Here is a 49921-nt window from a genome sequence, read left to right as displayed (position 1 = left end):
AGGGTTCAAATCCCTCCTTCTCCGCCATACATAATTTAAACTAAACCCTCATTTTTCTCTATTCTGAAAAATGAGGGTTTTTATACATGGCTTACGAGATGAAAGAGAAATGGTTTTTCAGTCAGTTTGTGTCCTAAAAAGAGAATAATCAGATCTGAGTCACTAATCTGGAAAAACGCATTCCCGAGGACGAGTTTTTTCTAACTTATAAAAGGATTTTGCCAATCTATATTGAAATAAAACCATAACCACGAAAGGGGATGGTTTTTTTGGTCTTAAAGGGAATTAAAAATTTTGAGGATTTAGATGACTTTATATTTGAAAATAAAGTTGACATCCGATGCAAGGAGAGCAGTCTTTCTGTGACGTTAATAGAACCGACTGAAGAGGAGGAGGGCATTATTGCTCTTATACTAAGTGACGGATCGCAGTTAGAGCTGCCAGTCGACCAGTTGGACGATTATTTGGAAGTTGTGCCGATGGAGAAATAAAAAGCAAGGTCCCTTTTATGCAAAAGGGACTTTTTGTTGATTAGCTTGTATCAATTTCACAAAAAAGATAAATGGTAAGAGGGATATGACTCTTTTTGCCGAAGTACAAGGGAAAAGGGGTGGGTAAAATGATATTTCCAGTAACTAGAATAGATGAAGATGTAGTACAAGGTGAAGAAAAGTGTCTAATATGTAGAACAAAAATTGATTATGTAGCTGTTGTCAAGGGAGAGTGTTCCACAGAAACCTACCGTAAAATATACTTGGGCAAAGAAGTAACAGATCAAGTAATTGTATTAGAGAGCATTAGTGTAAGCGGCGGAAGAAGCCGAGCTGCTAATGTAGAAGTGAATGTTAAATGTCCAAAATGTAAGGCTATTAACAAGTTCAAAAATATATATAAGTTTTAGTAAGCGCAAGAATAGTTTGCTTTTTAAATGCTTATGATGACTAAAGTTTAGGTCAACAGATAGAGAGGAATCAGAGTATTACTTGATTAGCTATCGCCGTCACGGCTGCAGTACTTTTAGGGGTGACACTAGCCCCAAGGCCCCTCGTACGTTAATTTTTAAAATCTTCATTTTCTGCATGAATTGAGGGCTATTTGGAAATAAAATGAGTAGGGCTGCTTTTTAAAGGAAATAAGCTCAGGATCAGTTTTATAAAGGAGAGGGGTTATCGTATGGAGAACATTGAAGTAGGCGAAGTGTTTACAATTAGTGATGAAAATGACCAGGATCAAAAAGTGGAGGTGCTGGCGGAAATTAACATTGAAGGAACCCAGTATGTTGCTGTTGCTTTCGTAGAGGATCTTCAAGAAGAAACCGAAGAAGACATCGATATCTTCTTTTTAAAAGTAGACGAGGATGGAGACTTTACAGCTATAGAAAGCGATGAAGAGTTCGACAAAGTTTCAGCAGCCTTTGATGAAATCATGGAAGACTAGTGGTCTTCAGGAAACCATTTTAATTTAATAAAAAAGCTCCGTTAATAAGGACGGCTGTTTTTCAATAGTGGATTGTGGCGGAAAGCGTCCGCCTGCAGCAAAAGTCAACAACCAAGTATAACTGAGCTAATAAAGAGAAAAAAGTCGGCAGTGGTCTGTTGGCTTTTTTCTTTTTATAGCTCGGATGATAAAAATGTAGTTTAACAGCTAGTCATCATGTAAAATTTATCTAATCACTCTGTTAAAAATAGCAGAAAGGAAGTGTTTTATGAAACATGAATTAAAAGAAGTGATCAGAAAGTGTGATCTCGCCATTAAGCAGGAGGATTTTGACAAGCTAATGAATTACTATACTGAGGATGCGATTCTGGTTATAAAGCCAGGGAGGATTGCCAGAGGCAAAGAGGAAATTAAAAAAGCATTTATAGCCATTGCCCAATACTTTAACAATTCTCTTGTGCCAACACAGGGGGAAATGACTATTTTAGAAGCAGGTGATACGGCGTTAGTCATTTCCCAAACATTCCTTGATGCTGATAAACAAGAAGTTGACTATTCTATGGATAGAAGAGCAACCTACGTATTTAAGAAAAATTCACATGGAGAATGGCTTTGTGCCATCGATAACTCATATGGAACGGACTTAATAACTAACGAAGGATTGAAAACGATCTAACATGTTTGTTAAATATTATTTTATAAAAAAGTCCCGAATTCCGGGGCTTTTATTCGTCTCTATTTTAAGATGAAGCCGCTTAATACCATAAGTATATTTAACACTATATGCCATACAACAGAGGGAATAATGCTTTTCGATTTTATTGTAATCCCACCATAAAACATTCCGCCAATAGAAAATGCTATACAAACAAGCCATGGGAAACCGAGAGAATAATGTTGTAAACCAAACCCTAAGCTCGTTATAACGACTGCCCATTTTTCACCGAACTGTTCTGAAAAGCGGCTTAAAAGAGCTCCTCTCCAAATGAGTTCTTCTAATAGGGCATTTACAGTGGAAAAAACGATAGCCAGAAACCAGATTTCTCGAATAAAAGACCAGCCGTTTAGAACAACGAATGGCGTGAATATTAAAATATTTACTATTACAGCGATGAGTAGAAAGAATTTAACCTTCGCTTGATGAAAGCCTGACCAAATGAAGGGAAAATAAATGAATCCGTTCCATTCAGGCTTCCTCCAATACTTGATGAATGGAGAACGAGAAAAGAGAGCTGGTATGGCCAGTAGAGTGAGGATTATCACTAATGAAAAGCGGTTTAAAAATATGTTTAATTCTTTTGCTTCTATGTGAATAACCCAATGCGAATTTATATACAAATACATAAAGAAGCCTATGCCAAAAAGTATATTAGTAATGACGAATAGTCTTATAGACTTATTGGAACAAATAAATAAATAAATAGAACATAAGATCCATAAACAAATCAGAAAATAACTTTTAGTTTGTAGGGAAACAATAAGCAAAACAAATAAAGATAAGCAAACTGTATTCCTAACGAATGTATGACCTATATTCATCTCCTCCCTTAATTGAGTATGCATGGTTTAATTATAACTAAAGTATTTGAGAAAGATTTAAAAATTAACACTTAAATTGAAGAGATAGCGGCAGTAAAAGAGTTAGAAATGGTTTGGGAATGGTAAAGATATGGCGTTAACAATACATCGATGAGCAGGATTCCACAAACTTTTAGCAAGAACGCTCAATTACTCTCATTAGGTTATTAGGTCTTGGAGACAGCTATTATTTGGATAGTTTAGAACGAACGAAATGGATCTTTCAATAATTAACAAACCTAAACAGTGCTTATCCAAAAATACATCTACCCTCATGTTGATTTAACTGACATTAAGACAAAGATTAAATTAGTAATGCTGCATAAGAATATCAAAGAAGGGCAATAATTCAGGATGAAGAAATCTTAAGGGAGGGATAAAAATGTCCAAAGTTGTTATCAAAGTAACCGATAATGGGCCAGCTATCGTTACAGGAGATGTAGAGCTAGTGGATGGCGAAGGGAATCCGTTCAACATTGGAGAACAGTTCAAGTTGTGTCGTTGTGGTTTGTCCAATCACAAACCGTTTTGTGACGGTTCACATCGCGGTAAGTTTGAAAGCAAAGTAAGGGCCAATTCGTGAATCGGAGCCTATTCAGCCTTTCTTAAATAGGTGGTAAATTACTTTAAATTAAACAGTCATCATTCAATCGTGGAAATGTGAACAACTGATGGAAATACGTAAGAATGTCTGACCAGTATGAAGACAACGTACGATATTCCGTGCTGCAAATACATAACAAAATAAAAACGGCGTGCCAACAAGGTTGTTTGCATGCTATTTCCTGTCGTTTGAATGATATAAAGCTTCATCTTCTTATTGCGGATGGTGGCCGGTGCGCTGATACTCTCCAACTTATGGTTTTTGTATATCCTCAATTATAGAAATCTAATGTGTAAATTGGGTGTGGCTTTATAATCATTTGCAATTAAATTTAATTCAAATCCTGTATTTCGATAAATGGAATAAAGAGTAAAAGGGAATACATTTTCTTCATCGTATAATTTGTTGTAAACTGAATTTATACAGCTAGTTAAATGATTTATTGTAAGATAAATGGTTATGAATAAAAACAAGGGGAAACTAAAATGACAAAGAGAAATGAAATCGGCTATAAAGAGGAGTTGCCGCTAGAGCAGCGTGAGGAATTACTCAGAGCATTAAAAGCTCGTTTTGAAAAAAACATGCATCGTCATAAGGATATTGAATGGGTTAAAGTCCAAGAAAAGCTGGAAGTTAACAATGAAAAGCTGTGGTCGCTCCATGAAATGGAAAGAACAGGTGGCGAACCAGATGTCGTGGGCCATGATAAAAAGACGAACGAATACATTTTTTGTGATTGTTCAGTGGAAAGTCCTAAGGGGCGCAGAAGTGTTTGTTATGATCGCGAAGCGCTGGAATCAAGGAAGAAACATAAACCAGAAAATAATGCGGTTGATATGGCGGCTGCCATGGGCATTGAACTTTTAACAGAAGAACAATATCGAGCGTTGCAGACGCTTGGGAATTTCGATATGAAAACGTCGAGCTGGGTACAAACGCCTTCTGATATTAGAGAACTCGGCGGTGCACTTTTTTGTGATTATCGTTTCGGGCATGTCTTTGTCTATCACAACGGAGCAGAATCTTACTATGCCGCCAGAGGATTTCGTGGCTCGCTAAGGGTTTAAAGTTCACACGATAAAATGTAGATTTGAGAACGAATCGCATAGAGAAAGGTTTTACCAATTGGGTGCTTTTCTGGAGCAATGAACCACGTCCAATTTCTCAGTATAAAATGGAGAAATTGGACTTTTTAGTATGGTCATTTCCTTTAGGTCGCAAATCAGCACCTTCCTGATGCTTCCCATATAAATCACATCTCTTTTTTTTAGTAACTAGTCAATTGTTTAACTAATTTTTCGAAAAATATATCATAATTCGACAAAAATAATGGTAATTCGACAAAACTAGTTGACCTTTAAGAGATAATCGTATAGAATTTTTACATATTTCTAAAAATGAGGGTTCAGTATGAAAAATAAATTATTCAGGAAAAAAAATATTGAGGAATTGCTGAAAAAAAAGGGAGATGTCCAGCTGCAACAAACATTAGGAGCTTTTGATTTAATGCTGCTGGGGGTTGGTGCCATTGTCGGAACAGGTATATTTATCCTTCCTGGGACAGTAGCCGCGAACCACGCCGGACCAGCTATCATCTTTTCCTTTATTATAGCTGCTATCGTCTGTGCATTGGCAGCTATGTGTTATTCAGAGTTTTCTTCATCCGTGCCGGTAACAGGTAGTGCCTATACGTATGGATACATTGTGTTTGGAGAATTAGTCGCTTGGTTAGTTGGATGGGCTTTACTGTTAGAATACGGTTTAGCCGTTGCAGCGGTTGCAACTGGCTGGTCTGCTTATTTAAGTGCTCTGTTAGAAGGCTTTAATATTACTATTCCAAAGGCCATCTCCGGTTCTTTTAATCCAGCAGATGGAACATATGTAAATGTACCGGCTATCGCCATTATATTTGCCACTGCTTTCTTATTAACGCTTGGAATAAAAGAATCTACGAAATTTAATATGATCATGGTATTTATTAAAGTAGGGGTTATTCTTTTATTTATTGGCGTGGGTATTTTTTATGTTGAGCCTGCTAATTGGCAGCCATTTATGCCATTCGGAGTAAATGGTGTTATGAGCGGGGCAGCCCTTGTTTTCTTTGCTTATCTAGGGTTCGATGCTGTGTCGTCAGCGGCTGAGGAGGTAAAGAATCCACAACGTAATATGCCAATTGGAATTATTGGTTCATTATTTATTTGTACAATCCTTTATGTAGCTGTTTCGCTTGTTTTGACTGGGATGGTTCCATATACAAAGTTAAATGTAAGTGATCCAGTTAGCTTTGTGATGCAGTTAGTTCATCAAGATTGGATAGCTGGCGTTATTTCACTTGGTGCTGTTGTTGGGATGATGACCGTTATACTTGTTATGTCATATGGCGGGACTAGACTTCTTTACGCGTTTGGCCGCGATGGATTGCTGCCGAAAAGCATGTATGAGCTTAATAAAAAATATAAAACTCCTGTTAAAAATACGTGGGTCTTTGCAACACTTGTAGCTTTTTGTGCCGGCTTCGTCCCATTATCTAAACTAGCAGAACTAGTAAACATGGGAACGTTACTTGCATTTACAATCGTTTCAATCGGCGTTATTTATTTAAGAAAAAATAAGAGTATACCATCGAGCGGGTTTAAAGTACCATTCTTTCCAATTCTGCCAATTTGTTCATTCTTGTTATGTTTATTTTTAATTACCCAGCTCTCTATTTATACGTGGATTGCATGCGGTATTTGGTTTGTGTTTGGGTTAATCCTCTATTTTTCTTATGGTAAAAAGCATAGCGTAATGAATAAAGAATAAGAAATACACAAAGTGAGCTTACATAAACAATGTAAGCTCACTTTTTTAGATGAAGATAGAGAGAACAGTCTGTTCCATCACTTTCATTTCAATTAAAGCGCTTTTTATTAAAAGGGCCTAGAGATCGCTTTATCTACCCGTGTAACCCATCTACTCTACCCGAATTCCTCCCGTAGCCTTGTTAGTCAGCTTTCACTTCTTTTATTACTAAACCTCTTCTTACATATTCTCTAAATTGAGCAAAATTGCTGAACTAAATAATTTCGTTGTTACTTGCAGGTAAGTTCATTCAAATTGGTGTATTTAAAAAATAAATAGTAGTTAAAAATGAAAAAGTGTATACAAAATAATAGAAAATGTATACAATGATCTCGACTTAATCTACAAAGTAAGGAGAAAATAATCATGTTAGTGAATACAAAAGAAGTTTTAACACAGGCACAACAAGGACGATATGCAGTAGCCGCTTTTAATGTATATAACTTAGAAACTGCCCAAGCAGCCATCCAAGTAAGCGAACAGGAGGATACACCTGTAATTATCGCTTTAGGAGAACGTTATTTCCCTACAGTAGATGTGGAGGGGTTTTCTGCCATGGTCAAGGCAATGGCTGAAAAAGTAAAAGTACCGGTTGCACTTCATCTCGATCATGCCTACGAAAAAGAATCCATTATTCGTGCGATTCGCGCGGGCTTTACCTCCGTTATGTACGATGGCTCTAAATATGATTTGGAGCAAAATATCCATTTCACCAAAGAGATTGTGGAAATTGCCCATATGGCGGGCGTCTCTGTTGAAGCAGAAATTGGTTCTGTGGCAAGGGGGGCATTCTCAGATGAGGAAGAGGGAGATGGGACTTTAACAGATCCTCAATCAGCCGAGGCATTTGCAACTGAAACAAATGTTGACTTTTTAGCTGCGGCGATTGGTACCGTTCATGGAATGTACAAAGGAGAGCCTAAAATTGATTTAGCCCTTCTAGAAAAAATTCGTGCAGCAGTTGGGATTCCACTCGTCTTGCATGGAGGCTCTGGAACGCCAGAGGATATTTTGAAGAAAGCAATCGAATTGGGAATTTGTAAAGTAAACGTCAATACAGAAGTTTCCATGGCGGCTGTTTCCTACCTTCAAGATTACGCTGAAAAGCAGCAACAAATGGCTCATCTATCTACCATCATGGCAGAAATGCAGCAAGCAATGGAACCTGTAATGACAAAATTTGTCCGCTTGTTATCAAAAAAGTAAAAGAGCAAAATGTGCCCTCGGGAAATGCTGAGGGCACATTTTGTTTATTTACTCATTACATGGAGATAAAAGCTCAAGTCATTTTCTATATGTTTTTTCATCAAACTTTCAGCCTTTTCTTCATCTCTCGCCTTGATTGCTTTGTAAATTTCTTCATGCTCATCAATAAGATGAGGACGATTGTAGATGACAACTGTTTTTCTAAACAAATAAATAATCGCTTGCATCCGATCAATAATATCAATCATGACAGGATTATTGCTTGCTTTCACAATATCATTGTGGAAACTTTCATTGGCAAGCATGATTTCTTCTTTCGTGCCCTTTCTGCCAATCTCAACATATTCGTGCAGTTTTTCTATTTCATTTTCTTTTAAAAAGTTCGCCGCACATCGGGCCGAGTATCCTTCTAACAGGATGCGCACACTAAACATGTTTCGTAAATCCTTCTCCGTTGGACTGACTACTCTCTTATTAACGACCAGTCCTTCATATTCTAATTTTCTTATCGAATCTCTTATTGGTGTTCTGCTGACTCCAAGCTCGGCAGCAATTTTTTCTTCAACGATCTTAGTACCACTAGGAAGCTCACCATTTAAAATTTTATCGCGAAGAATTTCATAACAATGATGATACGCCGGTCGTGAGCTGTTACTTTCAAGCACAAATTCCACCCCAACTTTTCCATTCTAATTATATCCATCATACCAAATTATTTTAATGAAAGCATTCTGAAGAAAGAAGGAAAAGCTTTATGCAGTATAAGGAAGGTTTGAATGTACACAAATTTTATAAAAATGTATACAATTAAATTATTTTGGTATACAATTTAATCGTAAACAAAAATGCAAGCGGTTGCTTGCAAACTTTCAATTCCCACGCGGATGGCTCGACCAATTAGGAAAACTGTTTTCTTAAGAGGTTATCGGCTTTTTATAACATAAGTATTGGGAGGAACACAGCATGACAAAAAAGATCGGCTTTATCGGACTAGGAATAATGGGAAAACCGATGTCTTTAAATCTTATTAAAGCAGGACATATAGTAACAGTTAATGATCTGAATCAAGAGGCAGTACAAGCATTATTGGAAGCGGGTGCAACCGAAGCTCGTTCACCAAAAGAAGTAGCAGAAAACAGTGAAATCATTATTACAATGCTGCCAGCATCTCAACACGTACAATCTGTTGTTTTAGGGGAGAGTGGCATTTTAGCAGGAGCAAAAGAAGGCTCTATTATTATCGATATGAGTTCGATTACCCCAACTGTTTCGATTGAACTGGCAGAAGAAGCCGCAAAAAGAGGCGTTGGCTTCTTGGATGCACCGGTCAGCGGTGGTGAGCCTAAAGCAATTGATGGTACGTTAGCCATCATGGTCGGCGGTAAGGAAGACGTATTCGAAGCAGCAGAATCAGTTTTATTGGATATGGGAAGTGCTGTCACATTAGTTGGAGACAACGGCTGTGGCGTAACAGCCAAATTAGCGAACCAGATCATTGTAAACCTTAATATTGCTGCTATGTCAGAAGCCCTTGTATTAGCAGCAAAGGCTGGAATCGATATTGAAAAAATGTATCAAGCAATTAGGGGCGGATTAGCGGGAAGTGCGGTGCTTGATGCAAAAGTTCCGTTAATCCTTGAAAGAAATTTTGCACCAGGCGGAACCATTGCGATCAACATGAAGGATATTACGAACGTAATGGATACTGCTCATGAAATTGATGTTCCTCTTCCATTATCAAGCCATTTATTAGAAATTTTCCATGCGTTAAAAGCGGATGGAAAATTAATGGATGACCATGGCGGTATCGTTCAGTATTACGAAAAACTTGCAAATGTTGAAGTAAGGGGATCTAAGCGATGAGTTCGAACAAAAGACTAGTAGAAGAAGTTTTTAACAAGATACCTTCTGTTGATACAGGCTTTGTTAATGAGATGATTGAAAAGGAACTTAAGAACTTAAATAAAAAAATAATTGTATTAGATGATGATCCAACCGGTGTTCAAACGGTACATGGAATTTCTGTTTATACAGACTGGTCTTTGAACAGTATTGAGAAAGGCTTCCAAGAAGACAACTCGATGTTTTTTATCTTAACAAACTCACGTGGATTTACAGCTGCCGAAACAACGAAAACGCATCAAGACATTGCTGCTAATATTGTTGAAGCAGCGAAAAGAAACCATCGTGAATTTATCATTATTAGCCGGGGGGATTCAACACTAAGAGGTCATTATCCATTGGAAACTCAAGTGTTAAAAGAAACGGTTGAAGCAAGCTCCACTAATAGATTTGATGGCGAGGTCATCCTTCCTTTCTTTAAAGAAGGCGGACGCTTCACAGTTGATAATATCCACTATGTTCAATATGACGAGTACCTAGTTCCTGCAGGGGAAACAGAATTTGCAAAAGACCGCACCTTCGGCTATACCAAATCGCATTTAGGTGAATGGGCTGAAGAAAAATCAAACGGTGAATATAAAGCGGATAACATGACGTATATTTCACTCGATAGTTTGCGTTCACTAGATATTGAAACTATTGAACAGCAGCTGCTTGCAGTGAAAGATTTTAATAAAGTCATCGTGAATGCCGTTGATTATATAGACGTTAAAATTTTTACTATTGCTTTAATTAGAGCCATGAATAAAGGGAAGAATTTCATGTTCAGAAGCGCAGCTGCACTAACGAAAGTAATCGGAGGCGTAAGTGATAAAAAACTGCTCACCCGTGAGGAAATGATGAGTGAAGATACCAGCAATGGCGGATTAGTCATCATTGGCTCCCATGTTAAAAAGACGACAGAGCAGTTTGAAGAACTGAAAAAATCGGATGCCGTTGCATTTATTAAATTCAATGTTCATCTTGTGCTAGAACCTGAAAAATTCGAAAAAGAGCTTGATAGGGTAGTAGAGGCGACAAATAAGCTTATTACCGAAGGAAGAAATGTTGCCGTTTACACCACAAGAGAAAGACTAGATCTTGGAGAAGGCAAAAAAGAAGAAGAATTGAAGCTTTCTGTAAAAATTTCCGATGCTGTGACAAGTATCGTAAAACGATTAAAAGTAAGACCTTCCTATATTATCGCTAAAGGCGGTATTACTTCTAGTGATATTGGAACAAACGGTCTTGAAGTGAAAAGAGCAACGGTAGCAGGTCAAATTCGACCTGGAATTCCTGTCTGGACAACAGACAGCGAAAGTAAGTTCCCCGGAATCTCTTATGTTATCTTCCCGGGAAACGTTGGGACAAAAACAGATTTAAGAGAAGTTGTTGAAATGCTAAGTAAACAGTAATTCATAAAGGAAATAATTTTTTCAAAAAACGGTTTGGCCCTAAAGTAAGGAGTAAACACTCATTATATAGTCTTTCAGTAAGAATGATTTATCATCCAGAATTAGACGATAGAACCTGAGCAAACTCCTTACGGAAGCGGCCTCTTTTTATGAAGTCACGAAGGAAAAGAGGGAGATCGAAATGCCGATTATTTCAGTTACTTTGGGGGTTGCCCTATTACTAGTATTAATGATGGCTTTAAAGTTAAACGCTTTCGTATCATTAATTATTGTTTCGCTAGTAGTAGGAATTCTAGAGGGAATGACACCGATTGAGGCAGTCGAGTCGATTGAAGCTGGTCTAGGCGGAACACTTGGGCACCTTACTATGATCATTATCTTTGGTGCTGTTCTTGGTAAATTAATGACCGATTCAGGTGGTGCACAGCGTATCGCCACAACATTGATTAATGCCTTCGGAGAAAAAAGAGTTCAACTCGCTGCTGTTATTACAGCTGCTGTTGTTGGAATCGCTTTATTTTTTGAAACAGGGGTTGTTGTTTTAATTCCATTGGTGTTTACCATTGCTGCAGCTGCTAGAGTGCCGGTCCTATATCTTGGTATGCCGGTAATTGCTGCCCTAATTACGATGCACGGGTTTGTACCCCCGCATCCTGGCCCAACGGCGGTTGCAAATGTTTTTGGTGCGAATATTGGTTTAACCATGATTTTGGGTATCATCATTGCGATTCCTGCATTTATTCTCGCAGGTCCGGTTTATACAAAATTATTTAAAAAAGAATCTTTAGAAATCGAAATTCCAAAAGGTTTATTTAATCCTAAGAAATTTAAAGAAGAGGAGCTTCCGAATTTTGGAGTCAGTCTTTTCACAGCTCTTTTACCTGTTATTTTAATTGGGTTACAAGCAATTGTAGAAGTGTTTGCACCTGAATCATTTATTGCACCGTTAACTGACTTTATAGGGAATGCGAATATAGCCCTTCTCATCTCCGTCATTGTTGCCATCTTTACCTTTGGCTTAAATCTTGGCAAGAAAATGCCGGAAATTATGCAATCTCTTAGTGAGGCTGTAAGCGGAATCGGGATGATTCTCTTAATTATTGCAGCTGGCGGTGCGTTCAAACAAGTATTGATTGACAGCCACATTGACAAATATATTTCTGATCTCATGGCTGGCTCTACCCTTTCACCACTGCTTCTAACTTGGCTAATTGCGGCCATTCTAAGGGTTGCTGTAGGTTCAGCAACAGTAGCAGGTATGACAGCCGCTGGTATTGCTGCACCTCTTGTTGCTTCAACGGGTGCAAGCCCCGAGTTAATGGTATTAGCCGCTGGTGCGGGAAGCGTTACCTTCTCACACGTGAATGATGCAGGTTTCTGGATTTACAAAGAATACTTCAATCTAACAATTGGAAAAACAATCAAAACATGGTCAATCATGGTAACGATTATTTCTTTAGTTGGGCTTGCTGGTGTCCTCATCCTGGATCTGTTTATGTAATTTCTCAAAAGGCACTGTTCTTCGGAACAATGCTTTTTTTTCATAAAACGTATCATTTATATGGCTTCACTATAGAAGTGACTGTTTCATACGAATTGAAGCCCAGCATAGAATGCATACGTTTTTCTTCTTTTAACTTTTCATGCTGCACGGTAGGGTTCTTGTCTATTGGGATCACAAGAAGCGTTAAAACAAGAAAAGGCCGCAAAGCTTTCTTGAAAAAGCGCTTTGCAGCCTTAGAATTTCTTGTTTTACTTGAATAAATCTTAATATTTATAAGATTGCCCACCATCGATTGGAATAACAGTTGCGTTGATGAAGCTAGATTGATCAGACAGCAGGAAGGCTACTAAATAACCTACTTCTTCTGGTTTGCCGAAACGTTTCATTGGATTGGGCTCCACAAATTGTTTTCCTACCTCTTCCCAGTTGTCTGGATCCATTTGTTTTAATGATCCTTCGACCATGGGTGTCATGATGGCGCCTGGTGCAATGGCATTGATGTTGATGCCATATTGACCATATTCGATTCCAGAGTTTCTTGTTAGCCCGACCACGCCATGCTTGCTAGCTGCATAACCGGATTGGTTTCCTACCCCACGAATACCGCCAACAGAAGCAGTATTAACAATAGAGCCAAAACCTTGTTCTTTCATGACTTTCAATACGTATTTCAAACCATAGAACACACCATTTAAGTTGACATTAACTACTTTTTGGAATTCTTCAATACCAAAATTCTCTGTTAGGTCTTGTTTTCCTTCAATTCCTGCATTGTTGAAGAAACCATCAATTTTTCCGAATTTCTCAACTGTTTCATTTACATAGTTTTCAACTGCTTTTTCATCTGCCACATTCGCAGTGATAAGCAACACCTCTGCATTTGGTGCAACTTCTAACACTTTATTTTTTGTTTCCTCTAATGAGGCAGCGTTTAAATCAACGAGTGAAAGCTTTGCTCCTTCTTTTGCTGCTTGTAGGGCAGAGGCTTGACCTAAACCAGATCCAGCACCTGTAATCAATATCACTTTCTCATCAAAACGATTGCTCATTGAACATTTCCTCCTTTATTCTTTCGTAGGAAGCGATGAATAACCTACGTTTAAATCTCCTCTTGAATGACCTTTATTTAAATTATCTCCAATTAAGTATGTAAAACGATGTAAATCAACAGATCTCGGGTAATATAGATGATCCAGTAAGGTTAGAATCATAAAAAAGCAGTTCACTTTTTTCAATGCGAAACAAAAGGTTGGTTTCCCAATGGATTATTGAGCTGTATACCCGCCATCAACTATTAAGCTGTTGCCAGTCATGAATGAAGAATCATCAGAAGCTAAGAACAGGACCGCTTTTGCCATTTCTTCTGCTTTACCAAGACGTTTTAGCGGTGTGGCTGCAGCTAAAGCTTGTTTGCTTTCTTCCGGAATAATAGGTGTATCAATAAAGCCTGGACACAATGCATTAATACGTATGTTTTGTTCTGCATATTCAAGTGCAAGTGAGCGAGTTAAGTTAATCACGCCGCCTTTTGCTGCGTTATAGGCTGCTGAACCAGGTGACCCAACCCAACCGTACATAGAAGCTGTATTCACAATCGTACCGCCATCTGTTTTTAACATTTCGCGGATGGCTTCACGTGCTACTAAGAAGACGCCATCTAAGTCAACATTTACGGTATTGCGCCATTCTGAGTACTCTAAATCATGTGAAGGATGGACCCGGCCAATACCAGCATTGTTGAAGACAATATCTACTTTTCCGAACATTTCAATGGTTTGTTTAAATATATTTGCGACCTCTTCTTCATTTGTAATATTTGCTTTTACAAAAAGGGCTTCAGCGTTCAGGGCTTTCAACTCTTTCTCAAAAGCTTTCCCTTTTTCCTCATTTAAATCAACAAGAACCACTTTGGCTCCTTCTGATACGAATAAACGCGCTGTTGCTGCTCCAATACCAGATGCTCCACCAGTAATCACAGCTACTTTGCCTTGTAATTTTCCCATTCTAAGCCCTCCTAGTATTAAGATTTTCTTGTCACATTCAAGAGAAAAGTGTTAGACAGGTTTATTGTCTGTACTATTTTGTTTACAATTTAATTGTACTATCCTGTGTATATTTAACAATCATTAAGATCCTATAAGGTGTCTACTAGTTAGACACTTATGGTGAATCTGTCTATTTTGAGAGGAGGCTTTTTTTTGAAGAGTGAACAAATTCCAGCATCTCAACGACAAAATCGAACAAAAGAACATTTAAAGCAGGCATTGATTGAACTCGTAAAGGAAAAAGGCTACCATTCCGTTACTGTCAAAAACATTGTCGATTATGCCTCTTATAATCGCAGTACTTTTTATACCCATTACCTAGATAAAAATGAATTAGCTGGAGATTTGCTTGTTTCTATGCTTCGAGGGTTAGAAGTTTCAGTAGGCAGACCGTATGTACCTGGCCACAAAGTTTACACTGCTAAGCTAGATGCACCATCTTTTAATATCGTTTCTTATATCTATAAAAATCGGAATTTTTTTGAACTGATTAACTACGATGACACATTACCAGGCTTACATACAGGATTTCCTCAAACGATCTTAAAAATTTATGAGGAACAATTTATTTTCGAAACAATCAACAATACCCCAGTCAATATGGATTACTTTAAACGATATACAGCCTATGGCTTTTACGGACTTCTCCAGAATTGGATCCAAAGCGGCTTTAGGGAAACCCAAGAGAAATTTATTGAAGAGGCCATTGATCTAACGAAAACACATATTTACTCATTTAAGTATATTGGACAGAACTAAGTAAGAGCTAAAGTTGAAAGGGAAAAAGAAAAGGAACGCTTCAAAATGGGAATGAAAAATACAGAGAAATTGTCGTTCATGTAAATGTAATTGGGATGGCAATGGGGGGACGCCCGTCTATAAGCAAATATTGGTTGCAGGATGCATCTATTGCATCTGCATTTATATGGCTAGCTGCCGAAGAGGAGGGGCTAGGCGGGGCGTTTGGCGCTATTTATCACTCTGAAGACGCAGAGGGGATCCGAAAGGCGTGAATGTTACGTACGACAGGCCCTCCATATTCCTGGTGACTGCCGTATTGTTACAGTAATAGGGATAGGAGAAATAGATGAGAAGCCGAAACCAAAGAAACATCTGCCTTTTGAAGAGATGGTGCATACAGACTCTTTTGGCTCTCGTTCTTAAAAGCAGAAAATATAGAATAGATTATGCCAGATAGGCCTTGTGGGGAAAAGACTTGGCAAGGCTTTTTTCGAGTGGGGAATTTGCCGGGTAGATTGTTTGATTTTTTACTATTTATTTAAAAATTTTCATTTTTTTGTTATATCTATTTATTTTGCGCTAATAATGACAAGTAAAATAAATGTTAATAAGCATAAATGAAGAATAAAGGGCTAAATGTTTATAGTATTCGCTTAGAAAGAGGGAGAGATGAAAATAAAAAGTAATTTTCGATGTCAACTTGGCGGAATAAAAGATGGAACTGTATAAAATTCAACCAATGGCTGCTTTGCTGGTCAGGAAGTAAGAGGTTGATCCCTATTGATTACGATGAATAAGGATCAACCTCTATTTTTATGCCTTTTTACAATATCGCGCCCAGCACCTTATCCTCTCACAGAAGTGATGACTTTATAGTCCAAATTATGAGGCAGTCACCATTTTAAATGTTAAGAATAATTTAAATGTATCACTTTATATTTAATTTGTTAAAGTATAAAGGAGAGTCGTTACGTATGGGAGAGAATAAGAAAGAAGAGAGTCTATGCCAGGCGCTTGAGCGTATAAACTTTTGGCTAGGAACGATCGATACAAAAATTACTTTCGTCATTAGTTTTACCGGCGTTTTCTTAGGATTGATCTTTGCTAGTGATACGATAATGAAAACTATACAAGTATGCCTAGAACAATTAAAGCTGTTTCAGCTAGAAGGCAGTCAATACCTCTTGCCGTTAATTTTCTTACTTCTGTTTATCAGTTCGATATTTTTCTTTAGCAGGGCCATTTACTCCTTTTTTTACGCTTTAAAGGGACGTATCGATCCAAATATATATCGTCAACTAGGAGTGGAGCCTCAGTCAGTGCCGTTTTGGGGAGCCGTTGCTAAATTAGATAATCATGTGGTGTTTAAATACAAAATCAATAACCTATCCGAGGAAGAATTGTTAAATGATTTAAGTTTGCAGATTTATGTCAATTCGATCATTTGTGCAAAGAAGTTTGAGCTTTATAACAAAGGCATCAATCAACTAATCATCGGAATTATGCTATTTGTTACTTTTAAAGTTATCTCTTTATTACCTAACTTGGTTTATTGAGTCATATGGAAAGACAGAAAAGAAGGGAAACATCTACTTCTAAAAAGATAAGTGTGGAAATGGTTGAGCTCCTTAATGCGGTTACACTAATAGCTCTTTTCTTTGACTACAAAAAGGGCGATTGAAGGGGGCTCAGGAGCATTCAATGAATGATAGAAAGAGATGAAAACCCAATGACTTAATGGGGAGTGGCTTGCCTATTTGCAAGCTTACAGCCAAAAGGGTTGAGTATCTTTTAGATATTCAACCTTTTTATTGATATAACTTCATGGCCAAGGTGAAGAACCGTAGATACAAACTATGTAGTAAAGGGGATAAGATTAACAGAGTCATTTATGAATAAAAACTCCAGTGCCAATTGAAACTTTAGATGATAATTCTAGAACATCATGATTAAACATTCTAATACATCCATGTGAGACATTCTTGCCGATTGAAGCAGGATTATTTGTTCCGTGTATACCGTAATGAGGCTTTGACAATCCCATCCAAAGCACTCCAAATGGCCCGCCTGGATTACGTTGCTTATTGATAATCGTGTATGTCCCAGAAGGTGTTGGTGACAATATTTTTCCAACTGCAATTGGGTAAGCTTTAATAAGCTTATTTCCATCAAAAAGTTTCAATTGATGTTGTAATGTTGATACGTCAATCCATTTCGCCATGAAGATCAACTCCATTTTTTAATTATTGTATGAATTAACTCAGGCGTTTGTTAATTAACAGGAATTGATTGAAGAGTTAATGAAAAAGAAAGCAAAACTGCTTAATAAACAGCTCGTTGAAAATGTGCCATTAAATAAATTGTATTCACCATAAAGTTCACCCAGTGTATCTAAATAATTTCGCGGGTGTGGAAAAGCACTTGCAACCTACAATGACTTATTATTTGACTGGCCGCAATTTGTAAAAGCAGGAGGCCAAGAACGAGGGTAGTCGGCTTCACGGCAATACCTGTACAGTCATTGTTCATGTTGAGGGCTTTGAAATGTTGAAACATTATCAACTGAGTGAATTAAGCCAAAATAAATAGCCAGGAAAAGCTCCTGGCTATGCCTTGTAAGATAAGGATGCAGTTATCAGCTGATATTTGTGAATCAATTTGTCCAATTCTTCACTGTATTTTAACGTTTGATCAGCATTAAGACCATCACGCAGTCCCGTTAAAATCATTAAGTTTCGAAGGTAGTCGATTCGATTCATTAGCTCCTCAACTGCTTTTACGTTAATCATGTGCATCCTCTCCCATTTTATCTATTTATTGGTTAAGAAGTATTTACACGTAATATTATATAGTTCTCTTGTACTAAATGGGGAGTTTCGACAAAATCTCTAAAAAGATTACAACAAGCGCGTTTAAATAGAAAAAAAGTCTGAAATCCATGATAGTCACATATTTTTTAACATTTTATGTGGTTTAAACCTTTTCCGGCAAAAACAGGAATGGAGTGTCAGTATGAAACCTAACAAACTTCCTATCATAATAATCCTTGTCTCATTTTTTATTGGTGCAATAGGCTATTTCTTTTTTACGAAGGTGTTTATACCGAACATGATGTAATGGGGCTTAAATTAGATACTGTCCAAGCTCTTTTTATGCACAGTTGGTTTGTCCCGTAAATGCAATGAATCGCTGCACCTTCTTAACAAGCTTGTGGAATCGTAATTGATCCAACCATACTTTTCGTACATTCAATTGAATCTCTTTTATAACTAATTCGATTATTTCTATCATTCTATTTCCATTAAGGTGCTATTTAATGAATTAGCTAATTTACTTCTAAAACGAAGGCGTAAAAGGCATCGCCATGAGATACGTTCGCTTCCTGTTCATCGATCCACCATATGCCATAAGAATAATAATACACTCCACTTTGCATCGGTGCAGTAAAGCTATTGTTTTTAATCATGACTTCATTTTCGTTGTTATTACTTATTTGTACAACATGAGACTCATTCGGCTTTGGTTCATAGTCTATTATGAATGATATAGTTTCACCGGGTTTAACTTTTACGGGCGTTTTGTCTTTTAAGAGCTCAACTGGCCCGGCAGTATCAACACAAGTACCTTTTCTGCTTTCGCTCCAACAATAAGTACCAAGCGTAGTTTCAAACCTTTCATTATCAATCTCTATAAAAACTTTTGGCGGCTTTCCTCCTGACAGTCCCTCATTTGAACATCCCATTAGATTAAGTCCAATAAGAAGGACTAATATAAATAACCACTTATTCATTCCTACACTCTCTCCTTAGTAGACGGTCTTATTTATTCTGACGTTATAAAACAAGATGTCATATTTACTGAACTTTTTTCCATTACTTGAACAACTAAGGGTTCTACTTATTCTCTAATAACTCCTTCCTTTACTTGACGCAATCCTATTCAGGGAATGGGTTTAGTGTCAATCTAAAGAGCTCTTTAGCTTTGAACTATCTTTGTTATCGTCAACAAAGAATTCGGTTATTTGTAAATCTATGTCTAATAATATGAGTGCACACAGAGCTTTCTTATGTGAATTCCTGCAGAAGCTTTTCGGTATTAGTTTCAAACGGCAGGGGCATATTGATAATGCTTTTTTAAGGAATTCTCTATTTTTAATGGCAACATGCAAAAATTCACCCTCTTTATGAAAAGAGGGATAGGGTGATTAGTATAAGGGACGTCGGTTTTGGCAAGGAGGAAATCCATTGATATCTTGGATCACTCGAGAATCATATTGTTTTAAAGCGAATTGAGTTTTATATAAATATTCAATCACGAAAACTTTCCCTCCGGATACTCTGCATAAAATACCTGAAGTTCCTTGGCCATTGGAAAATGAGATTCCTACGGGCTGCCCCATTAATTGGCTAACTTTGTCTTGCCATGGCATGTGGATCCCTCCCTTACATGCATCTTATGTATTGGATAGAGTTAGGTGCTTGTAAGGGGGAAATGAAGACAAGTCATGGGATCATCTAGAAAGAGTGTACATTGTACAATATAAAAATGACTAACTTTACTCTCTAAGCTGCTTTTGTATGAATTATTCCTCTGTTTTTTAAGAAAACCTGCTATTTTCATAACGAGCCCAATTAAAAAGTAAAGAACCCCATCTTCTACAATAATCAAACATATAAACGCAGCGGCGAATGCTCCTCCTTCACTGATGCCGCCCTCACTGTGGCTCATCTTTACAAAAACAGTTCCACCAAAAAAGCGAGAAAAGGACCAAGTATCACAGCAGTCAGCCCTGACCATACAAAATGAAGTTGATTATTTTTGTTTAAATGTATGGCAGCTCCATTAATCGTTAAGTGCAATATAATAATAAGCCAACCTAATAATCTGTCTCCATCCAAGTCATGACCTCCTAACATTATTTCTAAACCCGTATTATCGTAAAATTCCAGCTATCTTTGCACGTGAAGCATAAATGAACCATTGTTTGATAGAGAGGAGGGAGAATTAAAGGAAAGATGAAGCGTTTGCTGAAGAAAAACAAAAAACCTCCAAAGAGGAAGTTTTTTGTTAGGCCTTGATGAAAAAATAGTAGGAAGAAAAGACGATAAGAGCTAAACAAATCACAATGATTGATAAGGTATAGTAAGCTTGACTGGCCGCTGGGATCACAGGGACAAACAACAACAGCAACCCTGAAAGAACAAATAGCTTTCCGCCGAATCTATGAGTTTTTTTCCATACATCTTCACGAGCTAAGGTCCAAGGCGTCCGAATACCGATAAAATAATTAGGTTTAAATTTAGGACTTAAGTTGCCAATGAAGATAAATAACAAACCTACTAATTCAGGAACGATATAGGCTGGATTCACAATGCCTATGCCGCCTGTAATTTGCACAATCTGAGCTAAAAGTAAAAACACAAGAATTCCATTCATGACTCGAAAATATGAAGATTGAAATCTATTGAAATTGCTTTTCTTCGGATCAATTTTTGGGAGTATGGCAGTTAAAATATATAAGGCAATTATAATGATAGGAAAGATCAATGCACCGAGGGACTTTGGGCTGTAGCTGTCTGGAGCCCCTTTATAGTTCCAATGGACAGCGATCTGTTCGGGTAAATATGGATAAGAAATATAGGTTCCAATTAAGCTCAGCATTACTATACATAATCCAAACCAATTTCTCTTCATCTCATTTCCCCTCCTCATCTTTTGTTAAAAAATCCATAAACCAAGTGACAACATCTTCAAACACACTAGTATTTAACGAATAAATAATGTGCTGTCCTTTTTTCTCAGACTCTACTAAATTGGCTTGCCTCAATAAATTTAAATGATGAGAAATGCTTGGCTTTGTCATATTAAAATGACCAGCAATTTCCCCTGCAGTTAAATCTTCCTTTTTTAGTAAGTGGAGAATTTTTCTTCTGCTTGGATCAGACAATGCTTTAAAAGCTTCATTCATGTCAAACCCTCTTTTCTTATAACGCCTACTGAAAAATTAATTTAGGTATTTAGATAATTATCTAAATATATAATATGGCTACCTTCAAGGAAAGTCAATATATTCCTCCACAAGAACAGTTTCCCGCATCTTTCGCCTCTAACCTCTTTATGTAAGATAGAGTAAAGAAAAGGGTGGAAGTAAATGAGGGAAACAGAGCTGAAGTTAAGAGAAAGTTATCAAATAGTACAACGAGACGGGGAGGCATATTTCATCTGAAAGTTAAAAGGGTAAATCCCGCTGCCTTTGCCGTTTCTGCAGCAGGATTTTTAATGGCTTTTAATCTGATGGAAAACAACCAAAAGGAATTAGAGAAGGGGAGCCAGCTTGCTCAATCGTTCTGTGAGCATTTCTTTCCATTCATCTGCTAATTCTTCAACAGCCAAAATTCTTTTCATACCTTCGCTATCTTTTGGATTGCGGAAGTAAATTTCATTTGCCTCGAGGATGGATACCTGTTTTGAATGCGATTCTAGCAGTGTAACGTTAGAGTCTTTGCGAACGATCCCTTCTTCCAAAACCCGGCACAAATAGCCTGTAAATCCAGTCTGTACAATTCTTTTTAAAAGTGCAGGATTATTTGTTCTCTTCGTAATGGTGCTGCATGGAATTCTGCCTTGAGTTACTTGGATCACCGCTTCACCAAGACGGAAAGTATCCCCAATACAAACGTCTTTCTCCAGCATGTTCGTAACCGTTATATTTTCACCAAACGTAGAAGGGGAGAGAGGCCTCGCGAATTCTTTTTCCCAAAGTAAATAATGTTCATATGGGTACACACATACGGCACGGTCAGTTCCCCCGTGATATCGTAAGTCCGCTACTCCATCCCCTCGAAATCCTTCTTTCGTTAAAAAGGCTTCTTCAATAGCTTGTTTACAAATGCCTGTCTCCATTTCTTGATCATTTCCATACTTCATTGTTTTAGGTAAGCCAATTGAAAAGTTTTTTAGTTCAATCAATTTATTACTGTCCATTTTTATTTGCACCTGCTTCTCATGGATAATCGATCACTATTAAATTTTACCATTTATGCAAACGTTTTGTATGAAATCTTTTATAGATCATCTATTTACTCGTTTAATGATCAGCTAGAGAAGGAGGTAGTATATAATTAAATAACAGTGAATTATTATATTGAATATTCAGAATGTTTTTGTTACATTTGAGAGTAACTAATTATAGTAGAGCTCAATAAACATACTCATCGAGACATATACCCCTAGTAGAGATTTGGGAGGTCATAACGATGTTAGAAAATGAACATGCTTTGAAACAGAAAGCTGCAAGAAGTACAAATAGCTTTTCCAAACAATTATCGGGAAAGATAGATGACTTCCTTATTCTTTGTGTGTATGAGCAAGATCACAAGACACATGGATTAGAAGGTGCTGGTGAGGAGAGAGTGTCATCAGGTTTGCCAATCTTTATCGAAAATGCGAGTGCGAACTCATTTATTATTTGGGATCGGGTATATAGAGAGAGTGCCCAGGTTTTTAACAGTTTACGTGTTGCTGCACGAAATCGGTTAATTAGACAAATCGCTACTAATCTTGTGAACCATCTCTTAATGAAATATAAAAAATTTTCTCAACCCCTATCTTCCATCCTGAATGATAAAAAGTTGAAAAGCTCATCTATCCTCTACATCGAAAATATTTTGAAAAGAGATACCTTTTTGGTGAATGACGAAGCATGGGAAAGTTTTTGCAGATGGTGCCGCATGCATTTAACTGAATGGGTACTCGAAGAAATGGTGCAATCCCTTGGTTCTCATCGCTTAGAGACGTTAGATAAGAAAGAGCTAAATGACCTTTTTTATCAATCTATTTCAAAGAATTTATCTGAAGACCATGATTTTATTATCAGGTTTACAAGCATAGTTAATACTTACACATTAGAATGGATTAAGAAGATTAGCAGAACGTTAAATCTAGAAGATTGTACAGTATACGACATTGAAGCACTGTTTAATTTTAAAAAGGACTCTTTTTTCCACACATACTCTACGTTACCGCTCGAAAATGATTCAACTCTAGCTGCGAAAGACTTTTTATCCGTCATGAACAATGCACCCTATCAATCCGTTAGGGAAGCTCTTTATAAGAAAGATTTTGAAACAAATGAATTATCCTCTTGGCCTGTCATGCCTCTTATGAAAGGAAACATGACGGGTACACTTCAAATTAAGCCCTTTAAGAAAGATCATTATCGCTTTAATGCTGCTCATCCTATTATTAAGGATTCATGGGAACAAGCTGAAGGAGTATCAGACTTAGATGCAGATGTATTTGACGCGCTTTGTGCCATCTTTTTATCTAAAGCGAAACATTACAAAGATGTAGTGGAAGTCAAAATCGATGATTTGTTGTCTATTCGTGGATTAAAATCAAAATTGGGCGGAGAAGGCCGCCGAGGCGGTTATGAACTAAAACAACGGCGTCAAGTGTTGAAATCGCTTTCGGCAATTCAAAATTTGTGGATTGAGCTAGACAAAGCGATTATATATGAAAAAGGAAAACCAGTAGAAACAAAGCTTGAAGGACGAGCTTTTTTATTTGTTGATCAAGACAGACAAGATTGCCGGATAACAGAAGAAATGAACGAGAAAAAAATCCGTTATACCGTCGATCGAGTATTTGCCAAGTACTTATGCGGTTCGGGAAGGCAAGTAGCACTTCTTCCAGTGAAAGCGTTGCACTATGACCCATATCGTAAAACCTGGGAAAAGCGCCTGGCCAGATATTTAAGCTGGCGCTGGCGGATCCAAGCTAGAAAAGGCGATTTTCTACAGCCGAATAAAGTAAGTACATTGTTAGAGGCCATTAGTATCCATATGAATGAACGTATGCCTTCGCGTACGAGAGACCGATTGGAAAAAGCGCTGGATACGTTGCAGCAAGATGGGCTTATTCAATCCTGGCATTACGAAAAGTGGGATGAGTTGATTGCCGATCAAAAAGGGTGGGGACGTGTTTGGGCTCATTCGACGATCATCGTTGATCCGCCTGAATATATAAAAGAACACTACCGTCCGATTAAAAGGAAGCAATCGGTACTAAGTATGCCAAAAGTACAGCCGGTCCCTTATCGAACAGAAGAATCAAGTGAAGTAAGCGGGAGCCAAATAAGAGAAATGAGAGAAAGATTGAATCTATCCTTGCATGAGGCAGCAGAGGAGATAGGAATATCTTCTTCTTATTTGAGCAGCATTGAAAGAGGAATTAAACATCCATCCATTAAAATTCAGTCAAGATTGATCAAGTGGCTGGATCGCTTCGTTTAACAGTTCAAAGAACACTGTATCCATTTTTAAAGATGGCTACGGTGTTCTTTTTTGTGCAACAGCACAGACAGTATGAAGTAAAAAAAGTCTATCTTATCCATTTGTCGAGGTTATGAAGTATAAAGTCGGGACTATCATGATCATTAAAATTCTTTACACTATTTCATCTCCTTATATAGCGAGGGTTGTACAGCTTTTTTAAAAAATTTACTCTTTAACAATTAAATAATCTAAGTATCTTTTATTTTTCTAATTGTTGAATGGGGTTTTGTATGATAGCAACCAAGGATGGATGTCTATTCAAATATGTTAAATCGGGGTGAAAAGCATGAACAATGAAAGCGTTTCCGAAAGAAGTCTCGAATCATTATTTTATCCTCATTCTGTTGCAGTATTAGGAGCATCGAAGAACCCTAACAAGCTTGGTTATATTCAGATAAAAGCATTAATAGATGGAGAGTTTGGCGGAGACATTTTCCCGATTAATCCTAATTCGACAGAAATAGAAGGATTGACGTGTTATCCGTCTATTATGGACGTACCGAAGCCTGTAGATTTAGCGATATTTTGTGTCAGCGCGAATCAAATTCAGCAAAGCCTGGAAGAGTGTGCACAGAAAAAGGTAAAAGCGGCCATCATCTTTGCTTCCGGATTTTCTGAGACAGGTGAAGAGGGAGCAAAACAGCAAGAGGTTCTTGCCGAGATTGCCAGAAAGAGCGGCATTCGCTTAATCGGCCCGAACTGTGTAGGTATGGTGAATACGCTGAACGGGCTCGTTGGCACCTTTTCGCCTGGCGTAATGGCTTACCCATTAAGTGACAACCGTGCCGTTGGCTATGTTTCCCAAAGCGGGGCTTTCGGAGTTCTTACTTATATGGCGGCGGCCCAACACGGTTTAAGCTTTAATTACTTTGTAACGGTTGGCAATGAAATGGAAACGGAATTTGCAGATATCGTCGAGTACATGGTTCACGATCCAAACACGAAAGTGATTAGCGGCTATTTGGAAGGAGCCAAAGATCCCGCTAAGCTGCGCAAGTTAGCGAAAGAAGCACTTGACCGCAATAAGCCTATGATTGTAATGAAGACAGGACGCAGTTCAGCAGGAAGCCGGGCAGCCGCTTCTCATACTGGATCTCTTGCCGGTTCAGATCAGGTTTATGATGCCTTCTTTAAGCAGACAGGCATGATTAGAGCAAATGATTATGAAGAAATCATTTCTTTTTCCAAGCTGTTTCTCTCAGGAAAATTGCCTGCTGGACGCAACACCGTACTTATTACAAGCTCTGGAGGAAGAGGTATCAATGAAGCAGACCGCTGTGAAGCGAACGGCCTTACGATCATTCCGCTGAAAGAAGAGACAAAAGCAAAAATTAAACAATCTGTCCCGTCATTTGCCAGCACGTCTAACCCTATCGATTTAACGGCTGCTGCAGCGGTAACAAATCCAGAATTATTTATTGCGCCGTTGCGGGCACTTGTGGAAGATCCTGAAGTCCATAATATCATTCTGACCGAATTCCCAATGCATTGGGGTGCCGATCATCCTTTGCTTCAGGAATTTATTGAGATATGCAAAAGCTCGGACAAATTCATCTTCGTTACGACTTTCCCGCTGCAAGGGATGTCTATTCCAAAAGGAGCCATGGAAATGGAGAAAAACGGCATTCCAGTGATCACAGGAGATTTACAGCCGATTTCAGCTCTTGCCAAACTGGTTGATTACAGTGAGAAATACCGCCGTAACCAACAGGCGAATGAGCTGGCAGAACAGCGTACGCTTCAGAGGAGTCAATTAAAAGGCGCCTTAGAGAGCTTACTGAAGCCAGGTGTGACGCTAAGTGAATTTGAAGCGAGTGAAATATTAGAGCTTTATCAAATTACTACAGCCCAGAAAGCCCTGGCGGCTACAGCAGAGGAAGCCGTTCAATCCGCTAGGAACATTGGCTACCCAGTTGTATTGAAAGTAGATTCCAAAGACATTCCTCATAAAACAGATGCCGATGCCATCAGGCTTCATTTACAAAATGATCATGAAGTGATTGATGCTTATGCTGATATTTTGCGCTCTGCAAAGCAATATAATCCGAATGCCGTCATTAATGGCGTATCTGTTCAGGAGATGCTTCCTAAAGGCACGGAAGTCATTATCGGTGTCACGAAAGACCCTGTCTTTGGTCCGGTCATCATGTTTGGCTTAGGCGGAATCTTTGTTGAAACGCTCAAAGATGTATCATTCAGAGTGGCTCCGCTTACAAGCCAGGATGCCGTAGAAATGATAGAGGAAATTAAGGGCAAAGCCATTCTGTCAGGTGCTCGCGGTCAGGCGCCTGCTGATCGTGAGGCGATCATCTATGTATTGCTCAAAGTATCTGAACTTATCTCTGATTCAGAAGGCATGATCGATGAATTAGACATTAATCCGCTCATTGTGTATGAAAAAGGCTTAAAAGCAGCTGATGCGCTTATCGTAACGGATAGCCGCATAGCTGAGAAAACAGAGGTTGGGGGGTAAAGAAATGGATTTAGACAAAAGCATTGTTGGTTTAACAGGCCCGGAATTTACATTTGAAGTGGAAAAAAGACATATTCGACAATTCGCTCAGGCCATCGGTGACTCAAATCCACTGTATGTGGATGAAGAATATGCGGCTGGAACACCTTATGGTGGAATGATTGCTCCGCCTACCTTTCCGATCGCCATCGGCGCAGAAGGCGAAGGCATTGACCTTAAGCTTGATCCGAAACGAATGCTTCATGGCGAGCAGGAGTTTATTTACACTCGCCCCATCAGACCGGGGGATCGGCTGATCTGCCAGATGAAAGTAACGGATTTATATGAAAAGGAAGGAAGAAGCGGCCGCATGCAGTGTTTAGTGCTTGATACAGAAATCAAGGATGAAAACCGAAGTCCAGTAGTAATCAGCCGCATGAATATTATTTACCGCTCAAAAACGACAGCTCAAAAAGTCTCAAATTAAAAGCTGTTTTTGGAAAGAGAGAGGAGGAGAAGCGGATGTTGAAATACAGCGAATTGCAAGAAGGACAAGTTTTAGAATCACTCAAAAAGCCGGCCGTCACAAAGGTTCAGCTCGTTAAATATGCTGGTGCTTCAGGAGATTTCAACCCGTTACATACGGATGATGAATTTGCTCAAAGCATCGGAATGCCGGGTGTGATTGCGCATGGAATGCTCATCATGGGTTTTCTCGGTGAATATGTGATGCAGGTGGCAGGTGCCACAGCGGAACCAACCAATTTTCGAATGAGATTCGGAGCGATGACAAGGCCAGGCGATGATATTACTTGTTCGGCGGTTGTGCGCAAAGTCTATGAAGAAGAAGGAAAGCACTATGTCGATCTAGAGGTGAAAGCTGAAAAAGCACCTGAGAAGGTCGTCGGATCAGGTCAAGCTACTTTGCGTTTTTTCTAAAATGAAAAGGGGTGTGTTTTGTGGCACAAATAAAAGACCGTTATGCCATTGTGGGCGTGGGAGAAAGTGAACGTTCAAAGAATTCTGGTACGACACCGCTGCATCTGGCGTTAGATGCAGCAAGAGCGGCCATTCAAGATGCCGGCATTGAGGCAAAGGATATCGATGGATTTATGAGTTACAGCGAAAATGACTCTTGCACGTCTCATCAGCTGGCTACATATTTAGGCGTCCGCCCAAAATACGTAAAAGACATCATGGGCGGCGGCAGCAGTACAGAAATGCTGATTGCAGACGCGATCGGGCTGATTGAAACAGGCCAAGTAAATACCGTACTCATTTATCGTGCCATGAATGGTCGTTCCGGCGTGAGAATGGGCGGCGGCGGATGGGATATTAATATGCTGCAATCCGCTATTGATGGCGGCAGCTTTATCATTCCTTACGGAGCAGGCGGGCCAGCTCAATGGTTTGGGCTTTTCGCCACCCGGCACATGCATGAAACCGGGCTTACCCAAGAGCATTTAGGACATGTATGCGTCAGCTTTTACGAGCATGCCCAGCGGAATCCGAAAGCTTATTTTTATGGAAAGCCATTAACGATGGAGGCTTATAAAGAAACGCCTTATTTAAGCTACCCGTTCAATAAACATGATTTTTGCCTTGAGTCAGATGAAGCGAACGCGATTATCGTAACATCAGCTGAACGAGCGAAGGATTGCCAGTCAAGACCGGCTTATATTATGGGAATAACGGCCAGACAATGTGTGTCTCATTCCCATTATTGGTCCGACTTATCAGAGGTAGCAGCTGATTACGTAGCGCCAGAATTATATAAAAAGGCTGGCATTTCCCCGGCGGATTTAGATGTCGCTTCTATTTACGATTGCTATAGCTGGGTTGTGTTACGACAGTTGGAGGCTTATGGAATTGCCCCTCGTGGAGAAGTGGGAGACTTTGTGGCAGCAGGCAATCTGCGGATGGGCGGAAAACTTCCAAGTAATACAGCCGGCGGCATGCTGTCAGAAGGCTACACACATGGGATGAATAATGTTCTGGAGATTGTCCGCCAAATTCGTCACGACTATAAGGGAACAGACCGCCAAGTGGAAAACTGTGAATTTGGCCTTTGCACAGGCTGGGCTGGACCAGATATTGCTGGTGCGATGATTCTTAGAAACTAGGAGGGGAAACAATGGACTACCAAAAACCAATACCATTAAAAAATCAAGATAATCACCCCTATTGGGATGCAGCTGACCGTCACGAGCTGCTCATTCAAAAATGTGAAAGCTGCGGGCACTATTCACACCCGCCTGGACCAGCCTGCTCTAAATGCGGCAGCGCGGAACTCAGTTGGGAAAACCTCGGAAGTGAAGTGAACGGCACGATCTATTCATTCATTATTTCTTACCGGCCGTTTCTGCCTGGATTTCAAGATGATCTCCCGCTTGTCATTGCCGTTGTAGAGCTTGACAAGGCACCGCAAGTGAAGCTGATTGCCAATGTGTTAAATTGCAATCCGCAAGACGTAAGCATCGGAATGAATGTGAAAATGACGTGGCAGGATATCACGGAAGATCGTGCTCTTCCACAATGGATTCCTGCATAACTTGAGCACTGTTTAATAGAAAGGGGAGAAAACAAATGGATTTTTCTTTTACAGAAAAAGAAGAAGCGTTTCGCCAGGAATTTCGTATATGGCTAGAAAACAATTTGCCCGACGGCTGGTTGGATGGAAAGAGAGACATTCCGGAAGACAAGGAGCAATATTCGGAGTTTTTGAGAAACTGGCAAAGGAAGTTATATGAAGGCGGATGGGCAGCTATTGCCTGGCCGAAAAAATATGGTGGCAGAGAAGCCAGTTTAATAGAGGAAATTATCTACCAACAGGAAATGGTGCGCGTCAAAGCTCCGCCACTCGTAAATTATGTCGGCATTCATATGGTTGGGCCGACCTTGATGCAAATCGGCACAGAAGAACAAAAGGAAGCCTATATCCAAAAGATATTAACTGGTGAAGAAGTGTGGTGCCAAGGTTATTCAGAGCCGAATGCCGGTTCAGATTTAACAGCCATCCAAACATCGGCCGTCCGCGACGGAGACCGGTGGAAAATAAATGGGCAAAAGGTGTGGACAAGCTTTGGCCACCTAGCTGACCGCTGTTTTCTTCTTGCACGAACAAGCCGGGGAGAGAAGAAGCATAAAGGGATTACGGTCTTTCTTTTGGATATGAATCAGCCGGGAGTAGAAACGCGGCCGATCATTCAGATGGACGGCAAGCATGACTTTAATGAAGTGTATTTAGAAGACGCTATTGCCTATGATGCCGACATCGTTGGAGAAGTAGATGAAGGCTGGCGCGTCATGATTGCTCTGTTAATGCATGAAAGATCCGGTATCGGAGCTCAAGTGTTCACCCTGGAGCAGCAATTTGAAGATCTGGTCGTATTGGCGAAAGAAGTGCAGGAAGACGGCCAGCCTTTAATTCAAAACCCATTTACCCGCAAAACAATGGTTGATTTATATACCCGCTCCCGGGGCTCGCTCTTGAACTATTACCGGAACTTAACCAAAACATTGAAAAATGGGCAGCCGAGTGCGGAAGGGTCAATGGATAAGTTAATAGTAAGTGAACTAACGAAAGAGTTGTTCTCCCAATCGCTATCCATGCAGGGACATCAGGGCGTGTTATGGAAAGAGGATGCGATTTTCGGAGATTCCTATTGGCAGGATAACTTCCTGTATTCATTCGGAATGACGATTGGCGGAGGAACGAGTGAAGTACAGAAGAATACGATTGGAGAACGTATTCTCGGTTTACCTAAGGACCTAGGACGCTAAACATAATGGAGGTGGCATGGCATGGATTTTTCATTAAGTGAAGAGCAAGAAATGTTTCGCGGATACGTGAACAAATATTTAAATAATATGGGCCATACGAAAACAGCCCGTGAATTTATAAAAGGCGACACAGAATCTTACGAAACGATTGTTTCCGGACTGGCTGAACTGGGCTGCACGAGCATTAACATTTCTGAGGAATATGGCGGCATGGAGCTCGGAGCATTGGATTTAGTTCCGGTACTTGAAGAATTAGGTCGTAGTGTGCTGCCTGGTCTTTATCTAGAAACGAACAGCTTTGCTGTACCCGTACTTGAAAAGTTCGGTTCGGAATACCAGAAGCAAAAGTACTTGCCAGCCATTGCAGAAGGCAGTCAAACGTTCTCGATTGCCTGGCTGGAACCCGGCGGCAGCTACCAACCAGCCGGTATTCAGATGACGGCCTCTCTGGAGGGGGATTTCATTCGATTACATGGAACGAAAACATTAGTCCCGGACGCAGAACTGGCGAATAGCTTAATTCTCCCGGTGCGCACAGGCGGAGGAAAAGGCGAAGGAGGAATTTCACTTGTTATTGTAGACATGGCGGATCTGAATATCACCATGCTTAAACAAAAAAACATTGATGACAGCCGGCATTTGGCGGAAATCACGTTTGATAACGTCGAGATCTCTCAAGAGCAAGTGATAGGATCGCTTCATAAGGGGTGGGATATTCTGCAGGAGGGACTGCTAGCGATTAATGCCGCTCTCGCTTCCGTCATGGTCGGCGGAATGGAAGCCATTGTAGGCATGGCGGCAGAATATGCGAAAATTCGCGAACAGTTCGGGCAGCCAATTGGCCGCTTCCAAGCGGTTAAGCATAAAATCGTTGACATGAAGGTAGACCTTGAGATGGCGCGCTCACTCGCTTATTACGCAAACTGGGCGCTGGAAAATGAGTCAGAGGATCAGGTGCAAGCGATCATATGTGCCCGGCTGTTTGCAGCAGAGGCATACAATAAAGCGGCCGCCAATAACATTCAAATTCATGGAGGGATCGGGTTTACCGAAGAAATTGACTGTCATCTCTATGTTAAACGGGCCCGTTTTTATGAACATTACTTGGGAAGCACGCAATCTTACTATGAAAAAGCGGCCGCTGCATTAGGCTGGTGTGAACCGGAAAAAGTTGAACAATTCTAAAAAACAATTTGCGGGCAGGCAACGAAATGAGAAAGTTTCCAATACAGTCAATCATCTTCGTTACACATGTGTTAGTAAAATGGGACAGGTGGAGGAAAACGGAGCCGGCTGCAAGCATTGAGCGGGGGAAGGATTGTTCCCCGCCTGCCCCGATTGCACACACTGCTACAGTAGCTTTTAAAACAAGGAGGAAAGCTAATGGAAGAAAAATCAGTGAGGAAAGCCTTTCATTTTTTGTGTTTCGGAATTCTTCTTGTTGTTTTTGCTGAAGCGACACATATCCCCGCCTATCCTAAAATGCTCGAACACTTTGGATTAGGGGCAGGATATTCGGTTTATATGCAATTGGGATTTGCGCTAGGATTAACAGGGTTTCAACCGCTAATGGGATGGATGTCAGATTCCTTCGGCCAAAAGATAGTCATCCTGTTTGGGGCAGCCTGTATGGCGCTTGGTTCACTTTTCATTGCGACTGCTCCGGCTTTTTGGGTATTGGTTGCGGGGTTGTTTTTAAAAGGGTTTTCTGGAGCGGCTGTTATTCCTGCTGGTGTTACCTTTGTAGGGAGATATTTTACGAACGAGCAGCGCGGAAAAACAATGGGACTATACGGATTCTATACCGTGATTGGCGGTTTAGCAGGTCCGCTGTTAAGTGGGATATTCGTTGACCGCTTTGGCTGGTCCTCTATTTTCGTCCTATGTGCAGTATTTGGCGTTATTTCCTTCTTATTGTTTGCTTACGGAGTACCAAATGTAAAAGGAGAGAAGTCTGAACATTTCGACTTTGGTGGCGTGATTTTAGTCTTTTTCATATTAGGAGGGCTTTTAACGGTACCGACGTTTATTAATAATTACGGTATTTCTTCGTGGATGTGGGTGCCTGCCTTTGTAATTTCTATTGTTTCATTTGCCTTATTGCTTGTTGTTGAAAAAAGACAGAAAAAACCTTTATTAGATATTGATTATGCGAAGACGCGTAATTTCTGGGTGCCGTCCATTATTGCCGTGATCATGTATATGTCGTTTAGCAGCGTGATGTATTTATTAACATTCTTTGTTCAAAGTGTGCAAGGGAAGCCATCCACGGTTGTCGGCTTGTTACAGTTCCCGCTCTTTTTAACAATGGCACTAGCCAACTTATTGAGCGGACGGTTAATGGCCAAACTCTCGGCAAGGACAATCATTGGCACGAGTATTAGTCTATTGGTGATTGGAATCGGCATGCTGACAGTCGCTAAAGTCGATACGTCCTTTTTATATCTATTCGTGTCCATGAGCTTAATTGGCACAGCGATCGGCACGGTTGGGCCAGTCGTAAAATCGGTCATCGTCTCAAAAGCAAATGAGTCCCGTCTGGGAGTTGTTTCGTTCACTTATATTACGATCGAAAACGTAGCTTCCCGTGTTGGAGCGTCGTTTGCCCTTGTGACTTTCGCCTTGTTTGCAGCGGGAGGAAACTCGGTAGGCGCTCTTTCGTCCACCGCTCTATTGCTAACGGTTTTTACAGCGGCAGCTTTTTTCTTCTTGATCCTAATTCCTAAAAAAATAGCAGGGATTCAAGGAGGGGCAGAGGGATTACCGGAAAGCAAGGAAGACACGAAAGTTATTTAAAGGCAGAGTACCAATACGCTGATCGAATGCCAATAAAAAAACAGGAGGAGTTCAGATGAATATTTATGTTCTCTTAAAAAGAACGTTTGATACAGAAGAAAAAATCAATCTGTTGAACGGAGAAATCAATGAAGAAGGAGCAGAATTTATCATTAACCCGTACGATGAGTACGCGGTAGAAGAAGCGATACAAGTACGTGACGATCAAGGAGGCGAAGTAACGGTTGTGTCTATCGGATGCGAGGAAGCGGAAAAGCAGCTGCGAACGGCTTTGGCAATGGGGGCAGATAAAGCAGTATTGATTAATAGTGAGGATGACGTTGAAGACGGCGATCAATATACAACAGCTAAAATTATCGCTGAATATTTAAAAGATAAACAAGCCGATTTAATTATCACCGGAAACGTGGCCATTGATAGCGGCTCGGGCCAAGTGGGCCCTCGTGTAGCTGAAATGCTGGGCATTCCTGCTATCACAACGATTACAAACCTTGAAATCGACGGCCATACTGTAACCGTCGTCCGTGATGTGGAAGGTGACTCTGAAACAATCGAAGCTTCTTTGCCGCTGCTCGTTACTGCACAGCAAGGATTAAATGAACCACGTTACCCTTCCTTACCAGGAATTATGAAAGCGAAGAAAAAACCGCTTGAAGAATTAGAGCTGGATGACCTTGAGCTTGATGAAGAAGACGTGGAAGCGAAAACTAAAACGATCGAGGTTTTTCTGCCGCCGAAAAAAGAGGCAGGAAAATTATTAAGCGGCGAGATCAACGAACAGGTAAGTGAGCTTGTCCAGCTGCTGCGCAACGAAGCAAAAGTCATTTAATAGAAAATAAGCTTGTCATAGTAAATCAGACAGTCAAAATAAAATAAGCACAGGGGGTTTTTTAGATGAGCAGAAAAATTCTCGTATTAGGGGAAGCGCGCGACGGAGCTTTGAGAAATGTCTCCTTTGAAGCGCTTCGTGCAGCTAAGGTTGCTGCGGGAGGCGGAGAAGTAGTAGGCGTCTTGATTGGAGAGGCCGTTCAGCCATTAGGAAGTGAACTCATTCAATACGGTGCAGACCGGGTCGTGATAGTGGAGGACGACCAATTAAGACAATATACACCGGATGGTTTTTCCCAGGCACTGCTGGCCGTAATAGATCAAGAAAATCCAAATGGACTGATCTTCGGCCACACAGCAATGGGGAAAGACTTGGCACCGAGAATTGCCAGCAAGCTGTCATCTGGTTTAATTTCTGATGCCACTGCTGTTGAAGAAATCGACGGAACGCTTGTTTTTACCCGGCCGATCTATTCCGGAAAAGCATTTGAAAAGAAAATCATTACAGATGGTCTTGTTTTTGCAACGGTTCGCCCAAACAATATTGAGCCATTAGCAAGGGACGAGTCCCGTTCTGGAGAAGTTGCTTCCTTAGCTGTTGAGATTCATACGATACGTACGATCATTAAAGAGGTCGTGAGAAAAGCGAGTGAAGGCGTCGATCTCTCAGAAGCAAAAATCATCGTCGCTGGAGGACGCGGAGTGAAAAGCAAAGAAGGATTTGAACCATTACAAGAACTCGCGAAGGTTCTTGGCGGTGCAGTTGGTGCTTCCCGCGGAGCTTGTGATGCTGATTATTGTGATTATTCACTGCAAATTGGCCAGACAGGGAAGGTCGTCACTCCTGACTTATACATTGCTTGTGGAATCTCTGGAGCGATTCAGCATCTGGCGGGCATGTCTAATTCCAAAGTGATCGTGGCGATCAATAAAGATCCAGAAGCAAGCATTTTTCAAGTAGCCGACTATGGCATTGTCGGTGATTTATTTGAAGTCGTTCCGATGTTAATTGAAGAGTTTGCTGCAGTGAAGCAGTAAACAAAGGGGCGTTATCACCATAAAAGGAAGTGACCATAATGAACCTATTAATCATCAATACTATCGCCTTTCTTTTAGTGACAGGTTACGCCCTTTACTTGTTTCTATACCTAGTGAAGACTCGTTATGAATATATTAAGCTAGGCCGCAAGCAGGAGTTTGACCGCAAATTTAAAGAACGGCTCGATTTAGTGAAGATTAACGTTTTTGGCCAGAAAAAGCTATTAAAGGATAAGAAGAGCGGGATCATTCATGTCATGATGTTTTATGGTTTCCTCCTTGTCCAACTAGGGGCGATTGATTTTATTATAAAGGGGCTTGTGCCGGGGGCGCATCTTCCGCTCGGTCCGGTCTATCCTTTCTTTATATTCTTTCAGGAAGCTGTCACCTTCATGATTTTGACAGCGGTTGTCTGGGCGTTCTATCGCCGGTATATTGAAAAACTCGTTCGTTTGAAGCGCGGATTAAAGGCGGGTCTTGTCTTGATTTTCATCGGGACCCTCATGCTTTCCGTTCTGTTCGGCAATGGCATGGCCATCGTTTGGCACGAGCATGCACCATCACTTGCTGAACCGGTTGCTTCTGTTATCGCTAGTGCTTTTAGCTGGCTGAGTGAGCCCGCTGCCATGGCCCTATTTTATATTTCCTGGTGGATTCATTTGCTGGCGCTATTGTCTTTTCTCGTCTATGTGCCGCAATCTAAGCATGCTCACTTAATCGCCGGACCAGCCAATGTGTTTTTCAGCCGGTTAACTCCGCCTGGAAAGCTGACGGCAATTGATTTTGAGGATGAGTCGCAAGAATCGTTCGGCGTCGGCAAAATTCAGGATTTCACACAACACCAGCTGATTGACTTGTATGCCTGTGTTGAATGTGGACGCTGTACGAATATGTGTCCAGCAGCCGGTACAGGAAAGATGCTTTCACCGATGGATCTGATCGTGAAGCTGCGGGATCACCTGACTAACACAGGGGCTGCCGTCACTTCTCAATCGCCGTGGGTTCCGGGATTTGCTTTTGCTAATACACAAGGCAATCAGCTTGCCGCCATGGCTAAGGTGAACACGCTTCAGGAAACGGCTGCCGCTCTTGATTACAACCCAAGCCTGATCGGAGACGTGATTACAGAGGAGGAAATTTGGGCTTGTACAACTTGCCGAAACTGTGAAGATCAGTGTCCAGTTATGAATGAGCATGTAGATAAAATTATTGACCTGCGCCGCTATCTCGTCTTAACAGAAGGCAAGATGGACGCAGATGCCCAGCGCGCCATCACCAATATTGAACGCCAGGGCAACCCTTGGGGGATTAATCGCAAGGAACGGGAAAATTGGCGGGCCGGCCGTGAAGATATTGAAGTGCCGACCGTTAAGGAATTGGAGAAAAAAGGAGAAGAATTTGAATACTTATTCTTTGTAGGATCAATGGGTTCTTACGATAATCGCAGCCAAAAGATTGTTCAATCCTTTTCCAAATTATTAAATACAGCTGGCGTGAAGTTTGCCATTTTGGGCAACAAGGAAAAAAACTCCGGAGATACTCCTCGCCGGATTGGCAACGAATTCTTGTTCCAAGAGCTGGCAAGGGCTAACATTGAAACGTTTCAAAAACACAATATAAGAAAAATTGTCACCATTGACCCGCATGCTTACAACACATTCAAAAATGAGTATCCTGAATTTGGGCTTGAACATGTTGAAGTCTATCATCACACGGATCTTTTACTCAAATTGATCCAAGAGGGCAAGCTTGTCCCAACATATGAAGTAAACGAAACAGTTGTTTATCATGATTCTTGTTACTTGGGGCGTTATAACAATGCTTATGATCCGCCGCGAGAAATTCTGAAGAGCATACCTGGAGTAAAGCTTGCGGAGATGGAACGCAGTCGCGAAACAGCCATGTGCTGCGGGGCAGGCGGAGGCATGATGTGGATGGAAGAAGATACCGGACAGCGGGTCAATGTGGCACGAACGCAGCAAGCATTAGCTGTAAATCCAAGTGTCATAGGCAGCGGGTGTCCGTATTGTCTGACGATGCTAAGTGATGGCACAAAAGCAATGGAAAAGGAAGACAGTATTCAAACATTAGATATTGTAGAAATACTGGAAAAGTCTGTGCTGGCATCACCTTGTCCTTCAACTAAAGAGTTCGTTAGATAGAAAGCTAAATTAAAAGTGAAGGGTCACTAGCTGAAAAAGATGTAATAATCCAAAAATAAAGGCGGGATTACATGACGACAAAGCAAGAATTGAAACAGTATCAAAACTTTATCAATGGCAAGTTAATGGCAGCTTCGTCTGGAAATACGATGGACAGTATTGAGCCTTCTACAGGAGAAGCTTGGGCTAAGATTCCATTAAGCACGCAAGAGGATGTAGAAAAGGTTGTGACAGCGGCGCGTCAAGCATTTCCTGCTTGGTCTGCGCTTTCTGCTGAAGAGCGTTCAGGCTATTTAAGGCGTATTGGGGATGCTATTTCCTTGCATGATGAAGAATTGACGACGCTGGAGACGAGAGATAACGGAGAAGTGATTGCCGTTGCACCTTATCTTGCTGAAGCAATAAAATCAGTCTGGTATGACGCTGCGGGAGCTTGCAAAGAAGGCAGCCAAGGAAAAACGGTTCAAATGGGACCGACTAGCATCGGATATACGTTGAGAGAACCGTTCGGAGTCGTACTAGGAATCCTCCCGTGGAATGCGCCGCTTTTTACCTTCACGATAAAAGCAGCTTATGCACTTGCTGCGGGCAATACAGTCATTATTAAACCATCTCAGCAGGCCTCTGTTTCTTCATTACGATACGGTGAATTGCTGGGAGGCATCCTTCCTTCAGGTGTGCTTAATGTTATTTCCGGGTTGGGGAGAGATATAGGGGATGCTTTAGTAGCTCATCCTGGTGTGAGTAAAGTAAGCATGACAGGTTCTGGAACAACCGCTGGTTCTATTCTTCGTGCAAGTGCCCGTCATCCAAAACCAACGATTTTTGAACTAGGCGGAAAATCACCGAATATTGTATTTGAAGACGCTGACCTAGACAAAGCGGTTGATGGAGTCATTCATGCTATCTACACGAGTAACGCTGGACAAAGATGTACAGCCGGCTCAAGAATTCTTATTCAACAGTCTATATTCGAGGAAATGATTGATCGGATAAGAGAAAGAATTAAAAACACGATAAAAGCGGGCGATCCCATGGATCTAGCAAGTACGATGGGTCCTCTATCAAGCCTGGACCAGTACGTAAAAATCCGTTCTTATATCAAGCTAGGAGTAGAAGAAGGCGGGGAAATTGTCTGTGGCGGCCGCCATGGCGGAGAGAATGTTCTTCCAGATAAACCGGAGTTTTCGGGTGGTTACTGGGTGGAGCCTACTTTGTTTAAAGTAAACAGCAACACACTGCGTATTTGCCAAGAAGAAATTTTCGGTCCAGTAGCGGTTGTTATGCCCTTTGAAACGGAAGAAGAAGCGGCAGCCATTGCGAATGATACCTGTTTTGGTCTAGGGGCAGGAGTGTGGACAAGGGATCTTAATCTCGCCCACCGGATGATTCGAAAAATAGAGTCCGGTAACGTGTGGGTCAACACGTATTCGAGAGTAGGAGCGGACTTGCCGTTTGGCGGTTTCAAAGAGAGCGGATACGGCACAGATTCGATTCTTGAGTATTCGCGTGAAAAAGCCTGTGTGATCGAGATTGAGGAATAATAAATATTTTCCGCTAACTACTGTTTTGGAGGAAAAAGAGGCAGCCAACCGTTCGGGCGAACGGTTGGCTGCTTTAGTGTGAATGATTCAATCTTTCAATGAAAGAAAAGAATACCTCTCTCTTGCTATAATCATGAAATAGGCTGGAAGTGTAATATTTTTTGAATGACGAGTAATACTTGATCAATATCTGTTTCGGTAACACTATTGTTCGTAACGAATCGAATTAAATGAGGGCCAAACTCTCCGGCTAACACTCCATTTTCTTTTAATTCGCTTAAGAAAGCCGCTGTCGTTTTATTGGAATGAGCGATATTAATAATGATGATATTCGTTTCAACTTCGCTTTCTAATGTTATGCCTTTAATATTTTGAAGACCCTCAGCAAGCCGTTTGGCGCTTTCGTGATCCTCTTGAAGGCGACCGGCATTTTCTTGAAGGGCAATGATACCGGGTGCAGCTAGAACGCCAACCTGTCTTAAACCGCCGCCGAGGCGTTTACGCCATTTTCGTGCTTTTGAAATAAAAGCGGAGGAACCAGCAATGATTGAGCCTGCGGGCGCTCCTAATCCTTTAGACAGACAAATTTGAACCGTATCAGTTTGTTCTGCGAACTTTTTGACAGGTATACCGGAAGCGACAGAAGCATTGAATAGGCGTGCGCCATCTAAGTGGACAGGTATGCCGTGCCTTTTCGCTATTTGATAAATCGCTTCCATGTTTTCAAGTGGAATCACAGCTCCGCCTGCTTTATTATGCGTATTTTCTAGGCAAATAAGACCTGTTTCCGGTTCATGAACGTCATCCTCCCGAAGGGCTGCTTCCACGTCGCTTGGTTTCATCGCACCGCGATCCCCAGCTAACGTTTTCGTTTGCACACCCGCAAATGCTGACATCGCGGCCGCTTCGTAGAGAAAGATGTGCGATTGGGCTTCCAATATTACTTCTTCACCAGGTTTGCAATGCACCAAACCGGCAATTTGATTTCCCTGAGTTCCGCTTGTGACAAACAAGGCTGCTTCCTTTCCAAGGATCTCTGCCGCAATTTCTTCTAATTTATTGACTGTCGGGTCCTCACCGTAGACGTCATCCCCAACCTCCGCTTCGTACATCGCTTTTCTCATTTTTTCACTCGGTTTTGTCACCGTGTCACTGCGCAAATCTATCATCATAGATCCTCCTATAGTTGAACTTTACATACAGATGTGAAGCGTTCGTTCATCTATCTAGCCATTTAACAAGTTTTATTTTTCACATCCTTTATTCGGAAATTTTACCATATGGAAAGACACTTTTAAACAAAAAACTGAATTATCAAAAAAGGAGAAGAAATGGCTTGAAGAAACAAGATTATGCCAAAATTAATTGGATTGAACAGGTTTGGCGTTTTCATCAGGCAGGTTTTGGGTGTTCTCTCAATAAAAAAGTTTGATTGCTAACCTGTAAAGCCAAACCGCAAGTAAAATCCAAACGAGGATGAAGAGAATACCAACAAACCAGTTTTTAGGTTTTTGGTTCTTTTTCATTTCTTCTGCCGCTGCTCGATTCGCTTCTATGACTTCAGCGGGGATCAACTTTAAAGCGAGCGCAATTCCCATGGGTACAAGGATCAGGTCATCTAAATAACCTAAAATGGGAATAAAATCAGGGATTAAATCAATTGGGCTAAACGCATAGGCAACAACGCAAATAGCTACAGCTTTAGCATACCAAGGGGTTCGATTGTCTTTGTAAGAGAGGTAAAGCACAAATAAATTTTGCTTTAATTTTTTTGCATAGTTTTTCAGTTTAGTGAATGTATTTTCTTCCTTCATAATTGATAAATCCTCCATTGATAATCATTTTAAATGACAAAATGCCTAAAAGAAATAGGAGAATTCAGAACAGCGCATGAAGTATTTTGATTTATAGCGTTAGCTGGTTGTTTAGTTGAGATAAAAGGACTTGTTTTGCATTTGACTACAGGTTACATATTATCGTTTAAAAAATGGATACTAAATTCGAAAGCACAAAGAGGTGATTCGAATGAAAATGTGTCCTTTATGTAATGCATTTAAGGAATTGGAATTGCGCTGTCCGGAGTGCCATTTTCGATTAGACGACATAGGCAAGGTATCCGATTTTTTAGATCCATACGGTCATTACAATGATGAAGAAACGGTAAAGATGGGAGACGGCTATCCTAATACAGCGAAAGATCAGATTTGTCCACATTTAATGTACTGCCATCGTTGCGGGTATGATGCAGTGAAATTTATTCAAGAGGAATAGCTGTTATAGCTTAGATAAATCGCAGCCGCAAATGAAAAACCTTTTATTTAAAGAATGCCTACATCAAAGTGAAGTGACTCAGCCATACTTTTAAAGAACGATATTATTTAAAAGGAGGCTTTATGATGGGAAGAGATGATCATAAAACAGGCGGCAACAACTCAAGTTCTTTGCCACAGACACCAAAAAATTTAAAAATACCTCCTGGCAAAGTGGATGAAGAATTTTCTCGTGAATTAAATGAATTAGATGATTCTAAAGCTAAAAAAGAACGAACAAATCAAAATCGCTAAAATAGCTGATTTGTGAAGGCTCTTTTGATTGTGGAGAACACCGATCCAGTATTCGGTGTTTTTCATTTGTTAAAAATCAAAATTAACCGTTTAAACTTAAATACCAAAAAATTTTAGTAGATAATGTATTGAACATGAGAAGTGGAGATAAGACGGTAAAACCATGTCTTAACGCAAGTATTGGAGAAGAATTTTTCGCTCATGTAATGCTAGACCGCTTTTGAGGTTAGTTTAGAAAGTTCATTTATATAGGTTTTGTATACATTAATCGTTGTGATTGGTTGGGAAGAGAAGTAATTTGCTTTTTCTTCTGTTTGCGTATAGCCGACTGGTTTATTAAAAATCAGTCGGCTTTTTGTGTCATAAAGTAATAAAAGGTCTAACATGAGAAGGTAGTGGCAGCCAAATCAAAAATAGGAAATGAAAAGCCGGCTGCACAATGGGTCAAAGACTATTTAATCATTAACGTAGCCACAATTTGCCTGCAGTTTAGCGAGACAAACATACTAATCTGATTTAAGTCTCGAATACAAATTGAGATCAATGAATTTCCCTTTTACTTTCTCATATTGACGTAACGTTCCCTCGAAAGTAAAGGTTAACTTCTGCAAGACTTTAATGGAGTTGATATTTTCTGGCTCTACTTTCGCTTCAATTCGATTAAAGTTTAAAGAATGAAACGCATGGTCTACTAATGCTGAAACAGCCTCTGGCGCGTATCCTTTACCCCATTGGATTTTAGCGATATCGTATCCGATCTCAGTTTTAGCATTCTCAAAATCCAGAAAGTTGTATCCACAGGAACCGATAATTTGATTAGATTGCTGCTCAATGATTGAGAAACGGACCGCTTTGTTCTCCTGAGACAATTCATCAAGATACATAATGATGTCTTTTGCTTGATCTTCCTCTGTGAAATGATCGATATTCATGAATCGAGTCACATCAGGATCAGACCATATCTTAAACAAGCTAGATGCATCGTCGACAGTCATTTTTCTTAAATATAGCCTTTCAGTATACAATTCTTTCATCAATACTTTTACCTCCGATTGAAGTTTTTGGGGTGGTTAAAAATATTGATATCCGCGCATAGTTCAGTCCCTTCTGATCTTTAAGTGAATGCTATTAAGAAGCTTCTCGAACGTTTTTACATAAGTCTTGTTCAGGTTAATTATAACATAATATGGAATTTGAAGTGTGAGGACCGTTATGTGTTAAAAAAGTAAAGAACCAGTGGATGATGGCAGAACCGCTCAATCACACTGCGTATTGAGCGGCACAGTGTTATTTCGTTATTTTTTTACAGCATGAATGTAATGAATCGTTTCAAACGAAGTTAAATAATCCGTTCTGTGACTAAAAAATTGTTCATTAATTTGCGCAGGTGATAAGTGTTCATAAATGAGTAAACCGATATCCGCTAAGAATCTCTCCATTTCAGTGTAGGAAAAACAGGATTTCATCGGTTCTCCGCTAACAGCGACCATTTGCAGCATATTTTCCACCCTATTTGATAATCCTTTTTCATGGAATAAGGTTTCGTCTGCATAATCAAATACAATCGAGCTGCCTGATGGAAGATTCATAAATAAATGTTGCATGAAATGTTTTAATTCATCCTTAGTTAAATAGTAGGAGACCCCTAACAAACTAAAAAAGGTTTTCTGATATTGAAACCCTTCTTTTACTAATCCTTCGTCAGAAAAGTGTTTAGTAAAATCCATCGGAATGAAGTGAAGATTAGCTGGAATTTTTAGTTGTGCATCGGCCAGTCTTTCTCTTTTAAACGTCTGCATAGAAGGATGGTCGATTTCAAAAATCTCTAGTTTTGTTGCTAGTTCTGGATAACGAAAACAAAAAGTATCTAATCCAGCGCCTAAAATAACGTATTGGCTTAATCCTAATCTCAATTCGTTCATTACAATTCTTTCACAAAAGGCTGCTCGTGCTAAGGGAGTAGGGGAAAGCTGGACCTGTGTAACCCATTTTAAAACCTCTTCTGGATGATGACTAAACTTTTGGGCAATCTCTTTGTTGAACACATGGATGCCTTGAATCATGTTTTCTCTAATCTCTTCAAACTCTTTCTTGGAAATGAGATCTTTTGCAATAAAATCATCAAAAACAATGGGTGAATCATATTGGCTGTGATAAGCACGGCTAAAAGCTGATACTAAGGCAGTTAAACTTCCTGCATTCTGATTCATCTATTTCCGCTCCCTTATAAAACAAAATAAGATTCCCCTGGCCAGGAGAATCTTATTATAGGGCATTATAATTTAATTGTAAATTATAGCATAAATTAAATTTTTTGTCAATTATTTTGACTTTATTTAATCTGATTGAACAGATTGAGAAAGAAAAACGAATGAACAGCGCTGTTTTTTTTAGGGCTAAAATATTTTAGAATATTGAAAGAAGAATTTTATGGTAAATTTAAAAAAGAAAAAATACTGGAAGTGGGGAATTAGATGAGTTCAATGGAAAAGAATAATCCCAATCAATTAAAAATCATGTTACGGGGATTAATGATCATAATAGGAGGATTTATTGCAGCATATGGATTAGAAACAGTATTAATTCCAAACAACGTATCAGATGGAGGGGTGACGGGGCTCAGTATTGTTGGGTCCAAGTTATTCGGATTGCCTTTAGGCGTTCTCATTGCCATTATGAACATTCCTTTTATTTGGCTAGGCTATCAACAAATTGGTAAAAGCTTTGCCATTTATTCGATTGTCGGGATTGCTTCACTAGCCGTTGGCACGAGTCTCATGCATCATATTCCTGCTATTATTGAAGGAGACACTTTATTAGTTACGGTTGTTGGAGGGATTATTCTCGGCTTTGGAATGGGGTTGGCCTTGCGTAATGGCGGAGCATTAGATGGGATTGACATGCTGGCTGTCCTGCTTTCTCGGAAATTACCGTTTGGGACAAGCGATTTCATCCTTTTTTTAAACTTGTTTGTGTTTATTTTTGTATCAACGGTATTTGGTCTGCAGGGGGCTATTCTTTCGGCCATTGCTTATTATATTGCTTCAAAGGTCATTCACATCGTTGAAGAAGGATTAAGCGGATCGAAAACCTTTAAAATTATTACGACTGAACCAGAACTAATGGTAACGACAATACGTGATCGGTTAGGCAGAAGTGCTACATATAATGAAGTGTACGGCGGCTATTCCCATGAAAAGTTTAGGGAAATCACCTGCGTGATTAACCGTTTAGAAGAAAGCAAAATAAAGGAAATCATCCATGAAATTGACGAAGATGCCTTTGTTACGGTATATGACGTAGCAGAGGTAAAAGGCGGCAATTTCAGAAAGCGTAACATCCATTAAATTAAAATTGAAAATAGGTTATTGCTTTGGGAAAAGGCACACGAAGAGAGAGAAATAACTCTCTCTTTTTCATTTTGACGAACAGAAAATAGTGCTTGATCGAGATAAAGATGAAGCTTCCGCCATCAAATATAGGCTGTATCAAATAGTCGTTAGGTATTTAGATTGGATGTTCAGTGAAAAAATGTGAGCAGATAGTTTTGAGGTTCTATTAATTGGGTATATAGGACTGTGTATTCCTAGGAAAAGGAGGTCTATTGTATTATATTAACAATAGAAGAGTAGAGAAGGTACTGGATAGTAGAGTGGGAAAGGATAACTATGAATGGAAGAAGTCAAAGTAAAGCACAAATTTCAAATTGTTTGTATGGACTTGCTTAAGAGTCATCATTTTGATGAATATCCAACAGAGGAACAAATGAAAGAGTTTGTCTATACATACTTTCCTGCATTTCATGCGGAGGGTATTCCAGTTCATTGGAAAGTAGAAAAAGTGTATTTTATTGAAGATTAACCAATAGCTCCACAAAAAATAAGGGCACTAAAACTCTAAGGCAGTGCACAGCTGCTTTATTGTTTGGTGCCCTTTTTATAATAATCTAAAAAACAAGAACCATACTAGCGTTCGAAAAATGATAATTTGCTTAGGTTTTTCTAGAGCTTGGTCTTTTTCATTTATGAAATATACTTTCCTGTATACTCTGCTGATGTAATTAAGCTAAGAGCAGACAAGGCTTTTGATTTTTGAATAGATTAGCAGTACAGCATATGAAGTAAAGACTCATTAGCAGAGCCCTGCTAAAAAGCAGGACCCATCCTAATCTATGGCTTTAATCGCTGCTGGCTTATCCACCAGTCAATGTGATCTAGATTAAAAATGAAGGTGCTTTGGAATGCTCTATGATGTGGCAGTTCTCGGTTTAATATTAGATCCTTAATTCTTTCTTCAGTAAGCGGAAAGTTTACTGAAGAAAGGTAAGCGATTAAGTTTTCGATGCCATAAATTTTTCTCATTTCATCCCCTCCCATCAAGACTTCTCTGTTGCAGAAAAGCGAACGAAAGAACTCTTAGTGGTAGTTGTGAAATGAGACAAGTTTGTTATCTTATACCCGTTTTTCTGGTGAATATTCTTTTCATACTATGAGCAGAAGAAATAAAGGCAGTATTTAATTGGGTACTTTAATAGGGTTGCAGCTCCGAATTTTATTAGAAGCAGGAAATTTCTTTAGCCTATGAGGGTGTTTTAACATGAGAGTGTATAGCTTCTTCTATTGCTAAAGCGGTAGAATCCACGTCGCTGTGAGTTTCAATAGCAGCTGGTTCTAAATAAGTTATCTCAAACATGTTGTTTTCTTTTTTATAGCTTACAGAGAGTATTGTTTTTTGATTTTTGGAAACAGTTTGGGTAATTTGACTGTTGCCATAAAACATCATAGTTTTTAACATGTTCTTTATATGATCCAAAGACATGGCAATGATCGTCCTTTCCTTATGACAAAAGAAGTGATTCTATATTACTTTTTTAATCATTATAATTTGTATCTTTTTCCGTGTATATGGAAATTTTAATGACGTTTTTTACTTTTTTGTAACGTTGCGTAAAAAGAGGTAACGGATGTTTAAAGAAAGAGGAAAATGTTACATATAGGCACAATTAGTTAAAAAGTTCATGACTGCAGCAATGAATAACTAGGACTGTCTAAAGAAGTTGAAGGGAGAATAAAAAAGCAATAGATGTTTGAGCTGTTATCATATGTCTTGCTCTTCACTATGAAACAAAGCTTTATAAAAAGTTTGATATCAGAATATATATCGCTTTGATGAGGATCATGCTTATTCTAATTATTTGTGTGTTACTAAAAATCTACATTTGTTTTAAAAAAGAAGCCTCCTAAACCGGGGGCTTTTTTTGATTACCAGCTTGCTTTCTTTACTCCAGGAATTTGTCCTTTATAGGCAAGTTCCCTAAAGCAAATACGGCAAAGCTTAAATTTGCGATAAACAGAATGCGGTCTTCCACATTTCTCACAACGTGTATATTCTTGAACTTTATATTTAGCTGTACGTTTTTGCTTAGCAATCATAGACTTTTTAGCCACGTTAAAACCTCCTTTACAATTAAAAATAGGAGACGATTCTTATTATAACCTAATAACTATTCTAATTGTATAGGCGTCTGCTGGTAATTAGAATAAGTCTATCTCGTTTTATAGGTATAAAATAAAGCGTACCCGAAAAGCCTCAGATATGCTTTCATTTTCAATCTACTGAACAAGGATGTTAGATCAATCTGTTATAATGACTAACTTTGACTTTTTTGGACGACAGCCTTTTCGGGCATGCTTTTTTGTATGGCTGTTTTCTTCGGCATAAAACATGAAAATAGTAATGCTACAAAAGAAAAGACTAACATAAATACATAGGCATGACTTGAGCCAAAGATCGAAGCCAATTTTGCAAGCTGTGCAGCTGTCATGCTTTTATTTTCCATAGATAACTCAGCAGCATGTGGGGTTGCTTGAATCGTATACACGGTGACCACAACGGCTGTGCCGATAGCACCCGCTAATTGACGAATGGTATTATTGACGGCTGAACCATGTGAACCTAATTCTCTTGGCAAAGCATTCAACCCAGCTGTATTTAAAGGCATAGAAATGAAGCTTAAGCCAATTCGTAAAATAATGGTACGAGCCATTAAATATACATAAGTTGTGGATTCGGTTAGGCCAATGACTCCCCACATGGAGACAATGACAAACAGTAATCCTGTAATAAAGAGTGGTTTAGCACCGTGCTTATCATACATTTTACCTGTGACAGGGGATAAGAAGGCATTAACTATAGCTCCAGGCAATAAAAGTAACCCCGCTTCAAATGCTGTAAAACCTCGTCCATTTTGCAAGTAAATGGGCAGAAGAATTAAATCTGCATACATAATCATCGTAATGAGCACATTGATGAACGATGTGAGAGTAAAAACCTTATACTTAAATACGTGTAAATTTAATAATGGATCGTTAGCTTTCATTTGACGTAAACAGAATAGAGCTGTCACAATGATGCCGACAACAATAGTGGTAATAACTATAGGGTTATCCCATCCCTTGCTTCCCGCGCTGCTAAACCCAAATAACATGCAGCCAAACCCGATCGTTGATAATAGGACGCTTGTGATATCTAATTTTGCTTTTGTTGTTTCTGCCACATTCATTAAATAGTTGAAAGCAAGAACAATGACAATGCATAAAAATGGGATTAATCCAATAAACAACCATCTCCAGGAAACATATTCAATAATAAAGCCAGATAATGTAGGAGCGATGGCTGGTGCAAAAATTATGGCAAAGCCGATTGTCCCCATAACACTTCCACGCTTCTCGCTAGGATATAAATATAAAATAACGGTCATCATGAGAGGCATAATAATGCCGGCACCAATGGCTTGAATCATTCTTCCTGTTAACAAAACGCCAAAATTTATCGCACAAGCACAAAGTACAGACCCGATAAGTAAAAAGACCATTGAGCTAATAAATAGCTGTCTTGTTGTAAAACGTTTCATTAAAAATGCCGTAATAGGCACTAAAACACCATTTACTAGCATGAAGCCTGTTGACAGCCATTGGACGGTTGCAGGCGTTACATGAAATACATCCATGAAATCACTCAATGCCACATTTAATAAAGTCTGATTTAGCGTCGATAAAAAGCAGCCGGCGATCAGAACAATTAGTAAGATCTTTTTATTTCTTTCCGTTATCTCCTTCACCATTTGTAAACTCCTTTTTTCCAGACTTGAATTCTCAACACTGTGTCGATAAAATTCATAGTAACAAACACTATTTGCCTTGACCATGAACAGTTTTATTGAAAATGTTCACTAATCTACATAGAAAATGCCGGTTGTTGAGAAAGTCAAAGGAAAATCGATAAAGGAGCATAAAATGTCTACATCTAAAAAAGAAGATCCGCGTACCATTCGTTCAAGAGAAATGTTTAAAGAGGCTGTTTTCTCTCTCTTAAGAGAAGATGCCGCTTTATCTAATTTAACGGTTCAGAAAGTGGCAGCCAGAGCAGGGTTAAATCGGACAACGTTTTACTTACACTATCAGGATATTCAAGATTTACTTACACAGATCACGGATGCGATTTTAAAGGAGCTATCTGATAAAATTGTTGCTTTCATCCATTTGGAAGACTTGTCAGAAAAACAGCAGCTAACACAATTACTAGATTATTTATATAGCAATAGAGATTACCTGCTTACGTTATTCAATATTAATCAATTTGAGGAGCAATTGTTTTTATTGCTCAAGCAGTTGGTAGAAACAAGAAGGAAGAATAGTAAAGCGAATTTGCCTGATGATTATGTTGCAATTGATATTAAGACAGCTTCATTAGTAGGCATCATTATGTGGTGGATCAAGAAGGGACTGCATTTTAGTTCAGATTATATCGCTAATCAAATTCATTTAATGTATAAAGTCTGATGATTCTAAATCAGTGATCAATGGGTTCCTTTATAGCTTTAATCTTTGCTGTAACATTCTTTTACAGATGCGTTGATCTGAGGAAGAGTAAGGTCCTTTTAGTTAAAGTTGCTTAGCTAATGGTTCAGTGTTATGGACTAAGTATGCATGAAGTAATCTTACTAATGGAAATATGTTAAAATTAAGAAAATACAAATAGGAGGATGAAGTAATGAGATTGTATTTAGATATTTTTGAAAATGACCAGCCAGCTATTCATTCCTAAGTCGAGGGATGAATAGTTAAGTTGAACATCATGCCTCGTCTTAGGGAACGTTCTATTAAAA

53 protein-coding genes are annotated in these 49921 nt (G+C 39.6%); 32 read left to right on the top strand and 21 right to left on the bottom strand.

The window, feature by feature from the left end:
- Nucleotides 1–260: 260 nt before the first annotated feature.
- The 4 genes from A8F95_RS22630 (at nt 261) to A8F95_RS15435 (ending at nt 2113) form a co-directional block, all read left to right on the top strand.
- Nucleotides 261–491 carry a hypothetical protein gene (locus A8F95_RS22630; protein ID WP_176713727.1) on the top strand — a complete coding sequence of 77 codons (231 nt, stop codon included), beginning with the start codon at nt 261–263 and terminating at the stop codon, nt 489–491.
- A gap of 128 nt (nt 492–619) precedes the next feature.
- Entirely contained in the window at nt 620–901 is a 282-nt protein-coding gene (locus A8F95_RS15445; protein ID WP_065411326.1) for a hypothetical protein, read from the top strand.
- Between the two features lie 272 nt (nt 902–1173).
- Nucleotides 1174–1437 carry a DUF1292 domain-containing protein gene (locus tag A8F95_RS15440; protein ID WP_049662522.1) on the top strand — a complete coding sequence of 88 codons (264 nt, stop codon included), beginning with the start codon at nt 1174–1176 and terminating at the stop codon, nt 1435–1437.
- Nucleotides 1438–1705: 268 nt separating this feature from the next.
- Nucleotides 1706–2113 carry a YybH family protein gene (locus A8F95_RS15435; protein WP_065411325.1) on the top strand — a complete coding sequence of 136 codons (408 nt, stop codon included), beginning with the start codon at nt 1706–1708 and terminating at the stop codon, nt 2111–2113.
- A 59-nt stretch (nt 2114–2172) separates the two neighbouring features.
- On the opposite strand, the gene A8F95_RS15430 is transcribed toward A8F95_RS15435, so the two are convergent.
- Nucleotides 2173–2700, bottom strand: coding sequence for a CPBP family intramembrane glutamic endopeptidase (locus A8F95_RS15430; protein WP_245671374.1), 528 nt, complete (start codon nt 2698–2700; stop codon nt 2173–2175).
- Between the two features lie 697 nt (nt 2701–3397).
- Between A8F95_RS15430 and A8F95_RS15425 the strand changes: the two genes are divergently transcribed.
- Nucleotides 3398–3598: a CDGSH iron-sulfur domain-containing protein gene (locus A8F95_RS15425; RefSeq protein ID WP_065411323.1), complete on the top strand. Its 201-nt coding sequence runs from the start codon at nt 3398–3400 to the stop codon at nt 3596–3598.
- A 59-nt stretch (nt 3599–3657) separates the two neighbouring features.
- On the opposite strand, the gene A8F95_RS22155 is transcribed toward A8F95_RS15425, so the two are convergent.
- Complete coding sequence (locus A8F95_RS22155; protein WP_141676282.1) at nt 3658–3870, bottom strand: hypothetical protein; 213 nt, start codon at nt 3868–3870, stop codon at nt 3658–3660.
- A 234-nt stretch (nt 3871–4104) separates the two neighbouring features.
- On the opposite strand from A8F95_RS22155, the gene A8F95_RS15420 reads away from it, so the two are divergent.
- The 3 genes from A8F95_RS15420 (at nt 4105) to A8F95_RS15410 (ending at nt 7666) form a co-directional block, all read left to right on the top strand.
- Entirely contained in the window at nt 4105–4686 is a 582-nt protein-coding gene (locus tag A8F95_RS15420) for a DUF4256 domain-containing protein (protein WP_065411322.1), read from the top strand.
- A 343-nt stretch (nt 4687–5029) separates the two neighbouring features.
- Entirely contained in the window at nt 5030–6421 is a 1392-nt protein-coding gene (bcaP, locus tag A8F95_RS15415; RefSeq protein ID WP_065411321.1) for a branched-chain amino acid transporter BcaP, read from the top strand.
- Between the two features lie 405 nt (nt 6422–6826).
- Complete coding sequence (locus A8F95_RS15410) at nt 6827–7666, top strand: class II fructose-bisphosphate aldolase (RefSeq protein WP_065411320.1); 840 nt, start codon at nt 6827–6829, stop codon at nt 7664–7666.
- A gap of 44 nt (nt 7667–7710) precedes the next feature.
- On the opposite strand, the gene A8F95_RS15405 is transcribed toward A8F95_RS15410, so the two are convergent.
- Nucleotides 7711–8331 carry a GntR family transcriptional regulator gene (locus tag A8F95_RS15405; protein WP_065411319.1) on the bottom strand — a complete coding sequence of 207 codons (621 nt, stop codon included), beginning with the start codon at nt 8329–8331 and terminating at the stop codon, nt 7711–7713.
- A 298-nt stretch (nt 8332–8629) separates the two neighbouring features.
- Between A8F95_RS15405 and garR the strand changes: the two genes are divergently transcribed.
- The 3 genes from garR (at nt 8630) to A8F95_RS15390 (ending at nt 12463) form a co-directional block, all read left to right on the top strand.
- Entirely contained in the window at nt 8630–9529 is a 900-nt protein-coding gene (garR, locus tag A8F95_RS15400; RefSeq protein WP_065411318.1) for a 2-hydroxy-3-oxopropionate reductase, read from the top strand.
- Nucleotides 9526–10962, top strand: a complete 1437-nt coding sequence (locus tag A8F95_RS15395) for a four-carbon acid sugar kinase family protein (protein WP_065411317.1) — start codon at nt 9526–9528, stop codon at nt 10960–10962. The genes garR and A8F95_RS15395 overlap by 4 nt, the downstream gene beginning before the upstream one ends.
- Nucleotides 10963–11143: 181 nt before the next feature.
- Nucleotides 11144–12463, top strand: a complete 1320-nt coding sequence (locus tag A8F95_RS15390) for a gluconate:H+ symporter (protein ID WP_065411316.1) — start codon at nt 11144–11146, stop codon at nt 12461–12463.
- A gap of 266 nt (nt 12464–12729) precedes the next feature.
- Here the strand turns inward: A8F95_RS15390 and A8F95_RS15380 are convergent, their stop codons facing one another.
- Nucleotides 12730–13515, bottom strand: coding sequence for an SDR family oxidoreductase (locus A8F95_RS15380; RefSeq protein ID WP_065411314.1), 786 nt, complete (start codon nt 13513–13515; stop codon nt 12730–12732).
- 216 nt (nt 13516–13731) lie between these two features.
- Nucleotides 13732–14469 carry an SDR family NAD(P)-dependent oxidoreductase gene (locus A8F95_RS15375; protein WP_065411313.1) on the bottom strand — a complete coding sequence of 246 codons (738 nt, stop codon included), beginning with the start codon at nt 14467–14469 and terminating at the stop codon, nt 13732–13734.
- 195 nt (nt 14470–14664) lie between these two features.
- Here A8F95_RS15375 and A8F95_RS15370 point away from each other — a divergent pair, with 195 nt between their 5' ends.
- From A8F95_RS15370 to A8F95_RS15365, 3 genes are all read left to right on the top strand, one after another.
- Nucleotides 14665–15270, top strand: coding sequence for a TetR/AcrR family transcriptional regulator (locus A8F95_RS15370; protein ID WP_245671365.1), 606 nt, complete (start codon nt 14665–14667; stop codon nt 15268–15270).
- Nucleotides 15271–15365: 95 nt separating this feature from the next.
- A complete protein-coding gene (locus A8F95_RS23100; RefSeq protein WP_245671364.1) occupies nt 15366–15524 on the top strand; it encodes a nitroreductase family protein in 159 nt (52 codons plus the stop codon).
- A gap of 702 nt (nt 15525–16226) precedes the next feature.
- Nucleotides 16227–16808, top strand: coding sequence for a Pycsar system effector family protein (locus A8F95_RS15365; protein ID WP_065411311.1), 582 nt, complete (start codon nt 16227–16229; stop codon nt 16806–16808).
- A gap of 329 nt (nt 16809–17137) precedes the next feature.
- On the opposite strand, the gene A8F95_RS15360 is transcribed toward A8F95_RS15365, so the two are convergent.
- The 8 genes from A8F95_RS15360 to A8F95_RS15320 form a co-directional block, all read right to left on the bottom strand.
- Nucleotides 17138–17473: a L,D-transpeptidase gene (locus tag A8F95_RS15360; RefSeq protein ID WP_065411310.1), complete on the bottom strand. Its 336-nt coding sequence runs from the start codon at nt 17471–17473 to the stop codon at nt 17138–17140.
- Nucleotides 17474–17858: 385 nt separating this feature from the next.
- Nucleotides 17859–18041 carry an aspartyl-phosphate phosphatase Spo0E family protein gene (locus A8F95_RS15355; RefSeq protein WP_065411309.1) on the bottom strand — a complete coding sequence of 61 codons (183 nt, stop codon included), beginning with the start codon at nt 18039–18041 and terminating at the stop codon, nt 17859–17861.
- Between the two features lie 536 nt (nt 18042–18577).
- On the bottom strand, nt 18578–19042 hold the full coding sequence (locus tag A8F95_RS15350; RefSeq protein ID WP_245671363.1) for a hypothetical protein: 465 nt from the start codon (nt 19040–19042) through the stop codon (nt 18578–18580).
- Between the two features lie 414 nt (nt 19043–19456).
- A complete protein-coding gene (locus tag A8F95_RS15340) occupies nt 19457–19681 on the bottom strand; it encodes a hypothetical protein (protein ID WP_065411307.1) in 225 nt (74 codons plus the stop codon).
- 301 nt (nt 19682–19982) lie between these two features.
- A complete protein-coding gene (locus tag A8F95_RS22625) occupies nt 19983–20150 on the bottom strand; it encodes a hypothetical protein (RefSeq protein WP_176713726.1) in 168 nt (55 codons plus the stop codon).
- Between the two features lie 169 nt (nt 20151–20319).
- Complete coding sequence (locus A8F95_RS15330) at nt 20320–20946, bottom strand: SdpI family protein (protein ID WP_065411305.1); 627 nt, start codon at nt 20944–20946, stop codon at nt 20320–20322.
- Nucleotide 20947: 1 nt separating this feature from the next.
- The gene (locus tag A8F95_RS15325) at nt 20948–21220 is read right to left on the bottom strand and encodes an autorepressor SdpR family transcription factor (RefSeq protein WP_049662492.1); all 273 of its coding nucleotides are present in this window, start codon (nt 21218–21220) and stop codon (nt 20948–20950) included.
- Nucleotides 21221–21567: 347 nt separating this feature from the next.
- Nucleotides 21568–22236 carry an MOSC domain-containing protein gene (locus tag A8F95_RS15320; RefSeq protein ID WP_065411304.1) on the bottom strand — a complete coding sequence of 223 codons (669 nt, stop codon included), beginning with the start codon at nt 22234–22236 and terminating at the stop codon, nt 21568–21570.
- 272 nt (nt 22237–22508) lie between these two features.
- On the opposite strand from A8F95_RS15320, the gene A8F95_RS15315 reads away from it, so the two are divergent.
- The 13 genes from A8F95_RS15315 (at nt 22509) to A8F95_RS15255 (ending at nt 39190) form a co-directional block, all read left to right on the top strand.
- Nucleotides 22509–24545, top strand: coding sequence for a helix-turn-helix domain-containing protein (locus A8F95_RS15315; protein ID WP_065411303.1), 2037 nt, complete (start codon nt 22509–22511; stop codon nt 24543–24545).
- 328 nt (nt 24546–24873) lie between these two features.
- Nucleotides 24874–27060 carry an acetate--CoA ligase family protein gene (locus tag A8F95_RS15310; protein WP_065411302.1) on the top strand — a complete coding sequence of 729 codons (2187 nt, stop codon included), beginning with the start codon at nt 24874–24876 and terminating at the stop codon, nt 27058–27060.
- Nucleotides 27061–27064: 4 nt separating this feature from the next.
- A complete protein-coding gene (locus A8F95_RS15305) occupies nt 27065–27526 on the top strand; it encodes a MaoC family dehydratase N-terminal domain-containing protein (protein ID WP_065411301.1) in 462 nt (153 codons plus the stop codon).
- Nucleotides 27527–27561: 35 nt separating this feature from the next.
- Nucleotides 27562–27978, top strand: a complete 417-nt coding sequence (locus tag A8F95_RS15300; RefSeq protein WP_065411300.1) for a MaoC/PaaZ C-terminal domain-containing protein — start codon at nt 27562–27564, stop codon at nt 27976–27978.
- A 20-nt stretch (nt 27979–27998) separates the two neighbouring features.
- Nucleotides 27999–29162 (top strand): thiolase C-terminal domain-containing protein, encoded by a 1164-nt coding sequence (locus A8F95_RS15295; protein WP_065411299.1) that lies wholly within the window; start codon nt 27999–28001, stop codon nt 29160–29162.
- A gap of 11 nt (nt 29163–29173) precedes the next feature.
- The gene (locus A8F95_RS15290) at nt 29174–29590 is read left to right on the top strand and encodes a Zn-ribbon domain-containing OB-fold protein (RefSeq protein ID WP_065411298.1); all 417 of its coding nucleotides are present in this window, start codon (nt 29174–29176) and stop codon (nt 29588–29590) included.
- Nucleotides 29591–29625: 35 nt separating this feature from the next.
- On the top strand, nt 29626–30822 hold the full coding sequence (locus tag A8F95_RS15285; RefSeq protein ID WP_065411297.1) for an acyl-CoA dehydrogenase family protein: 1197 nt from the start codon (nt 29626–29628) through the stop codon (nt 30820–30822).
- Between the two features lie 21 nt (nt 30823–30843).
- Nucleotides 30844–32007, top strand: coding sequence for an acyl-CoA dehydrogenase family protein (locus A8F95_RS15280; RefSeq protein ID WP_065411296.1), 1164 nt, complete (start codon nt 30844–30846; stop codon nt 32005–32007).
- Between the two features lie 198 nt (nt 32008–32205).
- Complete coding sequence (locus tag A8F95_RS15275; protein WP_065411295.1) at nt 32206–33618, top strand: MFS transporter; 1413 nt, start codon at nt 32206–32208, stop codon at nt 33616–33618.
- Between the two features lie 55 nt (nt 33619–33673).
- Entirely contained in the window at nt 33674–34447 is a 774-nt protein-coding gene (locus A8F95_RS15270) for an electron transfer flavoprotein subunit beta/FixA family protein (protein ID WP_065411294.1), read from the top strand.
- Between the two features lie 65 nt (nt 34448–34512).
- Nucleotides 34513–35484, top strand: a complete 972-nt coding sequence (locus A8F95_RS15265; protein WP_065411293.1) for an electron transfer flavoprotein subunit alpha/FixB family protein — start codon at nt 34513–34515, stop codon at nt 35482–35484.
- Nucleotides 35485–35522: 38 nt separating this feature from the next.
- Nucleotides 35523–37646, top strand: a complete 2124-nt coding sequence (locus A8F95_RS15260; protein WP_065411292.1) for a (Fe-S)-binding protein — start codon at nt 35523–35525, stop codon at nt 37644–37646.
- 71 nt (nt 37647–37717) lie between these two features.
- Complete coding sequence (locus A8F95_RS15255) at nt 37718–39190, top strand: aldehyde dehydrogenase family protein (protein WP_065411291.1); 1473 nt, start codon at nt 37718–37720, stop codon at nt 39188–39190.
- A 131-nt stretch (nt 39191–39321) separates the two neighbouring features.
- On the opposite strand, the gene ltaE is transcribed toward A8F95_RS15255, so the two are convergent.
- Both ltaE and A8F95_RS15245 read right to left on the bottom strand, forming a co-directional pair.
- Entirely contained in the window at nt 39322–40359 is a 1038-nt protein-coding gene (ltaE, locus tag A8F95_RS15250) for a low-specificity L-threonine aldolase (protein ID WP_065411290.1), read from the bottom strand.
- Between the two features lie 246 nt (nt 40360–40605).
- Nucleotides 40606–41004 (bottom strand): YkvA family protein, encoded by a 399-nt coding sequence (locus tag A8F95_RS15245; RefSeq protein ID WP_065411289.1) that lies wholly within the window; start codon nt 41002–41004, stop codon nt 40606–40608.
- A gap of 211 nt (nt 41005–41215) precedes the next feature.
- Between A8F95_RS15245 and A8F95_RS15240 the strand changes: the two genes are divergently transcribed.
- Nucleotides 41216–41461, top strand: a complete 246-nt coding sequence (locus A8F95_RS15240) for a hypothetical protein (protein ID WP_065411288.1) — start codon at nt 41216–41218, stop codon at nt 41459–41461.
- A gap of 122 nt (nt 41462–41583) precedes the next feature.
- Entirely contained in the window at nt 41584–41754 is a 171-nt protein-coding gene (locus tag A8F95_RS22150; RefSeq protein ID WP_342669961.1) for a YfhD family protein, read from the top strand.
- Between the two features lie 506 nt (nt 41755–42260).
- Here the strand turns inward: A8F95_RS22150 and A8F95_RS15235 are convergent.
- Nucleotides 42261–42791, bottom strand: a complete 531-nt coding sequence (locus tag A8F95_RS15235) for a GNAT family N-acetyltransferase (protein WP_065411287.1) — start codon at nt 42789–42791, stop codon at nt 42261–42263.
- A 258-nt stretch (nt 42792–43049) separates the two neighbouring features.
- Nucleotides 43050–43964: a class I SAM-dependent methyltransferase gene (locus A8F95_RS15230; protein ID WP_065411286.1), complete on the bottom strand. Its 915-nt coding sequence runs from the start codon at nt 43962–43964 to the stop codon at nt 43050–43052.
- A gap of 264 nt (nt 43965–44228) precedes the next feature.
- On the opposite strand from A8F95_RS15230, the gene A8F95_RS15225 reads away from it, so the two are divergent.
- Entirely contained in the window at nt 44229–45101 is an 873-nt protein-coding gene (locus A8F95_RS15225; RefSeq protein WP_065411285.1) for a YitT family protein, read from the top strand.
- Between the two features lie 367 nt (nt 45102–45468).
- A complete protein-coding gene (locus tag A8F95_RS22620; RefSeq protein ID WP_176713725.1) occupies nt 45469–45615 on the top strand; it encodes a hypothetical protein in 147 nt (48 codons plus the stop codon).
- 308 nt (nt 45616–45923) lie between these two features.
- On the opposite strand, the gene A8F95_RS15215 is transcribed toward A8F95_RS22620, so the two are convergent.
- The 4 genes from A8F95_RS15215 to A8F95_RS15200 form a co-directional block, all read right to left on the bottom strand.
- Nucleotides 45924–46115, bottom strand: coding sequence for a hypothetical protein (locus A8F95_RS15215; RefSeq protein WP_065411284.1), 192 nt, complete (start codon nt 46113–46115; stop codon nt 45924–45926).
- Nucleotides 46116–46332: 217 nt separating this feature from the next.
- Nucleotides 46333–46566: a hypothetical protein gene (locus A8F95_RS15210; protein ID WP_176713724.1), complete on the bottom strand. Its 234-nt coding sequence runs from the start codon at nt 46564–46566 to the stop codon at nt 46333–46335.
- Between the two features lie 449 nt (nt 46567–47015).
- Entirely contained in the window at nt 47016–47201 is a 186-nt protein-coding gene (locus A8F95_RS15205; RefSeq protein ID WP_065411282.1) for a type Z 30S ribosomal protein S14, read from the bottom strand.
- A 203-nt stretch (nt 47202–47404) separates the two neighbouring features.
- Nucleotides 47405–48961 carry a DHA2 family efflux MFS transporter permease subunit gene (locus tag A8F95_RS15200; protein ID WP_141676281.1) on the bottom strand — a complete coding sequence of 519 codons (1557 nt, stop codon included), beginning with the start codon at nt 48959–48961 and terminating at the stop codon, nt 47405–47407.
- 88 nt (nt 48962–49049) lie between these two features.
- On the opposite strand from A8F95_RS15200, the gene A8F95_RS15195 reads away from it, so the two are divergent.
- Nucleotides 49050–49595, top strand: coding sequence for a TetR/AcrR family transcriptional regulator (locus tag A8F95_RS15195; RefSeq protein ID WP_065411280.1), 546 nt, complete (start codon nt 49050–49052; stop codon nt 49593–49595).
- Nucleotides 49596–49921 lie beyond the last annotated feature (326 nt).

Source organism: Pseudobacillus wudalianchiensis (assembly GCF_001685015.1).
GTDB lineage: Bacteria > Bacillota > Bacilli > Bacillales > Domibacillaceae > Pseudobacillus > Pseudobacillus wudalianchiensis.
The sequence above is the reverse complement of the archived record's forward strand: the minus strand, read 5'-3'. Positions and strand labels throughout refer to the sequence as shown.

Bases quoted from the DNA above. Each gene is read 5' to 3' on its own strand.
- A8F95_RS22630 (WP_176713727.1), top strand. From the start codon at position 261: ATGGTTTTTTTGGTCTTAAAGGGAATTAAAAATTTTGAGGATTTAGAT.
- A8F95_RS15445 (WP_065411326.1), top strand. From the start codon at position 620: ATGATATTTCCAGTAACTAGAATAGATGAAGATGTAGTACAAGGTGAA.
- A8F95_RS15440 (WP_049662522.1), top strand. From the start codon at position 1,174: ATGGAGAACATTGAAGTAGGCGAAGTGTTTACAATTAGTGATGAAAAT.
- A8F95_RS15435 (WP_065411325.1), top strand. From the start codon at position 1,706: ATGAAACATGAATTAAAAGAAGTGATCAGAAAGTGTGATCTCGCCATT.
- A8F95_RS15425 (WP_065411323.1), top strand. From the start codon at position 3,398: ATGTCCAAAGTTGTTATCAAAGTAACCGATAATGGGCCAGCTATCGTT.
- A8F95_RS15420 (WP_065411322.1), top strand. From the start codon at position 4,105: ATGACAAAGAGAAATGAAATCGGCTATAAAGAGGAGTTGCCGCTAGAG.
- bcaP (WP_065411321.1), top strand. From the start codon at position 5,030: ATGAAAAATAAATTATTCAGGAAAAAAAATATTGAGGAATTGCTGAAA.
- A8F95_RS15410 (WP_065411320.1), top strand. From the start codon at position 6,827: ATGTTAGTGAATACAAAAGAAGTTTTAACACAGGCACAACAAGGACGA.
- garR (WP_065411318.1), top strand. From the start codon at position 8,630: ATGACAAAAAAGATCGGCTTTATCGGACTAGGAATAATGGGAAAACCG.
- A8F95_RS15395 (WP_065411317.1), top strand. From the start codon at position 9,526: ATGAGTTCGAACAAAAGACTAGTAGAAGAAGTTTTTAACAAGATACCT.
- A8F95_RS15390 (WP_065411316.1), top strand. From the start codon at position 11,144: ATGCCGATTATTTCAGTTACTTTGGGGGTTGCCCTATTACTAGTATTA.
- A8F95_RS15380 (WP_065411314.1), bottom strand. From the start codon at position 13,515: ATGAGCAATCGTTTTGATGAGAAAGTGATATTGATTACAGGTGCTGGA.
- A8F95_RS15375 (WP_065411313.1), bottom strand. From the start codon at position 14,469: ATGGGAAAATTACAAGGCAAAGTAGCTGTGATTACTGGTGGAGCATCT.
- A8F95_RS23100 (WP_245671364.1), top strand. From the start codon at position 15,366: ATGGCAATGGGGGGACGCCCGTCTATAAGCAAATATTGGTTGCAGGAT.
- A8F95_RS15365 (WP_065411311.1), top strand. From the start codon at position 16,227: ATGGGAGAGAATAAGAAAGAAGAGAGTCTATGCCAGGCGCTTGAGCGT.
- A8F95_RS15360 (WP_065411310.1), bottom strand. From the start codon at position 17,473: ATGGCGAAATGGATTGACGTATCAACATTACAACATCAATTGAAACTT.
- A8F95_RS15355 (WP_065411309.1), bottom strand. From the start codon at position 18,041: ATGATTAACGTAAAAGCAGTTGAGGAGCTAATGAATCGAATCGACTAC.
- A8F95_RS15350 (WP_245671363.1), bottom strand. From the start codon at position 19,042: ATGAATAAGTGGTTATTTATATTAGTCCTTCTTATTGGACTTAATCTA.
- A8F95_RS15340 (WP_065411307.1), bottom strand. From the start codon at position 19,681: ATGCCATGGCAAGACAAAGTTAGCCAATTAATGGGGCAGCCCGTAGGA.
- A8F95_RS15330 (WP_065411305.1), bottom strand. From the start codon at position 20,946: ATGAAGAGAAATTGGTTTGGATTATGTATAGTAATGCTGAGCTTAATT.
- A8F95_RS15325 (WP_049662492.1), bottom strand. From the start codon at position 21,220: ATGAATGAAGCTTTTAAAGCATTGTCTGATCCAAGCAGAAGAAAAATT.
- A8F95_RS15320 (WP_065411304.1), bottom strand. From the start codon at position 22,236: ATGGACAGTAATAAATTGATTGAACTAAAAAACTTTTCAATTGGCTTA.
- A8F95_RS15315 (WP_065411303.1), top strand. From the start codon at position 22,509: ATGTTAGAAAATGAACATGCTTTGAAACAGAAAGCTGCAAGAAGTACA.
- A8F95_RS15310 (WP_065411302.1), top strand. From the start codon at position 24,874: ATGAACAATGAAAGCGTTTCCGAAAGAAGTCTCGAATCATTATTTTAT.
- A8F95_RS15305 (WP_065411301.1), top strand. From the start codon at position 27,065: ATGGATTTAGACAAAAGCATTGTTGGTTTAACAGGCCCGGAATTTACA.
- A8F95_RS15300 (WP_065411300.1), top strand. From the start codon at position 27,562: ATGTTGAAATACAGCGAATTGCAAGAAGGACAAGTTTTAGAATCACTC.
- A8F95_RS15290 (WP_065411298.1), top strand. From the start codon at position 29,174: ATGGACTACCAAAAACCAATACCATTAAAAAATCAAGATAATCACCCC.
- A8F95_RS15285 (WP_065411297.1), top strand. From the start codon at position 29,626: ATGGATTTTTCTTTTACAGAAAAAGAAGAAGCGTTTCGCCAGGAATTT.
- A8F95_RS15280 (WP_065411296.1), top strand. From the start codon at position 30,844: ATGGATTTTTCATTAAGTGAAGAGCAAGAAATGTTTCGCGGATACGTG.
- A8F95_RS15275 (WP_065411295.1), top strand. From the start codon at position 32,206: ATGGAAGAAAAATCAGTGAGGAAAGCCTTTCATTTTTTGTGTTTCGGA.
- A8F95_RS15270 (WP_065411294.1), top strand. From the start codon at position 33,674: ATGAATATTTATGTTCTCTTAAAAAGAACGTTTGATACAGAAGAAAAA.
- A8F95_RS15265 (WP_065411293.1), top strand. From the start codon at position 34,513: ATGAGCAGAAAAATTCTCGTATTAGGGGAAGCGCGCGACGGAGCTTTG.
- A8F95_RS15260 (WP_065411292.1), top strand. From the start codon at position 35,523: ATGAACCTATTAATCATCAATACTATCGCCTTTCTTTTAGTGACAGGT.
- A8F95_RS15255 (WP_065411291.1), top strand. From the start codon at position 37,718: ATGACGACAAAGCAAGAATTGAAACAGTATCAAAACTTTATCAATGGC.
- ltaE (WP_065411290.1), bottom strand. From the start codon at position 40,359: ATGATAGATTTGCGCAGTGACACGGTGACAAAACCGAGTGAAAAAATG.
- A8F95_RS15245 (WP_065411289.1), bottom strand. From the start codon at position 41,004: ATGAAGGAAGAAAATACATTCACTAAACTGAAAAACTATGCAAAAAAA.
- A8F95_RS15240 (WP_065411288.1), top strand. From the start codon at position 41,216: ATGAAAATGTGTCCTTTATGTAATGCATTTAAGGAATTGGAATTGCGC.
- A8F95_RS22150 (WP_342669961.1), top strand. From the start codon at position 41,584: ATGATGGGAAGAGATGATCATAAAACAGGCGGCAACAACTCAAGTTCT.
- A8F95_RS15230 (WP_065411286.1), bottom strand. From the start codon at position 43,964: ATGAATCAGAATGCAGGAAGTTTAACTGCCTTAGTATCAGCTTTTAGC.
- A8F95_RS15225 (WP_065411285.1), top strand. From the start codon at position 44,229: ATGAGTTCAATGGAAAAGAATAATCCCAATCAATTAAAAATCATGTTA.
- A8F95_RS22620 (WP_176713725.1), top strand. From the start codon at position 45,469: ATGGACTTGCTTAAGAGTCATCATTTTGATGAATATCCAACAGAGGAA.
- A8F95_RS15215 (WP_065411284.1), bottom strand. From the start codon at position 46,115: ATGAGAAAAATTTATGGCATCGAAAACTTAATCGCTTACCTTTCTTCA.
- A8F95_RS15200 (WP_141676281.1), bottom strand. From the start codon at position 48,961: ATGGTCAAGGCAAATAGTGTTTGTTACTATGAATTTTATCGACACAGT.
- A8F95_RS15195 (WP_065411280.1), top strand. From the start codon at position 49,050: ATGTCTACATCTAAAAAAGAAGATCCGCGTACCATTCGTTCAAGAGAA.